Consider the following 57671-nt stretch of genomic DNA (forward strand, 5'->3'; position numbering starts at 1 on the left):
CCCAAAGATCTTCTCCACCACTAATACCTTCTTCATCTCTGCTCTGGTCAATGTCACTGTCTCCTGTCCCATAGTGACATTATCTCAGAACAGTTATAGGGTGACATTATCACAGCACAACAACACAACAAAATGTAAGCGTTGACAATGTGTAAATATGGAACTACAATTACGATATAAATGATTATCGATGATCAAATATAAACCTTTATATTGATATATATTTCGCTCTATATTCAAACTATTAAACTGAACATGATCATAATGGTGTTTTTTTTGAACAATTTTGATTAACGTAAATCATTTTGTGAAAGGAGTGATAAAAGACGTTCTATTTGGAACCGATGAAAGTGAGGAATTAACAAGGATGATTATTGGAGGGTTGGATCATGAAAATTCAACGATAGTTTTTTTAGGTTGAGGGCTTAGGAGTCGGATCTTTGCAAAATACAGTTCTTATTCAGGAAATTCAAAAACGAAAAGGAGAAATTCTTATGAAGAATAAAAATAACTATTTTTTCACGAAAAAGTATTTTATCGCTTTAGTCCTTGTTGCTTGCATGCTCTTTTCTATTGTGCCTATAGTTTCAGCAACAACTGCAAAGACCATTTCTGTTGATTTTAGCATCGACAAAGGAGCTATGCATCCCAAGACGGGGTGGTTGTTGATGCCAAACGCTGATGTTCCTGACGGTCGGATTACACCTTTGAAAACGCCAATTGTCAGAACTGACATTGACACCATGGCCATTACAGGATTAATTGCACTTACACCAGCAGAGTTTGTTGCGGAAGAGTATAGTCGTTTGGCTAGGATGAAAGGCACTTACAATCGTGCGAATGATTTAAATATAAAATATTATCCAATTATGGCTTATAACCCCTCGTGGTTGTCTGCGAATGGAGATCCTTTCTCCGTACCAAATGATTATAGCTTATGGAAGCAGTGGATAAAGGATAATGTCCAATATGCCAAAGATAATAATATGAATAATATCCCTGCTTGGGATATTTGGAATGAATATTGGCGACTCAATGAGAGTCAATACAATGAAATGTATAAACAAGCCTGGAATGCAATCAAAGAAGTGATGCCTAATGCAAAAGTTGCTGGGAATTCAAACTTTAAATATGATTACACGAAATTTACAAATTTCGCCAATAACGTATATTCGAATGGTCAGACGATCGACACTGCCGCCTGGCATGAATTTGGTGCAACTACAGATATTCTTGGGAATATTAACTCGATCAAAAGCTATGCTGCAACAAAGCCGGGTATTGGGATCAAGCAATATTATATAGAAGAATACTTACCTTCAGCCACTACAAAATCAGCAGGAGATCTGGTGAATTGGTTCGCCGGTCTTGAGGACGCCAATGTCGATGAAGCGAGTAAAGCGTGTTTTGTCCAATGTTTTGCAATGAGTGATTTGCTAAAGCTCAATAATGCTGCAAGCAATATTGCTGCACGCGAAAGCACATGGTGGGCAATGAAGGCTTATGCAGAAATGTCGGGAACTAAAGTCCAAGTAACCCAAGCGGGTAGCGGAACAACAGCGGTTGCTGCAAAAGATACGGCTTTGGGTGAAGCAAAAATTTTAGTAGGTAACAAAGGCGCAGATACGGTCTCACTTACATTAAACCTGAATAATCAGCCTTTTGCCGGTCAAGGTATTCGGATTGAAAAATATCAGGTGACAAATACGGAAAACGATGGACTTGTATTGCAAACTACGGAAACGCCTAGTTCAACTACGAATTTGTCGACTAGTTTAACGATGGCACCAGACGACGTCTGGTTGGTAGTGATCAAGAAGACGGCAAGCGCACCCGGTTCATTTGTATTGAAAACACCCGATGATCAAGGGGTCGCCACCACTACGCCTACCCTGACATGGCAAGCGGCGAGTGGAGCTACCTCCTACAATATTAAGGTATCCGCAAATAAAGACATGTCATCACCCATTATTAATAATACAGCGACTACAAATAGTTATAACATTTCGACAGCTCTGACAAGTGGAACTAAGTATTATTGGACAGTTACAGCAGTAAATTCAAATGGCTCTACGAATGCGGCCAATAATATGAAATACTCCTTCACAGCAAGCTCAAGCCTTTCGATTCCTGGCGGATTTACGATGTTACTGGCTTCAGATGGAGCAGTGGGGACGGATACAAATCCTCAATTCACATGGTCTTCGTCAGCAGGTGCTACTTCCTATACGTTAGTAGTGGATGATAACAGCAACTTTTCATCTCCTGAAATTAATCAGACGGGGCTCGTTGGTACAAAAATAGAAGCAGAAAGTGGAAGTACATCAGGCAGTGCAGCAACATACACGGATGCTGCAGCTTCCGGGGGCACAGGTGTAGGTTATTTGACTTCTGTTGGGGATTCGTTAACTTTTAATAATGTTCCGGCAAGTAGCCACGTGATGGTTCGATATGCATCCAATAATAAAGACGGAACGGATAGTATATCCGGAACGTTTAGTTTATATAAAAATGGGACCAAAGTATCGTCAACCGTATTTTACTCCACAGGCGCATGGGGAGGTGCAAATGCTTATCAGGAACAAATAATACCTGTCACGGTAGCTGCTGGGGATACACTAAAGTTTCAACATGATAGCGGCGATGTAGCTCTAAATATTGATTATATCAGCGTAGATTCTTCCGCTCAACCTTCTCTCAACAATGATACGACCTATTACTCAAAAGTGATTGCTGTAAATGCAAGCGGGTCACGCGATATGAATGGTTCTGTTCATGTGTTTAAGACAAAGCCAAGCGGAAATAACCCAGGTAGTTTTACCTTGAATAGTCCCGTTAATGCAACGACTAATTTCTCGAAGCGAGGAAACCTCTCATGGTCGGAGTCCAATGGTGGTTTTTTCTATAAACTCGAAATCGCAACAGACTCCGGATTCAGTAATATCGTTTTGTCGAGGCCCAAGATCATAGCAACCAGTTATACACTTGAACCAGATGTTTTATCGGCAAATACCCAATATTATTGGAGAGTAACGGCCTCCTCGAAGGATGGTACGTATTCAACTCCTGCATCGAATAATGGTCTTAGTTTTACAACGGAATCCAAACCAACCTCACCGCTGTTGAAAACAATAGATGAAAGTGACGGCAGAGTAACATTGTATTTCAATACAGTATCTAATGCGACTAGCTATAAAATTAAATACGGCACTTCTCCGGGTGTTTACACTTCTACGATTAGTGGTGTAACTGGAAGTAACTACACAGTTTTTGGTCTTACCAATGGAACTCCTTATTATTTTGCTGTTGTGGCAAACAATGCGAATGGGGACAGCGATATATTCAATGAATTCAGCGCTACCCCAAAATCAGGTTTAAAGGCCAATCTGGCTGCTGTGGCGACGGCAAGCGCGTCATCTTCCTTCAATAGCAGTTACACTCCTGGAAAAGCGACTGACTATTCTTTCGCTGGGGAATGGGCATCCCAAGGGGAGCAGAACCCATGGATTCAGTTTAATTGGAGTGCATCGCAAACCATCGATACAATCGTGTTATATGATCGACTTAACTTAATCGATAATGCGAATAGCGGGACACTTACGTTTAGTGACGGAAGTTCAATACCTGTGACGGGGATTCCGGCGGACGGATCGGCCAAAACCATTTCGTTCACTCCAAAAAATGTGACATGGGTAAAGTTTACGGTAAGCGGCGGAATAGGTCTCAATGTTGGATTATCGGAATTCCAAGCGTATAAAACGCCGTTTGTAACGGCATCATCCTTCTTCCAGAACAATCCGGCATATAACCCGACTAATGTGCAGGATGGTTCCACGACTATGGAGTGGGCATCGAATTCAGAACTGAACCCATGGATTAGACTGGATTGGGGAACGACTGCCAATACGATCAACAGAATAGCTTTGTATGACCGAATTACAGTGGACAATGCGAATGGCGGCACGCTCACGTTTAGCGACGGATCGACGATAACCGTCACGGGGATCCCGACCAATGGTGCTCCTAAAGTCATTACATTCCCTGCAAAGACCGTCACATCGGTTACTTTCCAGGTAGTTGGCGGCTCTGGTTACAACGTAGGTTTAACGGAATTGCAGGCCATAAATGATTATGCGCTGCAAAAGACTCCGACCGTCAGCAGTACCTTTACCGGATTCCCAGCAGGCAACGCAACGGATGGCGATGGCACAACGAGATGGTCATCTGCGGCAAGTGGCGGTACAGAGTGGTTCAAGGTGGATTTAGGGCAAAATCAAACAGTATCGGGAGTAAACATCGATTGGTCGATTCATTATGCGACCAATTATACGATTGAAGTTTCGACGGATGACGTGAATTATACGACCGTATTTACCAAAACGGGGAATGTATCCACCAACATTACGAATTCGTTCCCAACGACTTCCGCTAGGTATGTCAGAATCACGATGACTAGCGGGAATGCAGCCAATTATAGCTTCTATGACTTTAGCGTTTTTTAAAAAATAATAACGAAAAGTCATTGACTTTGTTAGTGACTTTTCGTTAAGTGGTGAGTGGCATCGCCGTGGGTGACATTCTAGCATTAATCGTTCGGCCGGCAGGTGTCGCTCCTGACCATACTCACCTCGAGGAATGCGCATCTTGAACTAGTGGAAGACCCTGATCTACCGGATGATACCCGAAGCAGTCGATAAAGCCACCCGCTTGACATGATCTGTTTTATTCTTGTGATAATCGAAATAACCTATGCCCGATCGATAGACGAATTTCTCATCGTCGAAATCGGGCATAGGTTATTTTCATTTAAGCATAAATACGGTTAGACAAACTGTAATAAACTAGATTACAATGAATGTATTGATCCACGTTAATCATTTACAGATTGGATGGAAACCCACATGAACTCGAATGAAAAAATGACTTCAAAAATGATAGCAAAAGAACTAGGGGTTTCTACTGCAACTATTGATAGAGTTTTGAATAACAGAGGTAATGTAAAAAAAGCAACCTATGAGATGGTCATGAAAAAGATCAAGGAATTAAATTTCATTCCTAACAAATCTGCTAGTTTCTTGTCAAAGAAAATCCAGATGACAGTAGCTGTTGTCTTTCCTGTGTATCCCCAATACTTCTGGAGGCAAATTGAATCGGGAGTAAAGAAAGCATACGATGAACTGAAGGATTTCGGACTAAAGGTAAAAATGTATAGACCAGCTTCTACGAATGTACATGAGAACACGAAGATGATAAAAGATATTATAGATGCGGGAGAAGTGGACGCACTGATTTTATGCGCGGACGATTCACATGCGATGACTGACCTGATAGACTATGGGATCAAATTACGACTGCCCATAAGTACGTTTAATACGGACTCGCTGCCAAGTAATCGTGTCTTTCATGTGGGGAGCGAGCTCCGTGAAGCAGGAAGATTAGCTGCCGATCTATTATGCAAAATGATGGGCAAGAAAGGGAAAATAACGATGATCCTGGAAAGAGAGGATTATTATCAATTTCAACAAAAAATAATTGGTTTCAGAGAGGCGGTAATGGAATATCCGGATGTAGAAATTGTGGGTCCGTTGAAGCTAGATCACATGGATTTGGATAATACCTGGGATAAAATCAGCAAAGAAATAAGCGAAGTAGATGGAATTTATGTTGCGATAGGGGAACTTGGCAATATTGCAGGCTTTATTAAAAGCATGGATGCGCATTCTCGTCCTGTTTTAATTGGTCATGATATGAACGAAGCTATTTATCAATTTCTTCAAGAAGACATCATTTCAGCAACAATATGTCAAGATCCAGTAAACCAAGGGTATTTGGCTATCCGGTTTATGTTTCAACATTTATGTGGAAACAAAATCAAAGAATTGAACATCACTAAACTAGAAATTGTCACAAGAGTCAATGCCAAATATTATATGTGAAATGAAATGAATTGGCTAGAATTGGCTTGAAAACGTTGACAATAAAAATCAATGTGAATATACTGAGATTATTGATCAACGTTGATCAATAACGAAAATAGTAATAGAATGAACATGACAGGAGAAAAATTCGATGAGTAATAGTCTTGAAAAATTATCAATCTGGGCAACAAATCCACCTAAAGATTGTCCATTAGAGCTCTCGAGTTCTTTCGGTGGCCTTGGTTTTACCGGAAAACATGTAACCTATACGGATGCAGATACCTGGTATCCATCTTGGGCGGACGATGATCATATGTATTCACCTTGGACAGATGGTTATATAGAGGGCCAGTATTGTTTTTCTTTTGATAATCATCTTGATCTTGGCAATGTCGCTGAAACGGGGCATGCGAAGATTATGGGTAATGATCCGATGAATTTGACGATTGAAAACCTCGGCAAATCAATAGCTCCCCCTTCTCCATATAAAGGGAGATATCCATGTGGAAGTCTTGTTTACAATCATATTTGGTACTATGGAACGTATTGCCTTGGACCGAGTAATCAAGTTTTATTTGAAGGAGAGTACTATAACTGGCCATGGCTAGGGCCGTTTGTGGGATTTCGAGTCTCTACTGACTTCGGCCTTACTTGGACCGAGTCCCCCCATACACCAGAAAATCCGTTGTTTGGCGAGAATGGTCTTCAGGGACAAGCAATTAAAATTGGTGCCCCCCATTTCGTAGATTTTGGAAAGAACATGGAAAATTCCCCAGATGGATATGCATACATGGTCGCACATGGGGCTATGGAGAATGATGCAAATCCACGGTATGCGAATTTAAGTTGGATTACAGGTGATCAAATTTATCTGATCAGGGTTCAACCGGCTATTGAAAACATGAACGATGCTTCGAAGTATGAATTTTTTGCCGGGCACGACAAGGATGGTAATCCCATATGGACGAAGGACTTCAAGCAGATCCGCCCAATCATTGATTGGAATAACCGTTGTGGATGCGTGACCGTCACTTACAATGCGCCATTAAAAAAGTATTTCATGTGCGTTACCGATGGTTGGCCGACTACAAAAACCATGGATTCTTATATACTTGAAGCAGACTCGCTTACAGGGCCTTGGAGAATGGTTTCCTTCATGGAGAAATTCGGCGTACAGGCGTATTTCTTGAATTTTCCTTCCAAGTTTATTAGTGAAGATGGTCAATCGATGTGGCTTTGTTACTCGGGTAATTTTACGACAGATCAAGAGATAAATCCACCGGGTGGAAAGTATGCAATGTCGTTGCAGGAGGTAAAGCTTTTATAATCACTAACCCGCATTTTCTATTCCATTCCCATTCAAGAACGATATAATATTGCTAATTGATAAGCCGATTTTAAATTGGCTAAGACGTCACCACATGGGGTTGACGTCTTTTTCAATATTATATAAAAGAAAACAATCTGTACTGTAAATGTCATGACTTATGCAGTTCGTTCTAATAACTGGATATTGTCGCTTGAAAAAACTGAAACAAGCCACCACGTCATGAGAATAGACTTGGGCCAGAAAACGGAAATTAGACTTGCAAACTGCTCTGTGTCAAAATCGATGTAGATTCGCTGGATACCTTTTCGATTTATCCGGTTGATCTGACAACGAATATGGAAGGCAGCGGACCATTTCGCCGTGGGTGCAGCCTTCATCATCACTCGTTTTTTCTTTGTTTATTTGCCATAATGCGTATGCAAGCAGGGTCTCTGTGGCAAACAACAATTCCATGTGAGCGTGCTGGTGCGACTCTGATGTAGAGTGGCATTGTTCGAATCCAAGCTATTGCTTCGCAGCTTGGAAAAATACTTCTATTCGCCTTATACCGACTTTCTGGTTATACCGACTTTCTTTGTGTTTTCCCAGAATGCCTATATTACAAAGCATTCTGGGAAAAAGTATCGGCATAATCATTTCAGTCCGCAGAGGATTTTCAATACTTCATCATTATCAGCATACTTGAAAGCAAGGTCCTCTTTGAATACTGATTTTGCATCCTCGCAAGCATTTGAGCGGCCTTGCGTTTCATATCAACCGTAGCCTGTGCATAAATCTGTGTTGTTTCCATACGGCTGTGCCCCAGCCATTCGGCTATTAAAGGAAGTGGAACGCCAGCCGTATATAATCTAAGCGGGTTTAGCGATCAAGCATGGTATAAGGTGGAAAACGACGCTATCGGCATGGGCATGAAAGTAGAATGGGATGCGACGGCGATGCCATATTTATGGCATTGGCAGGAATACGGAGCAACCAAAGGGTATCCATGGTACGGTCGACATTACAATATCGGAGTGGAGCCGTTCTCGAGCTATCCGACATCAGGGCTCGAGGAAGTGATTCGGAACGGTAGCGCGGGCTACATCGGGCCGAAAGAAGTCAAAACCTGCTGGATCAGAACTTCTCCTTATGAAATATAGATGCACGATTATTGATCGGTCTCGACTTAGGTCCAGGCCGATTTATTTTGCCGAAAAACAACTATAGGTTGAGTCTGCTTTGTTGACGATAATCCGTCGGGGTGACCCCTACCATCTGATGAAACAATCGAGTAAAGACGTAAAGTGAGGAAAACCCGAATCGTTCCGCAATCTTCGTAACGGAATCATTCGTTTCAAGAAGATCGTTTTGGGCTTTTTTGATACGGCATTGGTTCCAATATCGAGCAGGCGTTAATCCGGTTTGCGCACGGAATAAGGTATGGAAGTAACTGCGGCTGAGTCCAAGCTTTTCCGCCCAATGTTCGACGTCGCCATATTCTCCGCCTGACTTTTGCTCCATTAAGGCCAACAGCTTCGCGATTCGCGGATCCTTAGGTTCGGACTGACGCCGAGCGAGTTGAAACACATGATGCAGTAACACAAGGAAATGGCCGTTAACGGCGAGCAATCCCGGATAATCTTCTTCATCGAGTACTTTGACGTCGGTCGTTACGGACTCGAACAAGCCTTTCCAGAAAGGGAACGAATCAACCATGAGCTGTTCGGGTATCCCCATCTCGAGCGGCTCGTCAAGAAGGCCGTCGTCATAATCCTCTGGACGAAGACACAGCAAGTCAATGGAAACCCGTGCTTGCGGTTTCGGTCGGTAAGACCATTCGAAAAAAACGCATCGGAACGCGAAAGGGTCCCCTTCGTTAATTACCCATTTATGCCGAATCCCCGGCTGCAAAAAGTACAAAGCCCCGGTTTTCAACTGTACGTAGGAGCCATCGTCATAGACGACTTTGGCGCTGCCGGACTCGATGAAATAGAGGGAAGGCACATAACAGAATCGGGGACCGAATCGGTTATCGACAGCAATAGGAACTCGAAGGGAAAATCGAACAAACGGACAAATCAAAGCCATATCAATCCCTCGATTTCGGCTTATTATTTTAAAAGATGACAGAACAATTCGTTAAATATAAAACTTCGCGATAAAGACGGAATGTCCTTCTAGATGGTAAAGTTGACTTACGGCCGGCAGTAAAAAATGACTTGGGAGATGATCGGTATGTCTATTGTTTCCGTAACATTGAAAGAGAATTATGATAAAGATGGTTACATTAAGCTGAATAAAGTTTTGGACGACGACTTGGTGATGGAAGCGAAGGCGCACATCGATTGGCTCATGACGAAACATCCCCATTTGCGTCCGGAGCATCTGTATACGGGGACTCTCGAGATGGATCCCTTCTGGCATCGCCTGATTAGCGATGATCGCCTATTGGATATTGCCGAACAATTTATTGGACCCGACATCGCATTATTTGCTTCGGGATATATCAGTAAGCCTCCGTTCGACGGAAGAATGGTTCCTTGGCATCAGGACGGAGCATTCTGGCCGCTGGAACCGATGAACGTCGTATCGCTTTGGCTGGCCGTAGACGATTCTACGACCGAGAACGGCTGTTTGCGCGTCATTCCCGGCACTCAGAATCTGGAATTGAAAGCAATGAACGCTGCCCCGATGAATGCCGTGTTCGAACAAGAAGTAGATCCGAAATATGTAGATGAAACAAAGGCGGTCGATTTGGAGCTTAAAGCCGGAGGCGTATCGATCCATAACCCGCTTATCATTCACGGCTCTAACGCAAACTTATCTCCTAATCGCCGGTGCGGTTTGACCATCCGCTATATTCCGACGACAACCCGAATTATCTCCGACAAACAATGGACAAGCGCCTACTTGCTAAGAGGGGAAGCCCGTCCGGGGATTAACGAGTATATGCCGAAGCCGAAATATGTTCCCGGAGAGCATATGGCGTTTCGGGGTAGCGAGTCTTATCGGTAAACGTAGGGATGGATCTTTGTGATCCTTTGGATAATGTATCCGGCTCCTCTTCGATTAGAAGGGGGGCTATTTTTTTTCGATGATCTCCTCTTGATTTTTGTGTATTAATGGTACTTCATCCAAATAATTTGGACTTTTATGGACAACGGCTTGAGAGGCGAATCACTCGTAGATTCGGACAGCGCGTCAGGATCGACTTTTAAGTGGACAGCTATCCAGCGATGCCATGTTTCTTGCTGCTTCGCAAAATAGAAATGCTCTACATGACCTAGCTTGAGCAAGACCGCATGACCTGGTTGTACATGATGAGGAACGTCGTCGATATATACCGTCATTTGGCCAGTGTGAAGCAATACGAGTTGATAATCCTGCTGAACGCGCGGACCGAAGCGTCCCCCGGGAGGGAACCGCCTTCCGCTGAGAGTACATTGGATAAACGAAAGTAATGATTCATGCGAGCGTACTCCCCTTCTTGCCTGGAATAGCGAATGTTCTATTAATATCATCGATAGATTTATTTTCGTCAAGTTGAGAATGGGGGAGGTGATGTTCAATTTCTAGCAGCTCTTGTTGCGTACAGCAGGATCGGTTATAGTGCAGGTATTGCGAAAGCAATCCGGCTTGGACAAGTATGGGGCGAAACCGGAGCTGGCGAATAAAAAGGAAACAAGACATGGCAGGAAACAGAGCGGTCGTGTACAGCAAGCCAGGACTCGTGGAAGTGAGCAATACGCCTTATCCCGATCTCGTGCTGCGAGACGGCCCCGGAGTGAACCCGCTGAATGTCGGGCGTAAATGCAATCACGGCGTCATTCTGAAAGTAGTGACGACGAACATTTGCGGAAGCGATCAGCATATGGTCAGAGGGCGGACGACCGCGCCTTCCGGTCTTGTCCTCGGTCATGAAATTACAGGCGAGGTCATTGAAGTCGGCAGCGACGTCGAGTTCATTCGCAAAGGCGATCTCGTGTCCGTACCGTTCAACATCGCTTGCGGCCGATGCCGCAATTGCCGCGAGCGCAATACGAACGTCTGCCTGAACGTCAATCCGGACCGACCGGGTTCCGCATACGGTTATGTCGATATGGGTGGCTGGGTCGGCGGTCAATCGGAATACGTAATGGTGCCCTACGCAGGCTTTCAGTTGCTCAAATTCCCGGACAAAGAGAAAGCGATGGAGAAAATTCTCGACTTCACGATGCTGTCGGATATTTTCCCGACGGGTTACCACGGTGCGGTTAGCGCAGGCGTAAAGCCGGGATCGACCGTCTATGTTGCGGGTGCAGGTCCGGTCGGACTCGCTGCAGCGCATTCCGCTCAATTGCTCGGCGCGGCGGTCGTCATCGTAGGCGACTTGAATGCGGAACGGCTCGCCCAGGCGAGAAGCTTCGGTTGCGAGACGGTCAACTTACGAGAGTATCCGAATTTGGCCGAGCAGATTGACCAAATTCTCGGCGTTCCGGAAGTAGACTGCGCGATCGACTGCGTCGGTTTCGAAGCGAGCGGGCACGGGAAAGATCAAGGCGAAGCGCCGGCGACGGTGTTGAAATCGATTATGGAAGTGACCCGGGCAGGCGGACGTCTCGGCATTCCAGGACTGTACGTGACCGGAGATCCGGGTGCCGTGGACGAAGAATCCAAAGTCGGCACGCTCAAAATCCGCATCGGACTCGGCTGGGCGAAATCGCATACGTTCGTGACGGGGCAGACGCCGGTCATGCAATATAACCGCGATCTGAATGCGTATCAGCAGTTCGACCGCGGCGTCTCTTGCAAGTATGTCATCGATCCTCATGGGCTTGTACGCAAGTAACTTGACGCTCTGATCATTCAAACCCGCTATCCTATATCAGCCCCGATCATGGATCGGAGACTTTTGTGCGCTTGGCAACGAGTCGACTAAGGAGTGAAAGACTCCAGCATACCGCGAGGTGGCGGAAGTGCATAGCTGACAGGCAGTGCGTAGACCGTAAGGATGCGTGTGGAGGGCTTGAAGGCAACCCCCGGAACAGGCGGCTAAACCAAGTTGGCTGACGAGATCGGATAACTCTGCAAAAGAAGGGAACGTCCAATACCACCATAGATCTCGTAAGTTAGGAGGACTGGGTTTGGGGGGAAGTCGGCGGCGTGACCCAAGGAGATCTCATCGTTCCCGAATAAACGGTAAACTGCGAACAAGGCCGGGACGGCCAAGGCGCGGCCATGGATGGTGAGAAGTCATACGAAGGGATAGTAGTGAAAAAGCTCGCAGGAAAAGCCGCAATGGCGAGTGAATCGACGCAAAAAAAAACTACGACGGAACAATTAACTAACAGAATTTTCCTGGCGGATGTCGAATACATAAGGGACAAGAAATGAATGGGAGTGTCCCCCTTATGCTTTCAAAAAATCGCCTCGGCGCCGCACCAAAAGTCTATTTCCGACCTGAAATGGTTAACTGTCCACATTGCGGAGTCAAACTCAGACGCTTCCATACCGCATGGAAGAAGAAAATCTCAACGCTGACCGGCATCATTCACGCATGGAGCATGGCTTATCTGTGCCCCAACACAAACTGTGCCCATGTGGGTGTAGCTTATAAATCGGCAGAAGCCGAAATGCTTAGCATGAAGCATTCCTCCTATGGCTACGACGTGCTTTGTCTGGTTGGAGAGTTGCGTTTTAAACAGCATCGCACTTGTAAAGAAATTGCAGATCTGCTGAACGAGCGCGGCATTGCAACGAGAGAACGATATGCGCAAACGTTGTATGAGCGTTATCAAACACTGCTTGCGGCCAGCCTTGACGATTATGTGAGACAAAGCTTGGCGGAAACGACGGCACAGCATGGTGGGATCATCCTCTCCATGGACGGTGTCGAATCCGGATTTGTCGGACTGAGCAAAGAAGACGCCGCGGCGCTTACGCCGCTGAGCATCGAGATGGACGCAGGAGACGTGCTGTGTTTTAATCATATGCTCCCTCACCGCGCAGCCTCGAATCAATCGGATACGGTAAGATGGTCGATGGACATTCGTTTTGAAAAAACGACCGACGCGACAGAAAGCGGAAAAGCCCAAGGCTTCGTGGCCAGAAGCGTCGCGGATCCGGCTTCTGAAACTTCTTATCCGGAGTGGCTAAAGAAGTGGGTCGGCATTGACAAAGGGTCTTATTGATTGAAATGATTGAATGGGATGACATTATACGTGACGTGTCTTGGGCTATTTCGATCGAAGAAGCGATTATGTAACAATCTATTTTCGTCAAGCTCAGAATCGAGGAGATGTTACGATGTCCAGCAGCGAACGCGCCTTCCCTGCTTTTCAGATCATGAAAGTGTCACCCGGGACAATCATGTACGCGCCAGGCAGTCAGCTCGGTCCGCGCATTCAGCGGGGATGGCAGTTGTTCCTTCTGGACGCGGGTACGACGAAGTTATGGATTGACTCGGTATGTCACACAGTGTTACCCGGCCAAGTCGTTCTGTTGAAATCCAAACACTCCGAGAAGTTCGAGTTTGATCCCCATGAAGAAACGTGGCATAGGTGGGTAACCGTCGATGTCCTGCAAATAGATGAAACGACCGAACAACAGTTTCGCCAACTGCCATTTTCATTGCCAATCTCCGAGGAGATGAGCCGGCTGCTCAATCAAATGATTGCTTTGAAATTCAAAGAATCGCCGGAGAACGAAATGCTACTTCTCTCGCTTGGCATGGCTTCGCTTTACCTGTACGCGGCGGAAGCGGCCAGGCAGAAGCGGGATGGTCACGAGAATCCTGCGGTCTTTATGGCGAAACGGTTGATCCAGAACAAGTTTGACGAGGAGTTGGACTTGTCGTCTCTGGCTGAAGCGTCGAATGTGACGAATGAGCATCTCATTCGTCTATTCCGTCAACACATGGGAATAACGCCCGTCCAGTATTTATGGCAGTACAGGGTGAGGCAGGGAGTGGATTTGCTCCTGAATACCGGACTGACGGTGACAGAAATCGCTTATCGTTCAGGGTTCAAGACTTCTTATCACTTCGCGCGAATGGTTAAGAAGTGGACGGGACGGACGCCGTCGGACATTCGGAACGAGCATTGGCATCGCGGAAAGGAATTGTAAATAAAAGATCAATAGTAGACACAAATCACTAACCTCAGGCATTGTTGGACGCGCCTGAGGGAGTTAACCTATTGTTGTAACGTGTACCGCAAATGAAGCAGTTACGACGGAGTGATACCGAATGCGGAACTAGTTAGTGATTATGTACCCGCTTGAAGCATCCAGATACGAAAAATTCGCAGCCAAGGAAATACGTCGTTATGTGTACTTGCTGACATCCTTGCTTCTGCCGATCGTTGCAGGGAATCGATTGTCGAAAGGCGCCAGCGGGATCGTCGTAGGTTATCCGGACAATGCGTTGATCGAAAGTTTGAATCTGGCGGAGCGGATGCCGGGAAGCGGCTCACAAGAGTACTTTTTGAAAACGCTTACGACTGAGCGGTTTGCCGATTGAACGGCTATTTGTTGGCCACTGTATCCACGCCGGCGAGATGGGCACGTTCGCCAACATCCAGCAGCAAACGATGCAATCGCAACTGTATTTGCCGGGCAAGGAACTGGAGAAGTTGCTTGGAGAGCCGCTGACGCCGGACGCGATGCCGTCGAACCTGTACGCGGGCAAGCCGCGCTTAATCATTCCGACGGTGCGCACAAGTCTCGATGCTGGAGAGACGTTTAAGCTGAAAGCGTTGGTCTTGAGGAACGCTCCGAAAGAGCTCGCACTGTATTGGAAGCCGCTTGGTGGTATCGAGTATCGTAAGTCGGAATTCAGCCACGTCAACCGTGGCGTCTATCAACTAGCTTTGCGCATGAACATTACCTACGATTTCGAGTATTTCGTGGAGGTGGTGACAGTGGGTGGCGAAAAGCTTCGTTTCCCTGCATCCGCGCCGGAAATGAACCAGACGGTTGTTGTCATGAAACGGACCAACCTGAGACAAAGGAGAGCATAGCGAATGTGGATTGAAGTATGTAAGGCAGACGAGATCGACGAGGAAGACGTCCTTCGGTTTGATCACGAAGACCGTACGTTTGCCGTCTATCGGACGGACAAAGACGAATATTACGCGACCGACGGCTATTGCACGCACGAGAAGTTTCATTTGTCGAACGGACTGGTGATGGGTAGCACCATTGAATGCCCGAAGCATAACGGCCGATTCGACGTGATGACAGGGCAAGCGAAACGCGCCCCGGTATGCGTGGACTTAAAGACGTATCCGGTAAAGGTGGAAAACGGAACGGTCTATATCGAGTTGTAACTGGGGGCTAAAGAACATGCTGCAGGCAGGTATGGTAATTATCGGCGCCGGAGAAGCCGGAGCGCGAGCGGCCGTTGAACTGCGGACGCTCGGCTGGACGGGGGCGATTACGCTCATCGGCGAGGAGCCGCATGCTCCGTACGAAAGACCGCCGCTTTCCAAGCAGGCGCTGCTATCGCCCGATGCGCCTTCTCCGACGTATATTCTCGATGACGAGAAGTTAAAGGAACATGACATCGAATGGATTGCCGGCACTCCAGTGACGGCAATTGATCGGGCACATCGAACGGTCCGCCTTGCTGACGGAAGAGAGATCGCGTACGCCAAGTTGCTGCTGGCGACAGGCGCACGGCCTCGTCAGCTTCCGTTGCTTCCGATGAATGGCACGCCTGTAGCCGGCGCGCGTTATCTTCGTACGTATGGCGATGCGCTTAAGCTCAGAGATAAACTGCAGACCGGCAAACGCATCGTCATCGTCGGAGCCGGATTTATCGGGCTCGAAGTCGCGAGCAGCGCGATCGAACGCGGCTGCAAGGTGACGGTCGTCGAAGTCGGACCGCGTATTCTGATGCGCGGAGTGCCTATTCAAATTGCCCAAATCGTGGAAGAGCGCCACAGAGCGGCAGGAGTGGACTTCCGAATCGGCATTTCTATCGAAGCGATTCATTGCGCTGACTCAGACGGTTCGGTAAATTCGCTCACGCTTGCGGATGGCACAACGATTGAATACGACGAAATGATTGTCGGTATCGGTGCCATTCCGGAAACGTCCCTGGCCGCCTCTTGCGGTCTTCAATTGGAGAACGGCATCTGTGTGGATGAGACGCTCGCTACAAGTGATCCATCGATATATGCTGCGGGCGATTGTTGTTCATTCGAACACCCGCTGTATCCGGGACGCCGAATCCGGCTGGAAGCATGGAGGAACGCGCAGGATCAAGGCACACATGCCGCTTCCGCGATGCTTGGCGAGAAGGCTCCTTTCGCCAGCGTCCCGTGGTTCTGGTCCGATCAATATGAGCTTACGTTACAAGTGGCAGGGCTGGTTGATTTCGGCTCGGAGACGATCGTGCGCGAATTGCAAGACGGGGCGAAGCTTTATTTTCATCTGGCGGACGACGGCCGCCTTGTTGCGGTCAGTGGCATCGGCGACAGTGTAGTGATTGCGAAGGAAATCCGGATTGGACAAATATTAGTCGAAACCGGAGCTAAGCCGGTTCCGCAAGCGCTGGGCGATCCAGACGTGAAGCTCAAAGCGTTATTGCGCGGCTAGCAAACACAAAGGAGGAAACAAGACATGGCAGGAAACAGAGCGGTCGTGTACAGCAAGCCAGGACTCGTGGAAGTGCAGAATACGCCTTATCCCGATCTCGTGCTGCGGGACGGCCCCGGGGTGAACCCGCTGAATGTCGGACGCAAATGCAACCACGGCGTTATTCTGAAAGTGGTGACGACGAACATTTGCGGAAGCGATCAGCATATGGTCAGAGGACGAACTACCGCGCCTTCCGGTCTTGTGCTCGGCCATGAAATAACGGGGGAAGTCATTGAAGTCGGCAGCGACGTCGAGTTTATTCGCAAAGGCGATCTCGTGTCCGTACCGTTTAATATCGCTTGCGGCCGGTGCCGCAATTGCCGCGAGCGCAACACGAACGTCTGCCTGAACGTCAATCCGGACCGACCGGGTTCCGCTTACGGTTATGTCGATATGGGCGGCTGGGTCGGCGGTCAATCGGAATACGTCATGGTGCCGTATGCAGACTTCCAACTGCTCAAGTTCCCGGACAAAGAGAAAGCGATGGAGAAAATTCTAGATCTCACGATGTTGTCCGATATTTTCCCGACGGGTTATCACGGCGCGGTCAGCGCAGGCGTAAAGCCGGGATCGACCGTCTACGTTGCCGGCGCAGGTCCGGTCGGACTCGCTGCAGCGCATTCCGCTCAATTGCTCGGCGCGGCGGTCGTCATCGTAGGCGACTTGAATGCGGAGCGGCTCGCACAGGCGAGAAGCTTCGGCTGCGAGACGGTCAACTTGCGCGAACATCCGAACTTGGCCGAACAGATCGACCAAATTCTCGGCGTTCCGGAAGTGGACTGCGCGATCGACTGCGTCGGCTTCGAAGCGAGCGGGCACGGGAAAGATCATGGCGAGGCGCCGGCGACGGTGTTAAATTCAATTATGGAAGTGACGCGGGCGGGCGGACGTCTTGGCATTCCGGGATTGTACGTGACCGGAGATCCGGGCGCCGTGGACGAAGAATCCAAAGTCGGCACGCTCAAAATCCGCATCGGACTCGGCTGGGCGAAATCGCATACGTTCGTGACAGGTCAGACGCCGGTTATGCAATATAACCGCGATCTGATGATGGCAATCTTAAGCGGCCGCGCGCAAATCGCGAAAGCGGTTAACGCAACGCTCATTTCGTTGGACGAAGCTCCGAATGCGTACCAGCAGTTCGACCGCGGCGTCTCGCGCAAATATGTCATTGATCCTCACGGACTTGTGAGGAAGTAAGGGAGATGAGCCGGTTGGCTGCACAGAAGAAACGCCGGGATTACAGTATTCTGGGACCGGAAAATCAATTGGCGCAACAGAAGGGTTTGGTCGCTGCGGAATGGTATACGAGTCCGATTCCGCGCCAACGCATGAAGGAACTGATGAAGCGCAAAAACGGCCCCGCCATTCGCGATACGATCATTTGGGTCGCAGCGCTCGGTATTACGGGCACATTGGCTTATTATTCATGGGGGACATGGTGGGCGATATTGGCGTTCGCGGTATACGGCGTTCTCTACAGCTCGCCAGGCGACTCGCGCTGGCATGAATGCGGCCATGGTACGGCGTTCAAGACGCCTTGGATGAACGAAGCCGTCTATCAGATCGCTTCTGTCATGAGTCTTCGGCCTGCTACGCCGTGGCGCTGGAGCCATACTCGCCATCATACCGATACGATCATCGTCGGTCGCGATCCAGAAATCATTGCCCCGAGACCGCCGATCTGGCGTCTCATCATGATGGATTTCTTCCGGCTGTACATCGGGCCGCGCGACGTGAAGCGCATGATCATGCATTGCTTCGGGGTCATCCATCCGGAAGAGAAAGAGTACATCCCGGCTTCCGAGCATCGCAAAACATGCTGGGAATCCCGCGCTTACGTATTGATTTTCGCCATTGTGATCGGTGCTTGCTTTTACACAGGAAGTATTTTACCGGCTATGTTTATCGGTTTGCCATCCCTTTACGGCGCATTTATGGTTCTCCTGTTCGGCATGACACAGCATCTGGGTTTGAAGGAAGACGTGCTTGATCACCGGTTGAATTCGCGGACGATCTATATGAATCCGATCTTCCGGTTCTTGTATTGGAACATGAACTATCATTCCGAGCATCATATGTTTCCGATGGTGCCCTACCATGCATTACCGGCTCTGCATAAGGAGATGAAGCCGGATTGTCCTGAAGCGCGCAAGGGGTTATGGGCCGCGTTGTCGGAAGTGTTCGGCGCGCTGATCAAGCAAGGGAAAGATCCATCGTACACGGTTGTGAAGCCGTTGCCTGCCACTGCGCGTCCTTATTATTACGGACCGGGAACCGTTGCCAGTGACAATACGGCAGCAGCGGGAAAGGGCTGATAGGTATGGGGGATTGGAATCGGGTTAACGACGGAAGCTCCAATGAATCGACGCTGGACATACAGCAATCCTAGTGGGCGATGATCAGACTTGGCGAGAACGGCAAGGAATGGTCCATGGAGCAGAAGTTCGAGAAAATCGCGGAAGCGGGTTTCACGACGATTGTGTCATGGCTGCCCCAAAAGGAAGAGATGGATACATGGACGAAGCGATTCATAATCATCTCGTGGCATTGTCAGGCAGAAGGAATAAGGAGTGGAGCAACATATGGTAACTCTATTTCCATTTGTCGAGCGATAACCGGATCGTATCCGCCAGCGCCGTTGGACAAAACGCAAATATCGTGAATGATATGCGACTAGCCGAAATGCTTATTCATAAACAGGCGAAATTAGATCCTCATGCTTTAATGGATGCAAGCGTAAAAATAAAATCGATTTTGAAAGGTTAAAGTAGAAGTTCCGGTGTCCAATTGCTTCCGTCGCCAATTGCGTGATCGTAAATGGAGGCCGCACATTGTTTTTAGGGTTCTCCCTTATTAAACAGATTAATTTCAATTGGTCGTAAGTAACTGGACGCTAATAATGGAAAAATCGCGACGGCAGGATCAATACGAGCGATGGTTTCGGTCGGTGACAATTGAGTGCGTGGACTTTCCCGACATAATCCGATGGAAGTCCTTTAGAAAAGATGTACTTAAATATGGAAAATGGCAAAACTGTCGAAAGGCAGTGACGCAAAGCCACGGATCTTCTCACTTTGTACAAGTGATGACCGCCGGGTTACCCAATTTGCCACACACGGCCTATGGGTCGTGTTTTTGTTTTGGGAGCACTGGAGGGGAAAGTGATATTCAAACAGAAATTCATTTTAAGGGGAACAATTAATGTTGTGCTAGTGGATCGCGATCGGGAATGGTGCCTCCGCTTTGAAGATTTACTCAAAACAGTGACGGATATTCAGATCATAAACACTGCTGTAACAAATGAAGAGGCAGTACGAGCTAGTTTACAGCTAGAAGTGGACGTTGTAGTTGCGAATGTGATGCTCCAGCCGAATATGTGCGACGGACTTGAAGCGATAAAGGACATCCTCGCTAAAAAAGATGTTCCCATCATTACCGTTGCTTCGAGTACAGAGCCTGAAGTGATTGTCGCAGCAATAACAGTCGGAGCGGTAAACTTTATAAACAAGGCAGATATGCGAGACATCATTATTGCGATTCGCGAAGCGTATCACCGCAGATCCCCCCTGCACCCGGGAGCATCGAAGGTACTGCGCGAAGAACTCATCCGGTTGAAGCGTAAGGAATTTAGCTGTAAGCTAACCGCTACTGAAAAGGAAGTGCTGCAGTTGATTGGTTTGGGTCATACTCAATCCAAATTGATTCAGTTGATGGGTATTTCGCCAAATACAATGAAGACACATCTTCGTCACATCAGGAGAAAGTTCGATGCAAAATCGGTCAGAGAAGCAGCAGAAAAAGCTATAAGGCTTGGACTCATAGATCTTACAAGCAACAACTAACAACATATCTGCGGTGATGACGAAATAAGATTATTTTCGACAAATTTCTCGGGATACAAGGTGACAAATAAATCACCCTGCCGAATTACTACGGATATAGGTACAATGAGGGGGGGGAGGATAGGAGTAAGTAGAATAGTCCTATTGTGAATAGGGAGGGGGGCTGAAAAAAGTAATTTATGGTTTGTACAGTGAATGACAGAGTTGTCATGTAGTTTGGGACAAGCTCAATGTAGTTCCTTTTTCTCATTCGCCGTTTGGGTTGTCTCCAAAATGATGGATGAAAGGATGATCGATGTGTGTCGAAATGAAACGGAGCGTGAATTATGTCTTTATAGCCGGATAGGAAATGGGGGATCGTCGCATGTTGTTGGCTGAGCAGGTAACCCCTTATGAAAAAGTTGAGTATTGGTTGATCGCTTACGCGGACTGGAAAGCGCGATTGGCATATGTGCAAACAGAGCTTACACACATTCCAGGATTAACAAAAGCGTTGCATGAAGTGACGATCTATGGCTCCGGCCAACCTAAGGACACGCTGCTTCGTACAGTCATTCACCGTTTGGAAATCACCGAATATGAAATACCGTTTCTTAGATCCAGAATTGGATTGATCGAATATGCTTTCTCGGCGCTCACGCCAGAGGAGAGACGATTCGTTCAATTGCGGTATCAAGATCAATTGGCATTTTCAATCGTTATGGATCGCATAGGACTATCGCGCCGCACATATTTCAATCACCGGAAACGAATTCTGCAAAAAATATATCACAAAATTAAAAGCCGGACAGCACTATTGGAGTATGATCCCTTTTGATGAAAAGTAAAAGATTGGCTTCCGAAAAAGATGCAATTGCGCATCTTTTTTTGGTGAGCAGATTAACATGCACGTTATAAACCTAACCTCTATTAATTGTAGGCCTCCGTGGGTGAATCTCCTTAAAAATTAACTACGCTGATGCACTCCCTCTGCACCTGATTTACACTGGAATTCCACCCTAAATTCCCCATTTATGCACTTCGTTTGCATGCCTTTCATGATAACATAGTATCGTGAACAAGACAGGAGCAGTATGTTGTCATTCTAGATGATAAAGCTGAAAGGAGGCTTCGAGTCGTATCCTTTTCTTATTTTGTTGAAATGTGACGGGCATCCGGTTTCGGAGAGCCTATTTTTGTGATGGACAGGAGGAAGCAGATTCCGAATCCTGATAATTCAGGATCGACTGTTGCCTCCCCTATATTGTTCCGCAGAATCAGGCATCGAGCGCCGTTACTTTTCCCGATCAGGAAGAGTTACGAGGCGCTCTTTTTCATTATGAATGACAGCACCCGTATAAACAGATGGCTTTTCTTCTCTCACGGTGTTGCCATGTGAGGATGGAGCTGATAGTTATGCGCCCCTAGTTGTCGTAATGGCAAGCTAATTTCTTCTTGTAGTTCTGTTTTACAGTTATTCATACGATTACATTTAGGCTTTGCCGTGATAGAGCGTGGGTATGCTCTGTGGCAAAGCCTTTTTTGTTTTCTGGCATTCTTCCACAAATACCTCAAAGGGAGCGTTGGCTGTCGCTCCCCGCCCCTCCATTTGGTTTACTCACAAACCAAAATGGAGGGACGAATATGAAAAGGATTAATTTACGCGAGATGTATCCATTTTTCAAAACGGATGTATGGGTCGAGGTGGAGGATGAAGTCGCACAAGAAATCCATCAGTTCGACTTACATGAAAACGCATACAAATTGCGGACTTATCGCCATCGCGCCTATTACTCGCTTGATCGGAACGACGGTATCGAGCAAGATGTTCTTTTTCATTCGATTTCCCCGGAGGAATACTACGAGCGTAAGCTTTCCAATGAGCAGCTTTATGCGGCTATGTGTCGGTTGCCGGAAAAATCGTTCAGGCGAATTTATGCTCACTTTTTCTTAGGAATGAGTAAGGTAGCGATTGCCCAGGCAGAACAAGTCGATGAACGGGCAATACGCAAGTCAATTGAACGCGGCTTAAAACAAATGGCGCAGTTCCTCAAAAAAATGGGATAGCGGTAAGTCAAAAGGGTCCGATTTGCCTGCTTAAATGAACAGATAGGTAAAGGGCGGCTGGTTGTCACCAGCCGCCTACATGCCGTGAGAGGGGAGATAAGTCTGAAATCCATGGCAAACGCACGTATGATCAGAAAAAGGCACCCCAAATAAACCGTCAAAAAGACGAAAAAAGGGAAAATATGGTTCTATCCTGAGAGAGGAAAGTCCATAATTTGATAGCCCTGACGTTGTGCCAGTAAAATCGCTTGTTCTACCGTGATTTCACGGTTTACTGGATGAATATCGGATTTCCTGTACAATTCAGGGTTGTAGGGTTGTTTGTTCTTCAAGATGTGATAGATGGCTGTTAACAGCATACGTGCAATGGCAATAATGGCACGTTTGTGGCCTCTACGCCTCTTGAGTTGCAAATAGCGGTTTCGGATTTCGGGATGCTTTTCGCTTTTGACGACAGCGGTGGCACATTGTACCAAAAGCGGCTTGATGTAGACACCCGCTCTCGAAATCCGGACTGACTTTCTCTTGCCAGCGCTCTGATCATTTGAGGGTGTAAGCCCTGCCCAAGAGCACAAATGCTTGGCTGTCAGAAACACGTCCATGTTCACACCGATTTCCGAAACCACGGCAATGGCGGAAAAGATGTTTTTGAAGGACGGAACAGTCAAGATCAAGTTGAGTTCCTCTGTGTAGGCGTTGGCAAGGGAAAGGACAATAGATTCCAGTTCAGCTTTGCAGGATTCGAGGTTTTCGTAATGTTGCTTGATGACCTTGATTTTCCCGGCTTGCTCCGGCGTAATGAAGCCGTCAATGGCAAGCGTAAGCTCAGGGAGTTTGCCTTTCAAAACGCCGTGAATGAGCGGTTCAAGGTCGAAAGACGTATCACTCGGATCGTCTAGCAGTTTGTTAATGATATTCATGGCGCTTTTGCCGAACGTATCCGAAACGACACTGCTAAGTTGGATGTTCGAAACGGTCAAGCTGTTTTGAAACCGGTTCTTCTCACTGGACGTAAAGTTCGTGAGCTTGAAGCGGTAACGCATTAAGTCACGGAGTTGTCGGATGGGCAAAGGAGGCATAAAGCTTCCTGCGACAAGATCGTGCTTGAACAAGTCGGCAATCCACTTCGCGTCCTTCTTGTCCGTCTTCTTGCCGCGAATGGCTTTGACGTACTTCGGATGTGCGAGTGTGATATTGCAGGACGGTTCGAGAATGTTGAACACGGGAATCCAGTATTTCCCGGTCGATTCCATGCAGACATCCTTGCAGTCGTGCTCACAAAGCCACTGTGACAGCTCATTCAGACCTTTGGTGAAGGTAGAAAAGCGATGGCTTTTGTAAGTGGTGACGCCCTTGCTGTTGGTAGAAGCGACACAGGCGACGACGAATGTTTTGTGGACATCGATGCCGCAACAGACGGGGTAAACAATTTTTAAGGCCATACGATAACTCCTTTCTGTGATGTACAGAGATAGTCAGCAGGGACTGATTGCCTAGCTATAAACGAGTTGTTTATCAAAGATAAGTCTGCGTGCTCGAGGCGACACTTATTTGTGCTTGGAAAGGCAATCTACACATATAACTATGCGGTTGTCCTAGGAAAGCGACAGCCCACTCACCCCCACGTGATTTGTAGTGTGCTGGTATCTCCGTCACTCAAGCATACAAAAAAACGCCCAAGGCTGACGGATTTCATTCCGTTTTGTGCCTTGAGCGTAGCGAAAGGAATGGATATAACTATGAATCCGATTCGATTTCGAGATGCTGAACATGAAAGTTTCTACTATCGGATGTTAGATGAAAGACAATGCAACGACAGTTATAATCGTGCGCTTTTTTACACGTTGGGTATTTCCCGAGACACACGAAGTCATATTCATGATTTGTTTGATTTTACGAATGGCGGCATCAAGTCCAAAGGTCTTTCGGCCTCTTGGCAGACTGGCAGTTCGATTCGCGTATCCAGACTTGCTTTTAATCTGTGGAATGGCTGGACGGAAGCGGGTGGGGAACGTTACTCCACACCCCACGAATTATTCGATTGTAGCTATGCCCCCTATTTTTTTGAAGCGATTCATCTTCGTTACCCGGATTATTGCCGAAGCCAGGAAAGGATTTTTAAGCCGCAGAACGAACAGATTCGCTGATGGCGACCGGCTAGGAGGGGGATAAGGCGATGAAGGATATTAAAACAAGAACTGTTGTGAGAGATATTAAACGTTTGGACAGACTGCCGAACTTAATGGATCGTGCCAAAACAATGAGCGACCGTACCTTACAGCATAAAGACAAGGATAAGGCGATTTCAGACTCTCCGACTGAATATGCGCAGCACCAATCTGCATCAGCCGTAGGTAACACGGTACGTGCTCAAATGGGAATGAGCGCGGCTGCGGGCAAGGGTTTGGTAAAGCGCATCTCAAAAAAGTCGGCAATATCTGAGAATGAAAGGGTAGCAAGGCTGAATCCGGTTATTATCATTTCCAGGCCTTCGATACGTCAATTGCGACTTGCCCGTAGGTTGCATCTTCGGAAGCCGGAAGATGGAAAATATGTTTTATCATCTAACCATCCATCAGCAAAACGACGCATCATACCAAGCCGGGCAAATGCCCGGCTTTTGCATCATTCTCGCGAAGCTAGCGTTCCCGATCTCCTTAATCGGAGAAGAGGTAAACATCAGGAACCAGCCGGGAAAAAAGGAGCATCTACCGCCGCGATGTCTCGTTCTGGAACTGCACGCGGGAATCGCTTAAAAGCGCCAACGTCCGAAAAAGTGAGGAAGCGACATGGCAGACAACGGTCAGCCGGGATCCCTCGCACTACATCCAAGCGAGCAGACTTTACGATCAAACGTAAGGAAGGGAAGTTCAAGACACTATCGCCATTTATCAAAACGGGGCAACGACTAGGACAGGATAAACACCGTTCCGGTCGTCAAACGGAAGGGAAAATGAATAGCGCCAGGACAGCGCAGCGGACTGCTCAGATGGCGTTGAATGCCCGCCGCTCCCTTCAAAGAGCGCAAGCTACCGCGCGATTAAATCTTCGGATCATTAAAATGGTCGTAAAAGCGGTCGCTTTGCTCGTCAAAGGGGTAGCCGCGCTTTTGGGGATCAGTAGCACCGTTATTGTATTGCTGTGCATTGTAATGGCTATAGCTGCTGTTATTTCCTCTCCTTTCAGCATCTTTGTTTCTGGTGAAAACACGGATGCCGATGTAAAGCCGCTTTCCCGAATTGTTCAAGAAATGGACGTTGAATTTGCCGACCGACTGGGAGAAATACAGCAATCCGCAGGCTATGTAGACTGGGTAGAGTTTCATTACCCCGGCAGCGCGGACAACACAAGAATTGATAATTGGATGGATATTATAACGGTTTTTGCTGTGAAGACCGCCATGGATTCAGAAAACGGAATGGATGCAGCCACACTTGATGCAACAAGGATCGGGATCATCCAATCGGTGTTCTGGGACATGAATCAAGTGGAATCCCGTATCGAAAAGATCGAACATACGGAAACAGTTACGGTAGAGCATGAAGATGGAACTACCAGTGAAGAGACAACTAGCAGTCATGAACGCATTTTGCATATTACCGTTACGAGCAAAACTGCGGAACAACAGGCTGATTCTTATCATTTTACAAATGATCAGATGGACAGCATGAAGGAAATGATGTCTGGAGAGTTTCGGCCACTCCTATTTGCGATGCTTGGTAAAGAAACGGATGTTGGCTTAACGCCTGGGCAACTTGTGGAGGTTGAGCAGCATTTACCCGAAGGAGAACTAGGCAGCGAAGTCGTCAATTTGGCGCTAACTCGTTTAGGTGACCCATACAGTCAACCGAAGGCCGGACAGGATGACTTTACAGATTGCAGCTATCTCGTGCAATGGGTTTATCGACAGCTTGGTATCAACTTACCGCGTACTGCTGCGGAACAGGCTAGGTTTAGCATAGAAAATGGCTTGACCGTAAGCGCGGCAGATTTGGTTCCCGGCGATCTCGTATTTTGGAGCTACGAACATAATGGCCGGTTTATGGATATTACTCACGTTGGCATTTATGCAGGGAATGGAAAAGTGGTGGACGCTTCTTCAAGTCGAGGGCAGGTGGTGTATCGGAATCTGTTCGATTCGGATAAGCAAGTGCTGTTTGGAAGACCAGTTGTTAAATGAAGAGGTCAAATAATGAACACTGATGTACTCACGGTATGCTCGGACGTCGCTATTACAGGGCTTTCGAGCATTCCCCAATATCATAGTTCATTAATTTTATCTGCAGTTAGAACTAGCTACGAATTTGAAAGTTTGCACTCGAAGGGTAGCTGTACCTTTGAATTTGGTTTTCACGGAAGAGGAACGATTCCGCCTCCTAATTCGGAGTTTGTGTACAAATTGTTGAATTTTAATTTTGTATCTAAAACTAAAGCAAGAAATAAGGTACAAGGTTTTCTTTATGGGAAATTCGATGAATTTAAAACAATTGCTTATAAGGTAACTAAAGGAGAAAAGGTGGGTAAGTGAACAATACAAACTGTTCATCCCTTGCATGACCCTAAAATTTGTCGATGGTAGTGGATTAGGGCTGATTTAAGTGTCGTTCTCTCCGAGTTCTCTCAAACGTGCAATTTCGGTCACTTTTTGATGATTTCCCGAGAGGCCTTGTGGCACTACGGAAAAGCGATTCGAAACGCAGCGGGACTTGAAGGGCGCGCTGCGGATGGCCGACGTCTACGAGAAATACGGCGTATATTGGTTGGAAGAGCCGGTACATTCCAACGACATCGCAGGTTATAGCGAGCTTGCGGACCGGACGAGAATCTCGAATTCTGGTTGCGGCCAGCACGCATTTCGCGGCCGCGATTCCGAACGGTTTCATGATCGAATACACGGTTTCGAATTCGCCTTTGGCGCGTGACTTAGTCAGCCGCGAGGTGGAGTTCAAGGACGGCTACGTGACGGTACCCGTCGATCGTCCCGGTCTGGGCGTCGAGATCGACGAAAACGTAATAAACCGTTATCGGGTCGATTGAGGGGCTGCCATGCATTAAAGAGATTGTTATAGCAGACCTGAACGCCGATCGGTTGCGCATCGCTGCGGAGTTGGGCGGTATTCCTGCCCGAGGAGACGAGGAGATCGCGGCGCTTAAGCCCGCTGAAGGTTTTCATGCGGCGGTGGACGCCGTCGGGCGGCTTCGACTCGCCTTCGCTGAGTACAATCCGTCCGGCGCGGGGGCAGAATCGGCTTGACCGGTCTTCACGAAGCCGATACGACGCTGCCGATCAACGCGATCATCCGCGAGGATCTAAAGCTGTTCGGTGCTTTCGCTTACTCGCGGAACGACTTCGAGACCGCACTGAGCTGGATCGCGGAGGGCAAGATCGACTTGCTGCCGTGGACGGAGCATCGGCCGTCGGAGGAAGGACAGGCGAGCTTCGAGAAGCTGGTGTCCGGCCCGGGATCCGTCGCGAAAATCATGCTTAGCCCCAACGCATAGCAGGAGGTTCATCTCATGAAACTGGTTACGATCGACAATAAGGGGGAATGGACGCTCGGCGTTTGGACGGATTACGGCATCGTGGATATCGCAAAGGCCGTGGAAGTCTACGGGACCAATGATTCCATGACCACTCAATATTTTTAGCAACGGTCATCTAATGCTATAACCGTAGATCTTCGGTGCTTTAAAGAAGGGCGATGTTGAAGACGCCCTATGTATGACAATTGGGGTGTCTTCTTTTTATACGCCATGATGAAGTTATTTCCGTGATCTGAAACGGATAAATGAAAACGAAAAAGCCCATTTCTTTATAGGTATCAAAAGAATATCAGATTTTGATCGAAGAATACGCGGATTATAATGTAGGACAAGGAGTCGAATAACGTCGCTCCTGCACATAATAATGAGGGGGAATTGCTTTGAAACGCTTCAAAGTTTTAGGAATCATGTTCCTGGTCCTCGGTCTACTGACGACGGCTTGCGGCAAGTCCAACAACGGAAATACGGGTAGTGCATCGCCCATCGCGTCGCCATCCGCATCGGAGTCAGCGACTCCAGCTGAGAAGGTTAAGCTCCGCCTCGCTTATTGGAATAAAGAAAGCTCGGTGCAGACTCTGCTTGATCTCATTAAGCAGAAATTGCCTAACATCGAGATCGAGTATCAGTTCATCGAAAATTCGCAATTCGATAACATTGTAGGTACGCAATTAGCGGCAGGATCGGGACCCGACATTATCTCGGTTGGACCGCAGGCCGCGGCCAAATATTCTCAATTGGGATATTTAGCGGATTTGTCTAGTTTCGCCGATCGATTTAACGATGCCGGCAAAAGCGTATATTCCGCCGATGGCAAATTAGTCGCGCTTCCTGGAATCAGTTGGTTTGAAGGGATCTTCTATAATAAGGAGATTTTTGCGAAATACGGTCTTAAACCTCCGACGACGTTCGAAGAAGAACTGCAGCTTCACGAGATTTTGAAGAAAAACGGCGTTAAGCCGCAAGCAATGGGCGCGAAATCCTACGAACCGATGATGAAGTCTTCCATGGGTTTGATTATGAATGAGTTCCTGTCTAAGCCTGAAAACAAAGATTTCGACGTGAAGTACGGCAAAGGCGAAACGACGTTGGAAGGAAGCTGGAATGCAGGACTCGAACAATGGAGCGAGTTGATCAAACGAGGCTATCTCACGAAGGATATGCTCGGTATCGACTATGACCAAGCGCTGGATGAATTCGCAACGGGCAAAGCGGCGATGTGGGAGTCCGGTCCTTGGGCGTTGGATGCCATTAAACAAAAAAATCCGAATATCCAAGTCGATATGTTCCCTTTCCATGGTTCTACGGCTGGACCTGGTTGGCTAATCGGCGGACCTGGCGTAGGTTTCGCGGCAAATGCCAAATCGGAGTATCAAGACGCGATCATGCAAGTGCTGGATCTTATTTCGACTCCCGAAGGACAAAAGGCTTTCTGGCAAGACAATCAAGGAGGAAGCAGCTACTTAAAAGGCGCCGAATTCGAGATGCCAGCAGAGTATAACGGGGTAAAAGAAACGTTCAAAGCGGGTAATGTTTATGCGCCATGGAATAACTGGGGCGGCAGCGTTTCCGCCGTCATTCAGGATTACGGTAAAGCTTTACAGGAACTTCTTGGCGGCAAGAGCGATGTTTCGTCTGTACTTAAAGCTACGGATAAGCAAACGGAAAGAATTGTTAAAATGAATCAATAATCACTAATAGCAAGCATTTTGCGGCAGCCGCGATCCATTCAGTGACTGCCGCAAAATGTTATCGAAAGGTTGATCTTCAAGTGAACCGGACCAAAAGGGAAATCAATTACGGGATGTTCATTTTGCCGGCCCTGATCTTTTATGTCTTGTTTTGCGTATCCCCTTTTGCGACGATGTTCTATTATAGCGTTACGGATTACTCCGTGATGAAGCAAACGAATTTAAGCTTTGTTGGATTGAGGAATTATGTAGATATTCCAGAGAATGATTTACTTCTGAGCGGCATTAAAAACTCGCTCGTATACGCGCTCTTAATGACGATCTTCCAGAGCGTATTGGGAATTCTCCTTGCCGTGGCATTGGATAAGAAATTAAAGACGAAGAATATTCTGCGGTCCATTTACTTTCTGCCGGCCGTATTCAGCCCTTTGATTATAGGATTTTTGTGGAATTATTTGATGTCGACTTCGGATTTCGGACTCATCAACCAAGGTCTGACTTCAATCGGGTTGTCCAAAATTAATTTTCTCGGAGATTCCGACTTGGCGCTATACTCCGTTATCTTTACCCAATTGTGGCAGTGGACCGGTTGGGCAATGGTCATCTTTCTGGCCAATCTGCAGAGCATTTCCAAGGACTACTACGAGGCTGCGGAAATCGACGGAGCGACGGGCGCCCAGAAGTTCTGGAGAATTACATTGCCTTTGTTACAGCCTTCGGTTAACGTAGTCACGGTAACTGCGATGATCGGCGGTTTGAAGGTGTTCGATATCATCATGTCATTGACCAACGGAGGCCCTGGCAATGCGACGGAGACTATCATGACGGCCTTTATCAAAACAACGTTCAGCCAAGGATTTTATGGATACGGAGCTGCTTTCGGGGTCGTATTCTTTGTAGCTGTCATGCTCCTCACAATGATCTTAATGCAATTCTTAAGGAAATGGGGGGAGAAGATCGCATGAGCAGTCGTTCCATTCAAAGAAAAGCTGAAGGTAGAACTTGGATATTAGAAACGATATTGATTTTGCTAGCCGTTCTGTTTATTATTCCGATCTATTACTTGGTCGTCACTACATTTAAGTCGCCTGACGAAGCAACTTTACACCCAATGGCACTGCCCTTTCATTTTACGATAAGCAATTATACCGAAGCTTGGAAGGCCATGAATTATCCGAGGGTGTTCATGAACACGGCGATCATTACCGTCGCCTCGGTAACCGGCATTATTTTGTTCTCTGCTATGGCCGCGTATAGTTTGGCAAGGAGAACTCACGTCGTCAATCGCGCTATTTTTTATTTTTTCCTGGCCGGGATGATGGTGCCATTCCAAATGGGTCTAGTGAGCTTGTTCAAGCTGGTCAATTCGCTCGGGATCATGAACACTTTACTTGCTGTCATATGTGTGAATATCGGCGGCGGCTGTATCGTAGCGATTTTCTTGTTTAAGAGCTTTATCAGCTCGTCGGTTCCAATCGAATTGGAAGAAGCCGCGTATATCGACGGTTGCTCCGAACAGAGAACCTTTTGGTTGATCGCCTTTCCTTTGTTGATGCCCGTTACGGCAACGGTCGCGATTATTACGACTCTTAATGTGTGGAACGACTTTTTGAATCCGTTGCTATTCCTCCAGTCTAGGGAAAACAACGTGATTCTGCTTGAAGTTTATCGAAATATCGGTCAATTCTCCGTAGACTGGACGAGTTTATTTCCGATGTTGCTGCTTGGCGTAGCTCCGCTAATGACGTTCTACCTCATCATGCAACGTTACGTCATTAAAGGCGTCGCCGCGGGCGCGTTAAAAGGGTAAACGAGAGCCTCACTTTTCACAATATTTGCAGCCTTCAATTTACGAATTGAAGGCTGCTTTTGCAATAGTATTGCACATTGTCAGATGATAAGATGAGGGGAAAGAGGGGGGATAGTCATGTATCGAATCCTAGTCGCTGACGACGATAAGAACGAACGAGAAGGCATTCAATTCCTGATCAGAAAGTTGGAGCTACCCCTAACGATTACCGAGGCTAGGAACGGCAAGCAGGCGCTTGAATTCATCCGCGCCGAGCCTTTCGATATCTTGCTGACCGATATTAAAATGCCGTTCATGGATGGATTAGAGTTAACAAAGCAGGTTAGGGAGCTGAGGCCCGATCTAATAATCGTCATTATTAGCGGATATGGAGAGTTCGAATATGCTAAACGGGCGATCACCCTTAACGTGAATCAATATTTGCTAAAGCCGATTGAAGTCGCTGAATTCAAGAGCACTTTGACTAACGTCATCGAACTATGCAGGCAGGAATATGAAAGAGATCGCAAGAAGATCATAAAGTTGAATAGAGGTCCGGATCAAGCCGTCGCCGGACCAACGGATACCGAGACGCAAGTCCGCGCCGTAGACGAAGTACTCGACATCATTGCTCAAGAATTCGACCAGAATCTCAGCTTGGAATACTTGGCGCATCGGGTGCATTTGTCGAGCAGCTACCTGAGTCACTTATTTAAGAAAACTGTCGGAAAAAGCATCATCAAGTATATTAACGGTTATCGGCTGGAGAAGGCAAAGGAATTTCTGAGCGAGGAAAATTATAAAATCGTCGATATTTACCGGTTGGTCGGGTTTTCCGATGCCTCGTATTTCGGCATGGCTTTCAAAAACCAGTATGGTATTTCTCCGGCTCAGTATAGAGCGAAGGGGAGGACGATGTGAGCTTCAACTGGGGTGTTCTGGGGAAGTGGAAGCTTCGCAAAAAACTGATCGTATCTTATTTAATTTTGATCGTTATTCCGATCGTTGCTCTTGGTTTCTACTCGTACCAATCGGCTAAGAGCTACTTAAACGAGCAAGCTCGAATCGGATTAAAAAATACGGTCGATCAGATGGCGTTAACGATCGACGAGAAAATGGCGCAACCCAAAAATTTCATCAATTTCACGACTTACAATCCAACCGTCAAGAAAGTGACGGGGAATGATTGGGGAGACGATATTCTAAATTACACGAAAGAATTAAACGAGAATATAGAGCCAACCATTTGGTATTATGTCAATTTCAATCGCGAAATATCGGATGTCGCTTTTTACTCGGAGTATATTTCCAAGCAAGTCGGCAGTTTTGTGTACCCAAGCGAGGCCGTGAAACGGCTAGATTGGTATCTGAAGGCAAAGAATAGCAACAATGTATTATGGCTGTACGAAGAGAATCAGTTATTCGCCGTAAGCAAAATATTGAAAAGCGACAATAATACGTTCGCTGGCGTCGTTTATCTCAAGCTTAACTACGAAAAGTTATTCGGAACTCTGAAGTCCGGAAGGCCCCCGCTAGACGGAATATTCATTACGGATAGCGAAGGAAATCCGATCTATTCCGCTCCCGGTGGAGATTCGGTCTCCATTAAGGATTTGCATATCGGTATGAACGATGGACAATATCAGATCGCTCTCGATGGACATGCTTATGTGATTAGTCAGGCGATTATCCGCAATACGGGATGGACCTTGCATTATGCCGTCCCCATGAGAGGTTTCGTAGTGAATACGAACAGCATCATTAAAGCAACCTTCACGATCGTTCTCGCGTGCCTCTTGATTTTATTTTTATTTATCTGGTTATTCTCGCGCACCTTCGTAAGGCCGATTTACATGCTCAAAAGAAAAATCCAGGTCGTGGAAAGCGGGGATTTCGATATCCCGATCTCTACTTCCGCGAAAGACGAGATTGCGGAATTAACGCTTAGCTTTGCTCAAATGGTTCATAAAGTTAAACATTTGATTCAAGAGCTGGATCAATCCAGGGTCAAGGAGAAGGAAGCGGAGCTAACCGCTTTGCAGGCGCAGATCAATCCTCATTTTCTCTATAATGCATTGTCCACAATTAATTGGAAAGCGATTCAAATCGACTCGCCGGAGATTAGCAAAATCGCGAATTCGTTATCTCGATTCTATCGAACAAGCTTAAATAAAGGACTAAGAATTACATCGGTGCGAGAAGAAATCGCCAATATCAAAGCTTATTTGGATATTCAATTGATCATGCATAACCACGAATTCGATGTCATTATCGATGTCCAGGAACAAGCCAATCCCTGCGCTACGCTTAACTTTATTCTGCAGCCTATCGTAGAGAATGCGATTATTCATGGAATTGACGAGAAGGAAGAGGGTAGGGGATCCCTATCCATTTTAGTTGCCCTCGATTCGGATATTATTCGGTTTGTCGTGACGGACAACGGAAAAGGGATGAATCAAGAGATGGTCGATAACTTATATGTGTTCAACGGAGGCGGTTACGGGTTGCGAAACGTCCATGAGCGCATCCAGTTACATTACGGTCGAAACTTCGGAGCAAAGGTAGAGAGCGAAGAAGGGGAATTTACGAAAGTTATCATAGAAATTCCAGTTAATGGATATTGACATACACCCATATAAACAAGGTTCGGGAAACCGGACCTTGTTTTGATTTTCTTAGCAAGAATCTAGTATAAATCGAAAGAATGTCAGATTGAATCGCGGCGTCAAAACTCTATATTTAGTGTGTAAGGATTGGAAAGAGAGAAAGGAGAGTCGTCATTCGCATGCCCATACTCAGTTACAATAGCGACAGCTTCTTGTTAGATGGACAACCGTTTAGGATTTTATCCGGTGCGATGCATTATTTCCGCATCGTACCGGAGTATTGGGAAGATCGTTTAGCGAAGTTGAAAGCTTGCGGGCTCAACACCGTTGAAACGTATATTCCATGGAACCTGCACGAACCGAAACAAGGAGAATATTGCTTCGAAGGGTTAGCTGACGTAACGAAGTTCATCGAGAAGGCGGCAAGTATCGGGCTACATGTCATCTTGCGCCCGAGTCCCTATATTTGCTCGGAGTGGGAATTCGGCGGTCTACCTTCCTGGCTTCTTGCGGAACCCGATATGAAAATTCGATGTTTCCATCGACCTTACTTGGATAAGCTCGACGCGTATTACGACGTTTTACTTCCTAGACTTAAACCCTATCTCTCTACAAATGGAGGGCCGGTAATCGCTCTCCAGATCGAGAACGAATATGGCAGTTACGGCAATGATCGCAGCTATTTGCTGTACTTAAAACAAGCCTACGAAAAGCGCGGCATGGATGTCCTGTTATTTACTTCCGACGGACCGATGGACTATTGTCTGCAAAGCGGGATGATATCGGATACGCTGGCAACGGTGAATTTCGGTTCCAAGGCCAACGAGGCGTTTAGCGTGTTGAAGCAGTACCAGCCGAATAAACCGGTCATGTGCATGGAATTTTGGAACGGTTGGTTTGATCATTGGGGTAAACCGCATATCCAGCGAGAATCGGGAGATGCGGCAGCCGCACTCGAAGAAATATTGGCGGCGGGCGGCTCCGTCAACTTCTATATGTTCCATGGCGGCACGAATTTCGGATTCTATAACGGAGCCAACTTTGCCGATCGATATGAAGCAATCGTAACCAGCTATGACTTTGACGCGCCGTTAAATGAATGCGGAGATCCTACCGCCAAGTATTTCGCGATTCGCGAGGTGTTATCCAAATACGGCGATCTGCAAGATCGTCCATTACCGGCGGCTTCTTCCAAGAAGACATATGGAACCGTTCGGCTTACGGAGCAATCGGCGCTATTCGATAACTTAGATCAGCTATCCGAAAGCGTTCAAAGTGTTTATCCGCAAACCATGGAGAGGTTAGGACAGGACTATGGCTTTATTTTATATACGACACATGTTTCCGGACCCAAACTACAGTGCGAGCTGGTCATAGAAGAAGTTCGGGATCGCGCGATTGTCTACGTGAACGATGAATTCAAAGGGATTTTAGAACGATGGCACCAAGACACTACGATCCTCTTTGATATTCCGGCGGAAGGCGCGCGCATAGACATTCTCGTGGAAAATATGGGCCGTGTGAATTATGGACCTCGCATGATTGATACCAAAGGCATTACGCAGAGCGTACGTCTTGTGAGCATAGGTTGGTGGAATCATTTGTTGTTCGACTGGAGCATTCGCCCGCTTCCGTTGACCGATTTGAACCGGTTGCAGTATCAGCCGGTTCATGAACGTAAGCAAGGAAGACCGACATTTTACCGGGGCGCTTTTAACGCGGTCGAGCTTGCAGACACTTTCATGGAATTGGAGGGTTGGACCAAGGGAGTCGCCTATGTGAACGGGTTTAACCTGGGAAGGTATTGGAATGCGGGGCCGCAAAAAACGTTGTATGTCCCTGCACCGCTGTTGCGCCTCGGGAGCAACGAGATCGTTATCTTTGAATTGCATGGAACGGATAGCACGGAAATCAGAATGGTTGATGCCCACATTGTGGGCTAGAAAGGATGGGCATGATGAATACCCCTCAACATACGAAAGCCATCTACGATTTAATAGAGCGGGTCATCGGCGAAAATAAATCGCAATGGATCGACATCCAGTGGCTAACGCCTGTTAACGACCACGATGTATTTGAACTGAAAACGGTAGCGGATCGTCTCGTTATCCGCGGCACTTCGGGTTCCGCGATCGCATCGGGATTTTACTGGTACTTGAAGCACGAATGCCATTCGCATATTTCATGGTGCGGCGATCGAGTTGACGTTCCATTGCCGCTTCCGGCCGTATCATTGGTTCGCAAAGAAACGCCGTACAAATACCGATACAATTTGAATTACTGCACCTTTTCTTATTCCATGGCATTTTGGGACTGGGAGCGATGGGAACGAGAAATCGACTGGATGGCTCTGAACGGAGTTAATTTGGTTTTAAGCCTAGTCGGACACGAAGAGGTGTGGAGAAGACTTCTAACGCGAATCGGGTTTTCGGACGAGCAATGCAAGCAGTTTATATGCGGGCCGGCTTTCTTTGCTTGGCAGTGGATGCAGAATATGACGTCTTGGGGAGGTCCGCTACCTGATTGGTGGTTTGAAGAGCGAGTCGAGCTTGCTCGGAAAATACACGACCGAATGATTGCGCTTGGCATTATGCCGATCCTACAGGGATACAGCGGAATGATCCCGATCGACTTCAAATCAAAGTACCCAAAGTCCGAGCCCGTCGGTCAAGGGAAGTGGTGCGAATTCGATAGACCTTCTCTACTCTTGCCTTCCGATCCGATGTATAAGGAAGTCGCTTCTATCTTCTATGAGGAGCAGAAAGCCCTCTTCGGCGAAGACATCCACTTCTATAGTACGGACCCGTTTCATGAGGGCGGGAGCACGGAGGGGATCGATGTGACAGCATACGCGCGGGAAATGCAACGCGAGATGTTGAAGGCAGACCCTCAGGCGATATGGGTGCTTCAGGCATGGCAGGATAATCCCAAGGATGCGCTTCTTCAAGGACTCGATAAATCACGAGTATTGATTCTGGATCTGTGGTGCGAATCCGATCCGGCCTGGAAGCAAAGAGAAGCTTTCCAAGGAACCCCGTGGATCTGGTGCATGATTCAAAACTACGGCGGAAAGAACGGCTTATTCGGTAATCTCGACCTGATTGCCAACGAGCTTCCGGTTGTGCTCAATCATTCTCAGTCGGGATTATTAGCCGGCATCGGCTTGGCGATGGAAGGAATAGAAACGAATCCGGTCATGTACGATCTGTTAACCGATATGATCTGGCGCACCAAGGCTCCGGACGTGAAGAACTGGTTAGATATGTACATTCAACGCAGATACGGCAAGTTGCTCCCTATAGCATCGGAGGCATGGGCTTATTTGCGCCGTAGCGTGTATAACTGCAATATCGTACAGCAGGGCGCGACGGAGTCGATCCTATGCGCCCGACCGGCAGCGGATATCACCAGCGTGTCCACTTGGGGGCCAACAGGTTATTACTACGAGAAAAGCGATGTTCGGGAAGCGAGCAAAAGATTGTTCGAATGCTTCGAAGAGCTGAAAGGCTCCGAAGGTTACTTATACGACTTAGTAGATGTAACGAGACAAGCGGTAGCGGATCTTGCAAGAGAAACCTACCATGAGTTTATCTCCGCTTTTCAGAATAAGGATCTTGCATTATTCGATTTTAAGGCTGGGCAGTTTTTACAGTTAGTTGGTTTGCAGGATAAGCTGCTCGGAACATGCAAGGAGTTTCTGCTCGGTAGATGGATTGCGGATGCAAGGGAGCTGGGACGGTCGGATGAAGATAAGGATTGGCTCGAATTTAATGCGAGAACGCTGATTACATTATGGGGGACGGAACAGTCCCAGCAGCCTCTGCACGATTATTCCCACAGAGAGTGGTCGGGGTTAATTGCCGATTTCTATTACCCTCGTTGGGCGATGTACATCGCGAGCCTTAGGCATTCGATTGAGCAGAACCAGGAGGCGGAACCCATCGACTGGTACGAGTGGGAGTACCGTTGGACACGGAATACGAATCCGTTCGTTGTCGAACCGACGGTTAACATGGTCGAAATCATGGAAGAGATCATTCCGTTATTGGGTTGATTAAGAGCGGTGAAGCTAACTTCATTTCAACAGAATTACAACAGAAATCGCAAGAATATAAGATACACAAACAAATCGATGTCCATTAATATTGCTTTGTAAGCGGACTCATAAATACAAAGGAGGACAATTATTTGAAAAAGTACATCAGTTTGTTAGCAATCGCACTGGTGCTTTGCGGATCAATGGTTTTCTATCCGTCGGTCAGTTCAGCTGCGGGAACGACATATTATGTCGACTCGTCAAGCGGAAGCGATGGCAATGATGGGACAAGCACGAGTACGGCATGGAAGACGCTCGCGAAGGTAAATGGAACGACGTTTGTGGCAGGTGACAAGATTTTGTTTAAAGCAGGGGGTGCATGGACGGGGACACTGTATCCCAAAGGCTCAGGAGCAAGCGGTAGTCCTATTATTATCGATATGTACGGAACGGGGAACAAGCCGCTTATTGCGGGCGAAGCGACGGTCGATTATGCACTGCATCTTCATAACCAGCAATATTGGGAGATCAACAACCTTGAAATCACGAATGATGGCGCGACAACGCTCGCACGAAAGTGGGGGGTGTTGATTACCGGCAGAGATGCAGGGACTTTAAACAATATTTATTTAAAAAAGTTGAATGTGCACAACATCGTGGGCAGCGGCGTAGTCCAAGGAGGAACGGAGTCGGTCAGAATAGGCGTTGGCGGCATCGCATTTCAGATCACTGGAAATACGACACCGACAAATTGGAATAACATTGTGGTTGATGGGAATACCATTGGCCCCAATATCCAATATTACGGCGTGAGCTTCATGTCTACGTGGAACGGAGGAAGTACGACCTTTGAATCTGAAAGCGGAATGCTTCAAAGCGAAGCGACCTCGTTCTATCCTTCCGACAACTTGAGAATTACCAATAACAATGTAATCAGTCCCGGCAACGCAGGAATTATGCCATCGGATTATAAAAATGTTCTGATAGAGAACAATATCGTTTCAGGCGCAGGTTGGTCTCACGGCAACGTGCCTATATGGTGGCAACGATCTACAGGAACGACGACCGTTCAGGGCAATGAAGTATACAATACCCAAATCGTCGGAGGCGACTCTCAAGCTTTCGACCATGATTTAAACACCGCAATAAGCTATATCCAGTATAATTACTCGCACGATAACGGCCGCGGCATGTACTTTGCATGTGCCATAGGTACAGCACCCGATGTAACCGTAAGATACAATATCAGCCAGAACGACGGCGGATCCTCACCTTCGTTCGGGTATGACCATGGGGCGGTATTCACCTCTGCTTGCGGTTCGACGAACAATGGAACTGTAAAAATATACAACAACACCGTTTATATGGGTGCAGGAAACAATTCGAAAATAACAAGCAATTGGGATAATGCTACGGCGAGTTCAAGTTACTTGTCTTTTATGAATAATATTTTCTATAGCGGCGGCGATCTTGGATGGGATCCAAAATTTATGGGAAGCGCGGATAATAACAACTATTACGGTGGAAACACAGTCAGATCGGATGACCTTCATGCCATTAAGGCTGACCCAATGCTCGTAAATCCGGGCAGTGGCGGTATTGGTAAAGCAACGGTGGATGGCTATAAACTTCAGCCGGGTTCGCCTCTTATCAATGCGGGCGCATCTATTAATAACAACGGATTAAGAGACTACTGGGGAACCGCACTATATTACAATGGAGCAGCAGATGTCGGTGCGTACGAATATGCAAGCGGGACTTTGCCGGCGGCGCCTGTAAACCTTGCACTGAATAAAACAGCAACGGCAATAAGTGCGCAAGATGCTAGTCACGCCGCATCGAGTGGCGTAGACGGAAACGTGTCCACGTCGTGGATTGCTGCCAATGGCAATGCAAACAACTGGTGGAAGGTGGATCTTCGCAGAAATTATCAGTTAACAGGAAGCCAAATCGTGTTCCTGAATTCGAACTTTGCATGGAAGTATAAAGTTGAAGTATCCGCTGATGACTTGAACTGGACACAGGTTGCTGATTTCACAACCAATACGAATACGGCACAAGTACAAGCACAAGGATTCCAGGCAATTGCAAGATATGTCAGAGTAACCTTTACGGAAACTCCTGGCACCAATTGGACGGCCTTTTCGGAATTCCAAGTGCTCGGAGAGCCTCTCAGTCTTGCCTTGAACAAGACTGCTACCGCGAGCAGCCAACAGGATTCCACCCGTGATCCGTCAAAAGCTGTAGACGGAAATACAGCAACAATGTGGGTTGCTGCCAATGGCAACGCAAACAACTGGTGGAAAGTAGACCTGGGTCAAAACTATAATCTGACTTCCAGTGAGATCGAGTTCCAAGATCAGCGTCTCTGGAAGTATAAAATTGAAGTTTCCACCGATGACACGAATTGGACTTTGGTTGCCGACAGGACTGCCAATACGAGCACCGATAAAATTCAAACGCAAAGTTTCACCGCAACGGCGAGATACGTGAAAGTAACGGTCACGCAAACTCCTAGCCCTGCTTGGACTGCGTTTGCGGAATTCAAAGTGTTCGGAGAGCCTCTAAATCTTGCCTTGAACAAGACTGCTACTGCGATCAGCCAACAGGATTCCACCCGTGACCCGTCAAAAGCTGTAGACGGAAATACAGCAACAATGTGGATTGCTGCCAATGGCAACGCAAACAACTGGTGGAAAGTAGACCTGGGTCAAAACTATAATCTGACTTCCAGTGAGATCGAGTTCCAAGATCAGCGTCTCTGGAAGTATAAAATTGAAGTTTCCACCGATAACACGAATTGGACTTTGGTTGCCGACAGGACTGCCAATACGAGCACCGATAAAATTCAAACGCAAAGTTTCACCGCAACGGCGAGATACGTGAAAGTAACGGTCACGCAAACTCCTAGCCCTGCTTGGACTGCGTTTGCGGAATTCAGAGTGTTCGACTCTTAATTTTGAAAGCCATACGGAGGGATGGCGACTCGCTCGCTATCCCTCTTTACGTGAGGGTGATGAGGGTGATGAAATTCAACAAGAAAACAAGAGCGCAAAACCTGAAGGCCTTATTGGTTACCCTCCTTTTGGCCGGGTTCATTACAACGTCGGTTATTTGTATTGCTAATATGAATCGTATGCCCAATCAAAATGAAGTTATTGCCACCGTAAACGGTGAGGACATATCGAGCGAGTTTCAACTAATGGTTTCCAAATACAGAGCCGAGGTGTTTACCTATTTTCATCAAAAATACGACGTAACGGATGGCAATTCATTCTGGACAACCGATTATGATGGGGAAGTGCCGGAGGAAGTCTTGAAGAACAAAGCACTAAATGAAGCGGTAAGGGTGCACGTACAATTTGAGCTTGCCAAAAGAGAAAGAATAATCGCCGATTCCACCTATAAAGCATTTTTAAACATGTTGAAAGACGAAAACGAAACAAGAAGCAAACAGATCGAAAACAATCAGCTAGTTATTGGCCTCCGGCAGTTTGATGAACCTAATTATTTAACCTATACTCTCGAAAAATACGCCCGAATATTGAAAGAAAAGCTCAGGGGTAAAGAACTCAAATGGGATACGGTCCAGTTAAAACAATACTTTGACGATCACATAGAAAAATTTACGCATGAACAGAGTATTCAGCTTCAAATCATTCAGATAAAATTTAAGGAAGACATGGAGTTGGCAGACGAAAGGAAGAAGAAGGAAGCTGAACGAACGATCCGGGAAGCAAAGACGAGATTGAGTAACGGCGAGAGCTTCGAAGATCTTATGGCCACGTACAATGATAAGGGTGAGAAGATCGAACGGACGTTAAGGAAAGGTAGCAAAGACGAAAACGGGGACACCAATTTGAGCCAAGCCGCATTTAGCTTGCGAACAGGCGAAATAAGTAATATTGTCGAATCTTTGGACAGCTTTAATATACTAAAATGTATCGACGCATTATCACAGGGGTATATGGAATTCGATGGAACTAATACCGTAATCATAAATAGCTTTTTGGATGCAAAGTATACTGAGTTGGTTGACGAATTAGCAAAAGCGGCAAAAGTAGAAATCAAGCAAGGATATATAAAAGTTATGAAATGAGGTTGCCACTAGGTAACCTCATTTTTCTGTGGGGCGCGCCCAGAGACACTCATCTTAGTAAATCAAAAAGATCCGATAGCAATTTGAAAATGACTCAAGCTGATCTCGCGAATCAAAGGGGCGACCGCTTTGACGATGACTGCCGGCGCAACGTATAAAAGAGGAGAGATGAATCCATGAGTCTCGATCATAATTGGATCGAAGTATGCGATAAAGAGGATATAGACGAAGAAGACGTCATTCAATTCGATCACGGGATCTTACGTTTGCCGTATACCGCTCGGCGGATAGCCGATATTACGCGACGGACGGGTACTGTACCCACGAGAAATTTCGCTTGGCGAACGGATTGGTGATGGGAAACACGATCGAACGCCCGAAGCATAACGGCAGTTTCGACTATACAAGCGTGGCTGCGAAGCGAGCCCCGTGTGCGTTGCCCTCAAAACTTATCCGTTGAAGATCGATAACGATAAAATCTTCATTCAAAGGTAGTGGAGCAGGGCTGATTCGAGTGTCGTTCTCTCCGAGTTCTCTCAAACGTCCAAATTTGCTCACTTTTTGATGATTTCCCGAGACGTCTTATGGCACTAGGGAAAGGCGGCCTGAAACGCCGAAATCCCTTGATTTTATTGGCTTTTCTCGGTTTTTTGGTTCCCCTTATGGGACATAAACAAAGAAAAAGCTCCTGAATTCGTCCTTATGATGATTTAGGAGCTTTTTGCATTGAAGTGGCCTTGTGATGAGTGGAAATCTGTTACCACTAGAAGATGATACGATCCATTTCATTCTGACAATCTCACTTCGTCTGTGGCTATAGAACGTTGACAAATTAACTTTTAGAGAGTCCGATTTTGTTCGAAAAATGAAACGAATAGTAAGGGGGCTTCAGAATACATCTGTTGGAGGGATGGAGAATGAACGGAAATGTTGTAAGCCTATTTCGTCAAAGTCAAAGTGAAAAGGCGAACAAACGACGCAGTAATGATTTATACGATGTGGAATCGTTTTCTAGCGCGGGTAATCGGTTAACGTGGGAAGAAGCAGTAAAATTATTTATTCAGGCCCGCCGCGCTGAAACATCAAGCGAAGATACCGTAAAGTTTGAAAGGAGTACTTTGAAATGTTATGAGCGAATTTTGCGAGAGCAGGAGATTGAAGCCGACATCTATCATGTATCGACTGACTTGCTGCGGAATAAATTTATTATGGCTATGGTTGAGAAAAAAGGCTACAAGCTCAATACGATCAATAATCGAATTAAGTCCATCAAGCGATTCTTTTTATTTTTGCATGAAGAAGGGTGGATATCAGACAATCCGGCACAACACGTACGAACGCGTAAGGGCCATCATCCAACCATTCAATCATTCACCGAGGAACAAGTTGTGGCCCTGCTCAAGCAACCGGATCAAAACACCTTCACTGGGTTTCGCGATTTTGTCATTCTATCCTTGATATGTGACAGTGGGCTACGCGTCGGAGAAATCACAAAACTTAAAATGAACCAGGTCGATATTAAAGAGAATCAGCTTCTTGGTGTCATAGGAAAAAGCAAGAAGCCGCGGGACATCCCTTTCTGTGATGATGTGCGTAAGCTCTTAATCCGATATATCAAAGCAAGAGGAGACATCCATTCGTCTCATTTCTTTGTCACACTGGATGGTCGCCCGCTGGGTGTTCGCTCGTTTCAAGTGGCTTTGCGCCAATATGGCAAGGAAGCCGGGATCACTAACGTTCGGGTAAGCCCACATACATTGAGGCATACCTTTGCCAAGATGTACATTATCAATGAGGGAGATCCGTACAGCTTACAGGATATTCTCGGTCATTCTTCACAGGACATGGTGAAGCGTTATGTGAACTTGTGGCGTCCCGAAATGAAAACGAAGCATACAAAATCCTCGCCCGTACGTCGATTATATCAGAATAGATTGATTTAACGATCATCATTAGGCATGAGAGTTAGAAGCAAGGCCATTCCGTTGAAGAATGGTCTTGCTTCTACTTACAGCAAGGTCTAAATAATACGTTTCATGTTTTCTACCGGGCTATACTTTTTGTGTTGTTGCTTAATGTCGCTGTTAAACAGTTCAACATAATATTCAACCATCTTTAGCGTGGCATGGCCTAAAATTCGTCGGAGTGTAAATGGGTCACCCCCGTTCAAAATGTAGAACTTGGCCATCGTATGCCGGAAAGTATGAGGGGATACACGCACCCCATTGATGTGCGAAGCACGTCCGTAATCATGCATTTTCTCCTGTAGCGCTCGGGTGCTGATCTTTTCATTGTTCAAGCTAACGAATAGTGCATCCGTCGCTAAATCTCCTCGAATATCCAAGTAACGGCGAATCACTTTGGCGCACGTTTGTTGAATCGGCACGCGGCGGGCTTTTCCTCCTTTTCCTTTTGTAATGCGAATTTCCTGTTCCTTAAAGAAAATATCGCCAATCTTCAAATTGCATAATTCACTGATTCGCATTCCCGTTTCAAATAGAACCAGCATCATGGTATAGTCACGGAAACCCGAAAACGTATTGCGCTCCGGTTGTTCCAACAAAGCGACGACCTGTTCTTTGGTGAAGGTTTGGATCATCAATTTTTCGGCTTTGGTGGCATGAATCTCTTCTGAAAGGTTCTGAAGGAGCCAGCCTTCCTCAAATAAGTATCTCAGGAATTGCTTGATGGCCTTGATGCGTCCGTTTACGGTATTGTCCGATTTTCCTTGATCGAACAGATAAGCAATAAAATGATTCTTGATATCCCGAGAAGTGATGGAGTAAATATCCAGAGCAAGTTCTTGATCCCGGAAGGCAGTCTCCAGTTGTTTTGCGCTATCCTGATAAAAACGAATCGTGAGCGGCGAAAGGTTTTTTGACTTGCAATCGAGAATAAAGGAATGAAGCAGATCGCTATAACTTAACTGCTGCTTAGCGTCACTTGCCTTATCGACTTTTGTCAAATTATTTTGTCTGCGTCCGATCGTCATCCCCGTTTCACCTCACTTTCGATGAAGATAGAGGGGAATTCCTGAATCATCTGTTCCAGCGGACTATACTTCTCATGTTGGGTTTGCAAATCGCGCGAGAACAGTTCAACGTACATTTCGGTTATTTCGATACGCGAGTGTCCGAGAATTTTCTTTAAAGAGAAAATATCGCCGCCGTTCAATAAATACTTCTTTGCGAAGGTATGGCGAAACGTATGACAGGAACATTGAACCCCCTGAATGTTTGCGATTTTACAAATCCGCGAAATCATGGTTCGAATGCCCCCTTCATCGAATGGTCGATTGTCCAACGTGACCCATAGCCGGTCTGTAGTCAGTGTTCCTCGCTCCAGCAAATAGAGTTGCAATTCGTGAGATACGGTTTGCTGAATTGGCACCATTCTTGCCTTCCTGCCTTTCCCTTGACGAACACGCACTATTTCTTCATCCAGTAGAATATCTGTGATTGCCAGTTGGGTGAGTTCGCTTAGGCGAATGCCGGTTTCAAGCAAAACCAGCATCATCATGTAATTACGGAAACCAGTAAATGTTGAACGATCGGGTTCAGCAAATAGCCGCATTAAATGAGCATCCGTGAAAGTATGCATCAGAGAGAGGTGAGTTTTAAACGGTTTTAATCCGTCTGCAATATTGCAATCAGCGTATTTCTCTGCTACGAGAAACGCGAAAAATGCTTTGAGAATGGCCAGATGACAATTAACGGTTCTCAGGGCCGATGTTTCATTGAGCATACTGGGGATGAGACGATGTGATAACAGGTCAGGCGTTAAATCAAACCATTTGAGATTTTGGGCTTTTAAGAGTTGTTCGATCTTTTTCAATCCTTTTCCATAACGGCTAATCGTCGTCTTGGCCAGGTTTCTGGACTTACAGTCCACGAGAAACAAACGAGAAAGGCTAGACCAATCATTCACGTTAGGTTGAGACACTTCGCATTTCCTCCTTTGTTGGATATGCGAAGAAAAGCAGATATACGAAGTGGGCGCGGAGAGGTTCGTAAAACATTTGGATATACGATTTCGCATAACTTCCACGAAATTTGGGGTTATTTACAGCTGTGTGGAAGAGTTTTACAAGAGTTGAAATTCGTTGATACATAAGGCTTCCTCGACATTCCGGGGGGCTGAACTCACCTCCTGCCGCTTCGTATAACACCATGTTCACGCTTCGGGCCATTCGGCCCTCGGTCCGGCAGGAGTCAGGTGTGATTTCGGAGAAGCAATTGGCAGTAGCAAGGAAGCGGAATCAGCCGGACACATCCGCACCACCTAACCGCATCGCGGCCGCCCTTCGGGCTTAAGGTGGTGGGACGTCGTGAACACATTAACGTTATATGCAATTGATGCAAGGTCAAAACAATAATAATAAAAGAGATGATATCTAATGGAAGTACATCAAGTATCACTAATAAAACAACACATGTCCAAATCAATAACGGAAGATGAGTTATTAATCGGCTTAAATTTGGAACCTTCAAATCTATCTGTTTTTGTAAATACAACACTACAAAATGCATATTCCCTCAATGATTCTGAAGCAGTAGATTTGATCTTATATTTAGGATTTGTCTTTGAGGTCTTTACTGAAGATTTTGTAAGTATTCTATGTAAGCTACTTGAAATTGAATGGCATTATAAACATGAAGATATCGCTCGATTACTACAAAGATTCAAATCTCCTTACAGTATTGACAGCTTATTCAAAGTAGCGACTAGGAAATTATCATACTTGGAATATAACGAAAGTAGTGCTCTGGCTAGAAAGTGTATTTATGCTTTAGGAGATATTAATTCAGATGAATCAAGAATAAAATTGGAAATACTCTCTAATTCAAGCGAAGATTTGATTAAAGAGTTTGCATTAAAGCAATTAGATCGAAGAATCTAAATTTCTAGTAAGTTAATCGAGATGGCATCAACAGCATATAACACCATTTTCACGCTTCGGGCCATTCGGCCCTCTGTCCGGCCGGAGTTAGAAGTGGATTCGGGGTTGCAATTGGCAGCAGCAGGGGAGCGGAATCAGCCGGACACATCCGCACCGACTAAGCGCATCGCGCCCGGCGACTTCGTCGCCTTAAGTCGGTGGGACGTCGTGAACACAAGTACGTTATATGAAATAGCACAAAATATCAATATCAAGAGGTGTTGTATGAGACTTAACAAACCTAGTTGCCTGGGAAGCCAAATAAGCAATTTGTCGTCATTTTGTTTTTGTTTATATCATATCTTGCCCTATTTAAACCAAGATAAATATTCTTATGAAGAGCTCATGGGGTACACAGGACATGCATTCCACCTTAATATTCGAGTGGAATCTATTGATAAATGGGGACCAACGATGTACGACTGGGATGGTGTAATCTCAAAAGGATTGAATAATCTTGGACTTGTTTCAAGAGTTATTGGATATTCTGGTTATCATATTGAAGTTCCTAATGTTTTGAATAATTCGATAAATTTAATAAAAGAGTCTGTTCAAAGAGGAGTACCTCTTATCATGTGGGAGCCTCTTGGTCCTGAGTTTGGAATAATTTACGGATACAATGATGAGAGACAGACCTTATACGTAATTGATGCAGAGCGCGAAGGAGAAATTCCTTTTGACAGAATCGGTAGGGGATCAGATACCCCTGAATTCTATGTACTGTCAATCGAGGAAGTGGATCAAATCAGTCAACAGGTAAGAATTTTTGGTAGTCTTGAATTAATTCTTAAGTATGGTTTAAATGATGCTCACGACTCCTGGGAGTTCTCCACTGGTTTACCGGCGTATGATGCATGGATAAATGCTTTTATCAGTAAAAAAGTCGATGTTTATGGAAATTCATACAATATTCAAGTATTAAAGAATGCTCGAACATCTGCAGTTGTATTTTTAGATAAATTTAAGAGCGAGTTTAATGATGAGCAGGGAATTAATATGATTGTACAATCAAGAAATTCATTCATGAAAGTTGTTGATCTTATTAATGACCTTGAATCACTTTTTCCATATCCAAGTGGAGGCAATCCTCAAGATGATGGAAGGAGTATGAAAGCAATACAATTGATTAAAGAAATAAAAGAAACAGAAAAAAATGCATTACTTCATCTTAAAACACTAAAGGAAAGTAGAACTTGAATGTATTTCAAGGAAGTGTGCTACTTCATATAACACCATATTCACGCATCGGGCCATTCGGCCCTCGGTCCGGCAGAAGTTAGAAGAGGATTCGGGGATGGATTTTCAGTAGCGAGGAAGCGGAATCAGCTGGACACATCCAACCACCTAACCGCATCGCGGCCGCCCTTCGGGCTTAAGATGGTAGAACGTCGTGAATACAAGAACGTTAGATGAAATTGCTGAAAACAAAGGAGATAACATGAAGAAGATTTGGACTGATTTCAATGGCCCCAATTCTAATAGACTAAGAATCTCTAATCTTGACATGGAGTATTTCAAGCTTTCAGATGGAGAAATAGTAATCATTTATACCGAAGACATTCAAGTAGAAGCTAAAATAATGTACGATGAAGAGCAATCTTCATGGTGCGGAGAATTAATTAGTAAAGTAATTACCGTTTCTAAAGAAATTGAAGAGGCAAGAGAAGATGGATTTAAGAACGGAAAGCTATTTGGAACATGGACTGAAAGAGAAAATTTAATAAGAAGAATGAGAGCTTTAAAAATGGATCCCAAAAAGATAGAAGAGATCACGGGAATACCTAGAGCCGAAATCATAAGAAAATATTAGATTTTTTGGCTATTCGATGAGGTCAGCAACTTCACATAACACCATATTCACGCATCGGGCCATTCGGCCCTCGGTCCGGCAGAAGTTAGAAGTGGTTTCGGAGAGGCATTTCAGCAGCAAGGAAGCAGAATCAGCCGGACACACCCGCACCATCCAACTGCATCGCGGCCAGTCGCTTCGCTCCTTTAAGGTGGTGGGGCATCGTGAATACAAGAACGTTAGGTGAAATTGCCAAAGGAAAATAATAAAAGGAAAGAAACGATGTGACATATGGAGCAAAAGAAATTTAAATTCAGAGAGATCGATGAAGAACCATCATACAAAGAGAAATATAAAAATAGAGACTCCAGATGGAAAACATTTTGGATTGTATTCTTTTTGGTACTTTTAATATTAATTATTTTAGGAATTATTTTTATTTCTGCATTTTTTTATTTTTACTCAAAAGCATTTACTAAAGCGTGATAGTGCAGCTAAATGTTTAGGAAAAAGCAGTATGAAATTGGCAGTAACTCACGAAGTGGCAACTTCACCTAACACCATATTCACGCATAGGGGCGTTGCCCCTCGGTCCGGACAGAAGTTGAAGAGGATTCGATTGGAGTGAACTCAGATGCAGGGAAGCAGAATCAGCCGGACACATCCAACTCCCTAACCGCATCGCGGCCGCCCTTTGGGCTTAAGGGAGTTGGACGTCGTGAATACAAGAATGTTAGGCGAAACTACTGAAATATTAAATTTGAGGAGAATTATTTCAAATGGAAATAATTAAACGAAAAATTGAAGTAATACTTCCTATCTTTAAATCGTTTTCAAAACAATACGATTTTAAAAAGATTATTAACCAAGTCATTGAAGAGTTATTATCAATGAAGATTGTTTTTCCATTAAATGCAGATCAAATTGTAGGTAAACAAGCTTTAGTTAGGTTTAAACTTTTGGATGAGAATGATGATAGAATACAGCAAATTAAGAAAATTGGAAGAAGTAAAATCTATCTTGTAGCATACACTGAAATGGAAATTACTGATATTCCAATTGAAGGAATTGAAGAATGGAATATTCCTTCAATTGAGTTATGGAAGAAAGATTCAGTTGATTATTTTATTAAACGTTTATACGACTTTATCATTAGTATAAATATTTCACGTGTAGGTACTTTTCAAGTTGATCATGGCCTTATTTATGTTGACGAACAATTATTTGATAAAACAAAAATGCTGCTAAATGGTTTTGAAGAAGTATATATATTTACGCAGAAAACAAAATGGCCAGTTCTAGAGCAATTAGATATTGTTAATGTTTGGGGGTGGATTACAGAAAAGATTGGTTTTATTGACGGAATAGGTGGCACCGCTGTTGAAAGGGCTCTCACAGCACTGACATATCTATTTGGCTCTGTTAATGAGTCTAATGAAGGTGTAGATCTCTTTTTTACAATGATAGGATTGGAAGCATTATATAGTTCAAGTAATAACGGAATTAAAGAACAATTGGTAGCGAAATCACAAGTTCTTCTAGGAGTCCAAAATGAATATAAGAAATTATTTAAATATATGTATGATTATCGTTCAAAGTTTATACATGGCGGGTTGAATTTTCCTGGTAAATTTCATTATTTTGATGGTACCGAAGAGTTTGATTCATTTATGAAAGAAAATTATGATGTAACATTAATGGCTCAATCTGTGCTGATAGCGACATTACAACAACTCTCAAAGCGAAATTTGAATGAGTTAACATTTAAATATGCATTGATTTGAGTTATTCGGAGAGGTCAGTAGCATCGCCTAACACCATATTCACGCATCGGGCCATTCGGCCCTCGGTCCGGCCGGAGTTAGAAGTGGATTCAACGAGGCATTTCAGAAGCAGGGAAGCATATTCAGCCGGACACACCCGCACCACCTAACCGCATCGCGGCCGGCTCCTTCGGAGCCTTAAGGTGGTGGGGCGTCGTGAATACAAGAACGTTATGCGAAATCTTGTTAGAGAGGATAAGTTCATGAATATTCTTATTACAATCTTCTTATTACTCCTGTCTTTAGTTAGTGGTAGTTCAACTCAAAAGTTATATGTTAATGATGGTCCTTCCATGTCTCCAACGATTAATAATGGAGATAAAATGATAGTAAATTTAGATATATCTAAGGGTATATTCAAGGATGATATTATTATATTTAAGACCGAAGAAAAATCATTTTGTAAGAGAGTAATCGGTGTTGAAGGAGACAAAATTGAAATAAAGGAATCGGGAATTATTGTGAATAATAAATTGATGTTTAAATCCAGAATCGGAGACAATTTAATTAAACCTCAGATCACCATCAAGAAGGACGAATATTATGTCATTGGAGATAACGTTGACAATAGTTACGACAGTAGGTTTTATGGACCAATAAATCACAAGCAAATTATAGGGAAAGTAACGAAGATTCTGCATATTCAATGAAGAACAAGACTTCGCATAACACCATATTCACGCATCGGGGCATTCGCCCCTCGGTCTGGACCGGAGTTAGAAGAGGATTCGGGGAGGCATTTTCAGCAGCAGGGAAGTATAATCAGCCGGACACACCCGCACCACCCAACCGCTTCGCGGCCAGTCGCTTCGCTTCTTTAGGGTGGTGGGGCGTCGTGAATACAAGAGCGTTAGATGAAACCGTCAAAACAATTATCAATATTGAAAGGGACTAAATTATGTTATCTATAAGAACCAGTTTCATTAAGGATCGCTATTACATATACTCGTACTTCATTGCATTAGTTATTTTACTTTTAGGGATATACATTCCTTCACTTACGAGAGGTTCAGTACCAGAGCTCATTCGAGTAATAATTAGTCTAGCATTTGTTTTCGGTGCATATATTTTCAGTTATTTCTTTTTTATTAGAAAGAAACTTGAACTATTTAACCTCACAAAAGCAAATTTCGGACAATTTTTCATGAATTTTATATATTGGTTTTTCACAATAAGTATAGCCTTGTTTCTCATTGTTTGTTCAGTGGTATCAATAGTGAAACTTGATATATTGTTTTTCATTGAAGGATTAGTTACAAGTATATTTGGATACTTCATAAGTCTATTAATAATAAAGATTGTTTCCTCGGTGAATGGTATTAAAAAATAAGAATAGAGAATGTTGTGAGTTGATCATAGGAGTTGACGGCATCAGCTAACACCATATTCACGCATCGGGGCATTCGCCCCTCGGTCCGGCAGAAGTTAGAAGCGGATTCGGGGAGGCAATTGCAGCAGCATGGAAGCAGATTCAGCCGGACACATCCCTCCACCTAACCGCATCGCGGCCGCCCTTCGGGCTTAAGGTGCAGGGACGTCGTGAATACAAGAACGTTAGCTGAAATTCGGAGTAAAACTCTCAATACTTTGGAGGAAAACATGGAAGCAGAACAAAAACTTTTAAAGCTTGAAGAAAAGCTCAATCTAGCAATTAAAAATATTAAAACAAAATTCGTTAATACAAGAGTAAAGGCAAGAAGATTTAAGGTGGGTGTCTTAATTTTAGGAGTTGCTATTACTGTGATTTTAGGACTCGAAGATTTAGCATATGGGAAGGAAATAGGTTTAATTCTTTCAGGCATACTAACAGTTCTTGCTGGAATTGACACTTTATATAATTATTATTCTAAATCAGTTCAAGAACACGATTATTATTTAAGACTTACTAATCTATTAAATGACATAGAATACTTTAAAACAGGAATAGAGCCAGATAATTATGATGTGGATAAAGTGAATTCCTTTTATATTGAATTTAAATCAATTAGGACAGATTTTCATGGTCAAAGAATTGAGACAGTCAAAAATTCTTTTGAAGTAAGGAATAGTAAATAAATTTGTAAGTAACACTTTGAACTTCACCTAACACCATATTCACGCTGCGGGAGTCAAAGCTCCCTTGGTTCGCCGGATGCAGAAGTGCCGAGGGTGTAATCAGGCGAACACACCCGCACCACCTAACCGCATCGCGGCCGCCCTTTGGGCTTAAGGTGGTGGGACGTCGTGAATACAAGAACGTTAGGTGAAATTACCGAAGAGCAAAGAAAGGAGACAGATACTTGGATTATTATAGATATATACATGATTCCTCAAAAAGTTTAGAAAACAAGATTGACGAACAAATTGATGAGTTTTGGCAATGGTCAAAGAATCAAAAACAAATTTATGAATGGGAAGCATGTTATCCTGAATGGGGTTTAATAAATACATTACTTGAACGATTAGTACATTCTATTGATTTTACTGTATGGGATCAAAAAACGATTAATAATATTCTATTTCTAATTGCTCGAGATAACGAATGTGAGGTATTGATTGAAACATTGAGTCAAAATCCAGCGTGTTTGATTTATTTCGCTAAGGAAGGCTTAATGTATCAGGACGATAGCGTAAGATGGCAGTTTGCCCATTACCTTACCAAGATAGCAGACGAATATCCTGAAGTAGAAGATATAATATTGAAATACTCTAATGACCATGCTGAATATGTAAGACGAAGAGCATTGCTTGCTTTATCGTATATCAAATCTAAATATGTAGAAGAAAAAGCAATTGAAGCTTGGAATTCAAATATGGAATACCAAAAAATCGCTGCATTAGAAGCCCTGTATCAAGTGAAATCTCCACAATTAGAAAAGTATCTGAAAATGGGATTAAATGATTCATTTGAATATGTAAGGACAAATTCAGAAAGAATTATAAATTCATATCGTGAGTAAATCGAAGAAGTCGGTAACTTCACCTAACACCGTGTTCACACATCGGGCCATTCGGCCCTCGGTCCGCCTGAGGCATTTTCGAGGAAGCGGATTCAGATGGACACACCTGCGAGGCTAACTGCGCAAGCGCAGCCGGTCACTTCGTGACCTTAAGCCTCTCGGCGTCGTGAAATACAAGAACGTTAGCTGAAATACGAAGCTTGTTAAGTGGGTGATCGCAGTGAAGCATTTAGATATAAACTTTTCAATCAGACTTGCACGATTTGATGAAGCCTCAATAGTTTTAAGCCTTTGGCAGATGTCTGCCTCGGCCGGCCACTTCGTTACCTTTAGGTGGTGGGGCGTCGTGAATACAAGAAAGTTATCTGTAATACGACTAGAGCTTAAAAATAGGAGGAAATTCGTTGAAACAATTTAATTTTAGTAATGTGATTAGTTCTGTAATCCTGGGAATAGCAATCATCATTGGCTGCTTTATTTTCAAAGGAGATCATGAAAAAGCTAAAGCAAATGAAATTATTAACTCTAATAAACCTCTAATGACAATTCAAGAAACAGCTGATTACTTAAACCTTTCTGAATTTCAAGTTAAAACGATAATTTCTTCAGAAGAATCTATGTTGAAAGCAAGTGGATCCTACAGTGGCATGATGTTCCCTATTATTAAAATAGGAAATGATATTTATGTAAGTGCCAATGGATTAAATGACTGGTTAAAGGAATCTACACAACAAAGAAAACAATATTAGAGAACACTTGCATTGCGGGTCATTTCAAGGTAGAGCCGTACTTCAGATAACACAATATTCACGCTTCGGGCCATTCGGCCCTCGGTCCGGCAGGAGTAAGATGAGTTTTCGGAGAAGTAATTGGCAGTAGCAGGGAAGCGGTATCAGCCGGACACATCCGTACCACCCAACCGCATCGCGGCCAGTCGCTACGCTCCTTTAGGGTGGTGGGACGTCGCGAATACAACAACGTTATGTGAAATTCCCAAAATACACAGACATGAGGAGTAGAAAAGATTGAAAGTCAAAAAGATACTTAGTAATTTGAATGCGTGGAAATTACTGGACAGTGTTTATAAACAAGAAATTTATGAAGTCATTTATTCAATCGAAAATCTAAATACTTCAAATAATAAATTAATTAGAGATATTAGCAAATCGTTTGTGAATGTATTAAGAAAATTGAATTGGGAAGATTATTGTCCAACAAGTAGTAAGGGACCATGGCATTTCGACTGTATTAAAAACAAAGTAGGTATTGAGTTTTGTTTAGCTAAGCAAGCTTTCTTAGAAAGTAAATTGTTTCTTAAAGCACCTGCTGCTTATAAATATGATTTATTTGATATTGCTGTATTTGTCATTCCAATAAATAGAGATGCACTGAAATTTGATGGATTAACCACTTTTGATAAGATTCTTAATGTATTTAATGATTTGAGCCCGATTCAATTGCAGTATCCTTTTATAATTCTAGGAATTGGAAACGAAGAAAATGATGACCATATGCTCGAAATAATAGAGCTTACTACAGATTTGGATGCTTTTTTAATTGGTTATACCGAAAATTCTCTAGAGACATTAATAGCTACCGGAGAAAAAATTAATTATGACTTTAAAGTAGAACTACCAGAAAACAAAAAGATCGCACAAGAAATATGTGCATTTGCGAACATGGAAGGTGGAGGATTTTTGATTCTAGGGGTTACAAATTCAGGTCAAGTTGTAGGTATCAATAATAATGAATTAGATTCTGCCCAACAAAGAATTGTCAATGTTGTAAGAGACAGTTGTGACCCACCTCCTAAGATAGATTTTTTTATTTTCAATCACAACTTAAAAGGTAGATCAATTATGATTGTAACAGTGAAAGAAATGGGGAACAAACCTTGTATGACCCAGGATAGAATATATATTAGAGTTGGATCAACGGTCAGAATAGCTAAACCTGATGAAGTAAGACGTTTAATATTGATGTAATTCAGGTAGTAGGGAACTTCACATAACACTGCATTCACGCTGTGGGGCTTACGCCCCTTGGTCGTCAGATGTATAATCATGGAAGATAGTTAAAACGACACACGAGCCGACCTAAGATAGGAGCTATCTAAGGCCGGCTCGCGTCGTGAATGCGGGAACGTTATGTGAAATCCCCTTAAATCCAACCATCATAAGATATCAAGATGATCAGAATAAAAAAAGTTATTGATTGAGAATAAACATTAAAGTGAGGTTGACGCATGAAGAACTGGGATGAACATTATATAAATGGAAACTTTACAAACTGGGATCTTTCATATCCATCGCAAGAGTTGATCGCTTTTATTGCTACTAAGACCTTCCCGAAGAAGAAGGTAGCTTTGGATGTTGGATGCGGGGCTGGTCGCGAAGCCATATTTCTTGCCCAGCAAGGTTGGGATGTAATTGGGGTGGATATAAGCACCGAGGCTCTTAGAATCGCTGCTGAACGGGCAAAGAAGTTTGGAGTGGAAGTTGACTGGCGTCAAGGGGATATCTTGAACTTACCAGTGGAGAATAAATTCATAGACTTTGTCAATGATCGTGGCTGCTTTCATTCGATCGTTGAAGAAAACCGGGATCAATATGTCAATGAGATTGCCCGGACTCTCAAACCTGGTGGGATGATGCTATTAAGAGGTTGTCGTGACGAGAAAGAAGAAGGACATTTTGTTCCTGTGACTGAAGTATCGGTTGACCGATACTTTAGCCAATATTTTGATCGAGGACCGGTGCTACCGTTACAAATGGTCACAGGTCGCGGTTATAACCATGAAGGAATGAAAGGAAACCTAGTAGTATTGAAGAGAAACAGAAAATATCTTTGATGGTAATTCAAGAAAGAAGGGGACATCACATAACACCGTATTCGCGCATCGGGCCTGATGGCCCTCGGTCCGCAGAAGCAGTTGGCAGGGAAGCAGATTCAGCGGACACACCCGACTCCCTAAGATAAGAGCTATCTAAGGGAGTCGGGCGTCGTGAATACGAGAGACGTTAGCTGAAATTGCATTAATTACATTGTGAGGGATAGTCATGGAGGATATTGTACTAAAGTTTAATCATAGAAGATGTACGTTACTTGAGAATGAAGTGATTTTAGATATACAACCAATAATCACTGAAGATAATTCTTATTTTGCAATCACGAGAAGCGGTAAGATTTTAGAAATCAACACTAAGGATGAATCTTGTAACACTGTATTTTCGATCGACAATGGAGAGTTAGATTTTGATAAGTACGTTTCAATTCTTATTTCGTCAGATAGGAACATTGTCGCAGCATTTAATACATTTGGTCGGAATGGATTGGTAATTGATTTAAATATGAATAGAATCATGATGCGATTTAGTAGAGACGAATACCATTATGAGCAGACCATATTTCCGGTTGCCTTTGTCAAACATAATAATCAAGTACTAATTATACATGGAACTCTGTGGAACAGATTAGACATAACAAATCCACTGACAGGTGAAGTATTAACAGCAAGAGAAAATCCGGAAACAACAGAAGAACATTATTTGGATTATTTTCATGGACAACTTTTAATATCTCCTGACCATGAATGGGTAGTAGACAATGGTTGGGAATGGCATCCACTTGGCTCGGTGACTACTTGGAATCTTAAACAATGGATAATTAATAATAAATGG

At 45.0% G+C, this 57671-nt stretch carries 52 protein-coding genes, 1 pseudogene and 1 riboswitch (1 of these 54 running past the window's edge); of the genes and pseudogenes, 47 read left to right on the forward strand and 6 right to left on the reverse strand.

What is annotated here, in order from left to right; genetic code table 11:
• Positions 1-440: 440 nt before the first annotated feature.
• From K7P76_RS26720 to K7P76_RS26735, 4 genes are all read left to right on the forward strand, one after another.
• The gene (locus tag K7P76_RS26720; RefSeq protein WP_232189135.1) at positions 441-4502 is read left to right on the forward strand and encodes a DUF7402 domain-containing protein; all 4062 of its coding nucleotides are present in this window, start codon (positions 441-443) and stop codon (positions 4500-4502) included.
• 399 nt (positions 4503-4901) lie between these two features.
• Positions 4902-5936, forward strand: a complete 1035-nt coding sequence (locus K7P76_RS26725; RefSeq protein ID WP_232189136.1) for a LacI family DNA-binding transcriptional regulator — start codon at positions 4902-4904, stop codon at positions 5934-5936.
• Between the two features lie 133 nt (positions 5937-6069).
• On the forward strand, positions 6070-7245 hold the full coding sequence (locus tag K7P76_RS26730; protein ID WP_232189137.1) for a glycoside hydrolase family 183 protein: 1176 nt from the start codon (positions 6070-6072) through the stop codon (positions 7243-7245).
• Between the two features lie 884 nt (positions 7246-8129).
• Complete coding sequence (locus K7P76_RS26735) at positions 8130-8387, forward strand: aldose epimerase family protein (protein ID WP_232189138.1); 258 nt, start codon at positions 8130-8132, stop codon at positions 8385-8387.
• A gap of 61 nt (positions 8388-8448) precedes the next feature.
• On the opposite strand, the gene K7P76_RS26740 is transcribed toward K7P76_RS26735, so the two are convergent.
• Positions 8449-9315 carry a helix-turn-helix domain-containing protein gene (locus tag K7P76_RS26740; protein WP_232189139.1) on the reverse strand — a complete coding sequence of 289 codons (867 nt, stop codon included), beginning with the start codon at positions 9313-9315 and terminating at the stop codon, positions 8449-8451.
• 147 nt (positions 9316-9462) lie between these two features.
• On the opposite strand from K7P76_RS26740, the gene K7P76_RS26745 reads away from it, so the two are divergent.
• Positions 9463-10242, forward strand: a complete 780-nt coding sequence (locus K7P76_RS26745) for a phytanoyl-CoA dioxygenase family protein (RefSeq protein WP_232189140.1) — start codon at positions 9463-9465, stop codon at positions 10240-10242.
• 104 nt (positions 10243-10346) lie between these two features.
• On the opposite strand, the gene K7P76_RS33290 is transcribed toward K7P76_RS26745, so the two are convergent.
• Complete coding sequence (locus K7P76_RS33290) at positions 10347-10748, reverse strand: AraC family ligand binding domain-containing protein (RefSeq protein WP_255678836.1); 402 nt, start codon at positions 10746-10748, stop codon at positions 10347-10349.
• Positions 10749-10915: 167 nt separating this feature from the next.
• Between K7P76_RS33290 and fdhA (K7P76_RS26755) the strand changes: the two genes are divergently transcribed.
• From fdhA (K7P76_RS26755) to K7P76_RS26795, 9 genes are all read left to right on the forward strand, one after another.
• A complete protein-coding gene (gene fdhA, locus K7P76_RS26755; protein WP_232189142.1) occupies positions 10916-12055 on the forward strand; it encodes a formaldehyde dehydrogenase, glutathione-independent in 1140 nt (379 codons plus the stop codon).
• Between the two features lie 562 nt (positions 12056-12617).
• Positions 12618-13397 carry a phytanoyl-CoA dioxygenase family protein gene (locus tag K7P76_RS26760; protein ID WP_232189143.1) on the forward strand — a complete coding sequence of 260 codons (780 nt, stop codon included), beginning with the start codon at positions 12618-12620 and terminating at the stop codon, positions 13395-13397.
• Positions 13398-13512: 115 nt separating this feature from the next.
• Positions 13513-14331 (forward strand): AraC family transcriptional regulator, encoded by an 819-nt coding sequence (locus K7P76_RS26765; protein WP_232189144.1) that lies wholly within the window; start codon positions 13513-13515, stop codon positions 14329-14331.
• Positions 14332-14467: 136 nt separating this feature from the next.
• On the forward strand, positions 14468-14725 hold the full coding sequence (locus tag K7P76_RS26770) for a hypothetical protein (RefSeq protein WP_232189145.1): 258 nt from the start codon (positions 14468-14470) through the stop codon (positions 14723-14725).
• A gap of 70 nt (positions 14726-14795) precedes the next feature.
• Positions 14796-15224: a hypothetical protein gene (locus tag K7P76_RS26775; RefSeq protein ID WP_232189146.1), complete on the forward strand. Its 429-nt coding sequence runs from the start codon at positions 14796-14798 to the stop codon at positions 15222-15224.
• Between the two features lie 3 nt (positions 15225-15227).
• Positions 15228-15533, forward strand: coding sequence for a MocE family 2Fe-2S type ferredoxin (locus tag K7P76_RS26780; protein WP_232189147.1), 306 nt, complete (start codon positions 15228-15230; stop codon positions 15531-15533).
• 16 nt (positions 15534-15549) lie between these two features.
• Positions 15550-16806 (forward strand): NAD(P)/FAD-dependent oxidoreductase, encoded by a 1257-nt coding sequence (locus K7P76_RS26785; protein ID WP_232189148.1) that lies wholly within the window; start codon positions 15550-15552, stop codon positions 16804-16806.
• A 24-nt stretch (positions 16807-16830) separates the two neighbouring features.
• A complete protein-coding gene (gene fdhA / locus K7P76_RS26790) occupies positions 16831-18048 on the forward strand; it encodes a formaldehyde dehydrogenase, glutathione-independent (protein ID WP_232189149.1) in 1218 nt (405 codons plus the stop codon).
• 5 nt (positions 18049-18053) lie between these two features.
• Entirely contained in the window at positions 18054-19166 is a 1113-nt protein-coding gene (locus K7P76_RS26795) for a fatty acid desaturase family protein (RefSeq protein WP_232189150.1), read from the forward strand.
• 70 nt (positions 19167-19236) lie between these two features.
• Here K7P76_RS26795 and K7P76_RS26800 read toward each other — a convergent pair whose 3' ends face one another.
• Complete coding sequence (locus tag K7P76_RS26800; protein ID WP_232189151.1) at positions 19237-19383, reverse strand: hypothetical protein; 147 nt, start codon at positions 19381-19383, stop codon at positions 19237-19239.
• A 69-nt stretch (positions 19384-19452) separates the two neighbouring features.
• Here K7P76_RS26800 and K7P76_RS33790 point away from each other — a divergent pair, with 69 nt between their 5' ends.
• From K7P76_RS33790 to K7P76_RS26815, 4 genes are all read left to right on the forward strand, one after another.
• A complete protein-coding gene (locus K7P76_RS33790; RefSeq protein ID WP_373692520.1) occupies positions 19453-19617 on the forward strand; it encodes a hypothetical protein in 165 nt (54 codons plus the stop codon).
• Positions 19618-19867: 250 nt separating this feature from the next.
• A riboswitch (cyclic di-GMP riboswitch) is annotated at positions 19868-19956 on the forward strand.
• 56 nt (positions 19957-20012) lie between these two features.
• On the forward strand, positions 20013-20693 hold the full coding sequence (locus tag K7P76_RS26805; protein ID WP_232189152.1) for a response regulator transcription factor: 681 nt from the start codon (positions 20013-20015) through the stop codon (positions 20691-20693).
• A gap of 364 nt (positions 20694-21057) precedes the next feature.
• Complete coding sequence (locus tag K7P76_RS26810) at positions 21058-21510, forward strand: hypothetical protein (protein WP_232189153.1); 453 nt, start codon at positions 21058-21060, stop codon at positions 21508-21510.
• 806 nt (positions 21511-22316) lie between these two features.
• The gene (locus tag K7P76_RS26815; protein WP_232189154.1) at positions 22317-22739 is read left to right on the forward strand and encodes an RNA polymerase sigma factor; all 423 of its coding nucleotides are present in this window, start codon (positions 22317-22319) and stop codon (positions 22737-22739) included.
• A gap of 188 nt (positions 22740-22927) precedes the next feature.
• On the opposite strand, the gene K7P76_RS26820 is transcribed toward K7P76_RS26815, so the two are convergent.
• Positions 22928-24181, reverse strand: coding sequence for an IS110 family RNA-guided transposase (locus K7P76_RS26820; RefSeq protein WP_232189155.1), 1254 nt, complete (start codon positions 24179-24181; stop codon positions 22928-22930).
• 297 nt (positions 24182-24478) lie between these two features.
• On the opposite strand from K7P76_RS26820, the gene K7P76_RS26825 reads away from it, so the two are divergent.
• The 18 genes and pseudogenes from K7P76_RS26825 to K7P76_RS26900 all read left to right on the forward strand — a co-directional run bounded on the left by K7P76_RS26825 (position 24479) and on the right by K7P76_RS26900 (position 44444).
• On the forward strand, positions 24479-24886 hold the full coding sequence (locus K7P76_RS26825) for a DUF6075 family protein (RefSeq protein ID WP_232189156.1): 408 nt from the start codon (positions 24479-24481) through the stop codon (positions 24884-24886).
• A gap of 29 nt (positions 24887-24915) precedes the next feature.
• Positions 24916-26919, forward strand: coding sequence for a C40 family peptidase (locus K7P76_RS26830; protein WP_232189157.1), 2004 nt, complete (start codon positions 24916-24918; stop codon positions 26917-26919).
• 12 nt (positions 26920-26931) lie between these two features.
• The gene (locus K7P76_RS26835) at positions 26932-27267 is read left to right on the forward strand and encodes a hypothetical protein (RefSeq protein WP_232189158.1); all 336 of its coding nucleotides are present in this window, start codon (positions 26932-26934) and stop codon (positions 27265-27267) included.
• 196 nt (positions 27268-27463) lie between these two features.
• A pseudogene (locus K7P76_RS33795) lies at positions 27464-27506 on the forward strand (hypothetical protein); the annotation flags it as partial.
• A gap of 39 nt (positions 27507-27545) precedes the next feature.
• Positions 27546-27776 carry an enolase C-terminal domain-like protein gene (locus tag K7P76_RS26840; protein ID WP_232189159.1) on the forward strand — a complete coding sequence of 77 codons (231 nt, stop codon included), beginning with the start codon at positions 27546-27548 and terminating at the stop codon, positions 27774-27776.
• 213 nt (positions 27777-27989) lie between these two features.
• On the forward strand, positions 27990-28241 hold the full coding sequence (locus K7P76_RS26845; protein WP_232189160.1) for an MDR/zinc-dependent alcohol dehydrogenase-like family protein: 252 nt from the start codon (positions 27990-27992) through the stop codon (positions 28239-28241).
• A gap of 15 nt (positions 28242-28256) precedes the next feature.
• Complete coding sequence (locus tag K7P76_RS33295; RefSeq protein WP_255678819.1) at positions 28257-28388, forward strand: hypothetical protein; 132 nt, start codon at positions 28257-28259, stop codon at positions 28386-28388.
• A 275-nt stretch (positions 28389-28663) separates the two neighbouring features.
• Complete coding sequence (locus tag K7P76_RS26850) at positions 28664-29971, forward strand: ABC transporter substrate-binding protein (RefSeq protein WP_232189161.1); 1308 nt, start codon at positions 28664-28666, stop codon at positions 29969-29971.
• Positions 29972-30051: 80 nt separating this feature from the next.
• A complete protein-coding gene (locus K7P76_RS26855) occupies positions 30052-30936 on the forward strand; it encodes a carbohydrate ABC transporter permease (RefSeq protein ID WP_232189162.1) in 885 nt (294 codons plus the stop codon).
• Positions 30933-31781 carry a carbohydrate ABC transporter permease gene (locus K7P76_RS26860; protein WP_232189163.1) on the forward strand — a complete coding sequence of 283 codons (849 nt, stop codon included), beginning with the start codon at positions 30933-30935 and terminating at the stop codon, positions 31779-31781. Before K7P76_RS26855 ends, K7P76_RS26860 begins: the two co-directional genes overlap by 4 nt.
• A 117-nt stretch (positions 31782-31898) precedes the next feature.
• Positions 31899-32681, forward strand: coding sequence for a response regulator transcription factor (locus K7P76_RS26865; protein WP_232189164.1), 783 nt, complete (start codon positions 31899-31901; stop codon positions 32679-32681).
• Positions 32678-34384, forward strand: a complete 1707-nt coding sequence (locus tag K7P76_RS26870; protein WP_232189165.1) for a sensor histidine kinase — start codon at positions 32678-32680, stop codon at positions 34382-34384. The genes K7P76_RS26865 and K7P76_RS26870 overlap by 4 nt, the downstream gene beginning before the upstream one ends.
• Before the next feature lie 161 nt (positions 34385-34545).
• Positions 34546-36309 (forward strand): glycoside hydrolase family 35 protein, encoded by a 1764-nt coding sequence (locus K7P76_RS26875; RefSeq protein WP_232189166.1) that lies wholly within the window; start codon positions 34546-34548, stop codon positions 36307-36309.
• Positions 36310-36320: 11 nt separating this feature from the next.
• Positions 36321-38420, forward strand: a complete 2100-nt coding sequence (locus K7P76_RS26880; protein ID WP_232189167.1) for an alpha-N-acetylglucosaminidase — start codon at positions 36321-36323, stop codon at positions 38418-38420.
• 134 nt (positions 38421-38554) lie between these two features.
• Positions 38555-41359 carry a discoidin domain-containing protein gene (locus K7P76_RS26885; RefSeq protein ID WP_232189168.1) on the forward strand — a complete coding sequence of 935 codons (2805 nt, stop codon included), beginning with the start codon at positions 38555-38557 and terminating at the stop codon, positions 41357-41359.
• Between the two features lie 68 nt (positions 41360-41427).
• Positions 41428-42501 carry a peptidylprolyl isomerase gene (locus tag K7P76_RS26890; RefSeq protein WP_232189169.1) on the forward strand — a complete coding sequence of 358 codons (1074 nt, stop codon included), beginning with the start codon at positions 41428-41430 and terminating at the stop codon, positions 42499-42501.
• A gap of 244 nt (positions 42502-42745) precedes the next feature.
• Complete coding sequence (locus K7P76_RS26895) at positions 42746-42961, forward strand: Rieske 2Fe-2S domain-containing protein (protein WP_232189280.1); 216 nt, start codon at positions 42746-42748, stop codon at positions 42959-42961.
• Positions 42962-43418: 457 nt separating this feature from the next.
• On the forward strand, positions 43419-44444 hold the full coding sequence (locus tag K7P76_RS26900) for a tyrosine-type recombinase/integrase (RefSeq protein WP_232189170.1): 1026 nt from the start codon (positions 43419-43421) through the stop codon (positions 44442-44444).
• Between the two features lie 77 nt (positions 44445-44521).
• Here the strand turns inward: K7P76_RS26900 and K7P76_RS26905 are convergent, their stop codons facing one another.
• A complete protein-coding gene (locus tag K7P76_RS26905) occupies positions 44522-45493 on the reverse strand; it encodes a tyrosine-type recombinase/integrase (protein ID WP_232189171.1) in 972 nt (323 codons plus the stop codon).
• Complete coding sequence (locus tag K7P76_RS26910; protein ID WP_232189172.1) at positions 45490-46443, reverse strand: tyrosine-type recombinase/integrase; 954 nt, start codon at positions 46441-46443, stop codon at positions 45490-45492. The genes K7P76_RS26905 and K7P76_RS26910 overlap by 4 nt, the downstream gene beginning before the upstream one ends.
• Positions 46444-46897: 454 nt before the next feature.
• Here K7P76_RS26910 and K7P76_RS26915 point away from each other — a divergent pair, with 454 nt between their 5' ends.
• From K7P76_RS26915 to K7P76_RS26965, 11 genes are all read left to right on the forward strand, one after another.
• Positions 46898-47401 (forward strand): hypothetical protein, encoded by a 504-nt coding sequence (locus K7P76_RS26915; RefSeq protein ID WP_232189173.1) that lies wholly within the window; start codon positions 46898-46900, stop codon positions 47399-47401.
• Positions 47402-47854: 453 nt separating this feature from the next.
• Positions 47855-48637: a hypothetical protein gene (locus tag K7P76_RS26920; protein ID WP_232189174.1), complete on the forward strand. Its 783-nt coding sequence runs from the start codon at positions 47855-47857 to the stop codon at positions 48635-48637.
• A 193-nt stretch (positions 48638-48830) separates the two neighbouring features.
• Positions 48831-49250, forward strand: coding sequence for a hypothetical protein (locus K7P76_RS26925; RefSeq protein WP_232189175.1), 420 nt, complete (start codon positions 48831-48833; stop codon positions 49248-49250).
• 758 nt (positions 49251-50008) lie between these two features.
• Positions 50009-51013 carry a HEPN domain-containing protein gene (locus K7P76_RS26930; RefSeq protein WP_232189176.1) on the forward strand — a complete coding sequence of 335 codons (1005 nt, stop codon included), beginning with the start codon at positions 50009-50011 and terminating at the stop codon, positions 51011-51013.
• A gap of 242 nt (positions 51014-51255) precedes the next feature.
• Positions 51256-51702 carry a signal peptidase I gene (gene lepB / locus K7P76_RS26935; protein WP_232189177.1) on the forward strand — a complete coding sequence of 149 codons (447 nt, stop codon included), beginning with the start codon at positions 51256-51258 and terminating at the stop codon, positions 51700-51702.
• Positions 51703-52651: 949 nt separating this feature from the next.
• Positions 52652-53107, forward strand: coding sequence for a hypothetical protein (locus tag K7P76_RS26940; RefSeq protein WP_232189178.1), 456 nt, complete (start codon positions 52652-52654; stop codon positions 53105-53107).
• A 224-nt stretch (positions 53108-53331) separates the two neighbouring features.
• Entirely contained in the window at positions 53332-53991 is a 660-nt protein-coding gene (locus tag K7P76_RS26945) for a HEAT repeat domain-containing protein (RefSeq protein WP_232189179.1), read from the forward strand.
• A gap of 404 nt (positions 53992-54395) precedes the next feature.
• Positions 54396-54740, forward strand: a complete 345-nt coding sequence (locus tag K7P76_RS26950; protein WP_232189180.1) for a helix-turn-helix domain-containing protein — start codon at positions 54396-54398, stop codon at positions 54738-54740.
• A 276-nt stretch (positions 54741-55016) separates the two neighbouring features.
• Positions 55017-55976 (forward strand): AlbA family DNA-binding domain-containing protein, encoded by a 960-nt coding sequence (locus K7P76_RS26955; RefSeq protein WP_232189181.1) that lies wholly within the window; start codon positions 55017-55019, stop codon positions 55974-55976.
• Between the two features lie 260 nt (positions 55977-56236).
• Complete coding sequence (locus K7P76_RS26960; RefSeq protein ID WP_232189182.1) at positions 56237-56842, forward strand: class I SAM-dependent methyltransferase; 606 nt, start codon at positions 56237-56239, stop codon at positions 56840-56842.
• A 208-nt stretch (positions 56843-57050) separates the two neighbouring features.
• On the forward strand, positions 57051-57671 hold the 5' portion of the coding sequence (locus K7P76_RS26965) for a hypothetical protein (RefSeq protein WP_232189183.1). 426 nt of this gene lie beyond the right edge of the window; 621 of the gene's 1047 nt are visible here — the first part of the coding sequence; the start codon lies at positions 57051-57053; its stop codon lies off the right edge, out of view.

Origin of the sequence: Cohnella silvisoli, from assembly GCF_021190915.1 — a bacterium.
Lineage (GTDB): Bacteria > Bacillota > Bacilli > Paenibacillales > Paenibacillaceae > Cohnella > Cohnella silvisoli.

What these genes read in the sequence shown, in the direction of transcription:
- K7P76_RS26725 (WP_232189136.1), top strand. Translation starts at nt 4,902, where the DNA reads ATGAACTCGAATGAAAAAATGACTTCAAAAATGATAGCAAAAGAACTA.
- K7P76_RS26730 (WP_232189137.1), top strand. Translation starts at nt 6,070, where the DNA reads ATGAGTAATAGTCTTGAAAAATTATCAATCTGGGCAACAAATCCACCT.
- K7P76_RS26740 (WP_232189139.1), bottom strand. Translation starts at nt 9,315, where the DNA reads ATGGCTTTGATTTGTCCGTTTGTTCGATTTTCCCTTCGAGTTCCTATT.
- K7P76_RS26745 (WP_232189140.1), top strand. Translation starts at nt 9,463, where the DNA reads ATGTCTATTGTTTCCGTAACATTGAAAGAGAATTATGATAAAGATGGT.
- K7P76_RS33290 (WP_255678836.1), bottom strand. Translation starts at nt 10,748, where the DNA reads ATGATATTAATAGAACATTCGCTATTCCAGGCAAGAAGGGGAGTACGC.
- fdhA (WP_232189142.1), top strand. Translation starts at nt 10,916, where the DNA reads ATGGCAGGAAACAGAGCGGTCGTGTACAGCAAGCCAGGACTCGTGGAA.
- K7P76_RS26760 (WP_232189143.1), top strand. Translation starts at nt 12,618, where the DNA reads ATGCTTTCAAAAAATCGCCTCGGCGCCGCACCAAAAGTCTATTTCCGA.
- K7P76_RS26765 (WP_232189144.1), top strand. Translation starts at nt 13,513, where the DNA reads ATGTCCAGCAGCGAACGCGCCTTCCCTGCTTTTCAGATCATGAAAGTG.
- K7P76_RS26775 (WP_232189146.1), top strand. Translation starts at nt 14,796, where the DNA reads ATGCAATCGCAACTGTATTTGCCGGGCAAGGAACTGGAGAAGTTGCTT.
- K7P76_RS26780 (WP_232189147.1), top strand. Translation starts at nt 15,228, where the DNA reads ATGTGGATTGAAGTATGTAAGGCAGACGAGATCGACGAGGAAGACGTC.
- K7P76_RS26785 (WP_232189148.1), top strand. Translation starts at nt 15,550, where the DNA reads ATGCTGCAGGCAGGTATGGTAATTATCGGCGCCGGAGAAGCCGGAGCG.
- fdhA (WP_232189149.1), top strand. Translation starts at nt 16,831, where the DNA reads ATGGCAGGAAACAGAGCGGTCGTGTACAGCAAGCCAGGACTCGTGGAA.
- K7P76_RS26795 (WP_232189150.1), top strand. Translation starts at nt 18,054, where the DNA reads ATGAGCCGGTTGGCTGCACAGAAGAAACGCCGGGATTACAGTATTCTG.
- K7P76_RS26800 (WP_232189151.1), bottom strand. Translation starts at nt 19,383, where the DNA reads ATGAATCGCTTCGTCCATGTATCCATCTCTTCCTTTTGGGGCAGCCAT.
- K7P76_RS26810 (WP_232189153.1), top strand. Translation starts at nt 21,058, where the DNA reads ATGTTGTTGGCTGAGCAGGTAACCCCTTATGAAAAAGTTGAGTATTGG.
- K7P76_RS26815 (WP_232189154.1), top strand. Translation starts at nt 22,317, where the DNA reads ATGAAAAGGATTAATTTACGCGAGATGTATCCATTTTTCAAAACGGAT.
- K7P76_RS26820 (WP_232189155.1), bottom strand. Translation starts at nt 24,181, where the DNA reads ATGGCCTTAAAAATTGTTTACCCCGTCTGTTGCGGCATCGATGTCCAC.
- K7P76_RS26825 (WP_232189156.1), top strand. Translation starts at nt 24,479, where the DNA reads ATGAATCCGATTCGATTTCGAGATGCTGAACATGAAAGTTTCTACTAT.
- K7P76_RS26830 (WP_232189157.1), top strand. Translation starts at nt 24,916, where the DNA reads ATGAAGGATATTAAAACAAGAACTGTTGTGAGAGATATTAAACGTTTG.
- K7P76_RS26835 (WP_232189158.1), top strand. Translation starts at nt 26,932, where the DNA reads ATGAACACTGATGTACTCACGGTATGCTCGGACGTCGCTATTACAGGG.
- K7P76_RS33295 (WP_255678819.1), top strand. Translation starts at nt 28,257, where the DNA reads ATGAAACTGGTTACGATCGACAATAAGGGGGAATGGACGCTCGGCGTT.
- K7P76_RS26860 (WP_232189163.1), top strand. Translation starts at nt 30,933, where the DNA reads ATGAGCAGTCGTTCCATTCAAAGAAAAGCTGAAGGTAGAACTTGGATA.
- K7P76_RS26865 (WP_232189164.1), top strand. Translation starts at nt 31,899, where the DNA reads ATGTATCGAATCCTAGTCGCTGACGACGATAAGAACGAACGAGAAGGC.
- K7P76_RS26875 (WP_232189166.1), top strand. Translation starts at nt 34,546, where the DNA reads ATGCCCATACTCAGTTACAATAGCGACAGCTTCTTGTTAGATGGACAA.
- K7P76_RS26880 (WP_232189167.1), top strand. Translation starts at nt 36,321, where the DNA reads ATGATGAATACCCCTCAACATACGAAAGCCATCTACGATTTAATAGAG.
- K7P76_RS26890 (WP_232189169.1), top strand. Translation starts at nt 41,428, where the DNA reads ATGAAATTCAACAAGAAAACAAGAGCGCAAAACCTGAAGGCCTTATTG.
- K7P76_RS26900 (WP_232189170.1), top strand. Translation starts at nt 43,419, where the DNA reads ATGAACGGAAATGTTGTAAGCCTATTTCGTCAAAGTCAAAGTGAAAAG.
- K7P76_RS26905 (WP_232189171.1), bottom strand. Translation starts at nt 45,493, where the DNA reads ATGACGATCGGACGCAGACAAAATAATTTGACAAAAGTCGATAAGGCA.
- K7P76_RS26915 (WP_232189173.1), top strand. Translation starts at nt 46,898, where the DNA reads ATGGAAGTACATCAAGTATCACTAATAAAACAACACATGTCCAAATCA.
- K7P76_RS26920 (WP_232189174.1), top strand. Translation starts at nt 47,855, where the DNA reads ATGTACGACTGGGATGGTGTAATCTCAAAAGGATTGAATAATCTTGGA.
- K7P76_RS26930 (WP_232189176.1), top strand. Translation starts at nt 50,009, where the DNA reads ATGGAAATAATTAAACGAAAAATTGAAGTAATACTTCCTATCTTTAAA.
- lepB (WP_232189177.1), top strand. Translation starts at nt 51,256, where the DNA reads ATGAATATTCTTATTACAATCTTCTTATTACTCCTGTCTTTAGTTAGT.
- K7P76_RS26940 (WP_232189178.1), top strand. Translation starts at nt 52,652, where the DNA reads ATGGAAGCAGAACAAAAACTTTTAAAGCTTGAAGAAAAGCTCAATCTA.
- K7P76_RS26960 (WP_232189182.1), top strand. Translation starts at nt 56,237, where the DNA reads ATGAAGAACTGGGATGAACATTATATAAATGGAAACTTTACAAACTGG.